General features: G+C 69.7%; 54 protein-coding genes and 1 pseudogene. 16 read left to right on the top strand and 39 right to left on the bottom strand.

Annotation, left to right across the window (positions count from 1 at the left end; translation table 11 throughout):
* Positions 1-178: 178 nt before the first annotated feature.
* Complete coding sequence (locus tag ABB55_RS12780; RefSeq protein WP_083463575.1) at positions 179-790, bottom strand: GntR family transcriptional regulator; 612 nt, start codon at positions 788-790, stop codon at positions 179-181.
* A gap of 469 nt (positions 791-1,259) precedes the next feature.
* Here ABB55_RS12780 and ABB55_RS12775 point away from each other — a divergent pair, with 469 nt between their 5' ends.
* The 4 genes from ABB55_RS12775 to ABB55_RS29720 all read left to right on the top strand — a co-directional run bounded on the left by ABB55_RS12775 (position 1,260) and on the right by ABB55_RS29720 (position 5,310).
* Positions 1,260-2,261, top strand: a complete 1,002-nt coding sequence (locus tag ABB55_RS12775) for a Bug family tripartite tricarboxylate transporter substrate binding protein (protein WP_054359146.1) — start codon at positions 1,260-1,262, stop codon at positions 2,259-2,261.
* A gap of 135 nt (positions 2,262-2,396) precedes the next feature.
* Positions 2,397-2,903: a tripartite tricarboxylate transporter TctB family protein gene (locus tag ABB55_RS12770; RefSeq protein WP_054359145.1), complete on the top strand. Its 507-nt coding sequence runs from the start codon at positions 2,397-2,399 to the stop codon at positions 2,901-2,903.
* 165 nt (positions 2,904-3,068) lie between these two features.
* Positions 3,069-4,586: a tripartite tricarboxylate transporter permease gene (locus tag ABB55_RS12765; RefSeq protein ID WP_054359144.1), complete on the top strand. Its 1,518-nt coding sequence runs from the start codon at positions 3,069-3,071 to the stop codon at positions 4,584-4,586.
* A gap of 334 nt (positions 4,587-4,920) precedes the next feature.
* On the top strand, positions 4,921-5,310 hold the full coding sequence (locus tag ABB55_RS29720) for a DUF2314 domain-containing protein (protein ID WP_140939768.1): 390 nt from the start codon (positions 4,921-4,923) through the stop codon (positions 5,308-5,310).
* Here the strand turns inward: ABB55_RS29720 and ABB55_RS28895 are convergent.
* From ABB55_RS28895 to ABB55_RS12660, 22 genes and pseudogenes are all read right to left on the bottom strand, one after another.
* Positions 5,307-5,560: pseudogene (locus ABB55_RS28895) on the bottom strand (transposase domain-containing protein); the annotation flags it as partial. The gene ABB55_RS29720 and the pseudogene ABB55_RS28895 overlap by 4 nt on opposite strands.
* 278 nt (positions 5,561-5,838) lie before the next feature.
* Positions 5,839-7,191 carry a sensor histidine kinase gene (locus tag ABB55_RS12760; protein WP_054359143.1) on the bottom strand — a complete coding sequence of 451 codons (1,353 nt, stop codon included), beginning with the start codon at positions 7,189-7,191 and terminating at the stop codon, positions 5,839-5,841.
* Complete coding sequence (locus ABB55_RS12755) at positions 7,184-8,620, bottom strand: sigma-54-dependent transcriptional regulator (protein ID WP_054359142.1); 1,437 nt, start codon at positions 8,618-8,620, stop codon at positions 7,184-7,186. Before ABB55_RS12755 ends, ABB55_RS12760 begins: the two co-directional genes overlap by 8 nt.
* Before the next feature lie 193 nt (positions 8,621-8,813).
* On the bottom strand, positions 8,814-9,875 hold the full coding sequence (gene hypE, locus ABB55_RS12750) for a hydrogenase expression/formation protein HypE (RefSeq protein WP_054359141.1): 1,062 nt from the start codon (positions 9,873-9,875) through the stop codon (positions 8,814-8,816).
* Positions 9,872-11,032: a hydrogenase formation protein HypD gene (hypD, locus tag ABB55_RS12745; protein WP_054359140.1), complete on the bottom strand. Its 1,161-nt coding sequence runs from the start codon at positions 11,030-11,032 to the stop codon at positions 9,872-9,874. The genes hypE and hypD overlap by 4 nt, the downstream gene beginning before the upstream one ends.
* On the bottom strand, positions 11,029-11,280 hold the full coding sequence (locus ABB55_RS12740) for a HypC/HybG/HupF family hydrogenase formation chaperone (protein ID WP_054359139.1): 252 nt from the start codon (positions 11,278-11,280) through the stop codon (positions 11,029-11,031). Before ABB55_RS12740 ends, hypD begins: the two co-directional genes overlap by 4 nt.
* Positions 11,281-11,282: 2 nt before the next feature.
* A complete protein-coding gene (gene hypF, locus ABB55_RS12735) occupies positions 11,283-13,562 on the bottom strand; it encodes a carbamoyltransferase HypF (protein WP_152982025.1) in 2,280 nt (759 codons plus the stop codon).
* 4 nt (positions 13,563-13,566) lie between these two features.
* Positions 13,567-14,523 carry a hydrogenase nickel incorporation protein HypB gene (gene hypB, locus ABB55_RS12730; RefSeq protein ID WP_054359138.1) on the bottom strand — a complete coding sequence of 319 codons (957 nt, stop codon included), beginning with the start codon at positions 14,521-14,523 and terminating at the stop codon, positions 13,567-13,569.
* On the bottom strand, positions 14,523-14,864 hold the full coding sequence (hypA, locus tag ABB55_RS12725) for a hydrogenase maturation nickel metallochaperone HypA (protein ID WP_054359137.1): 342 nt from the start codon (positions 14,862-14,864) through the stop codon (positions 14,523-14,525). Before hypA ends, hypB begins: the two co-directional genes overlap by 1 nt.
* On the bottom strand, positions 14,857-15,942 hold the full coding sequence (locus ABB55_RS12720) for a hypothetical protein (protein WP_054359136.1): 1,086 nt from the start codon (positions 15,940-15,942) through the stop codon (positions 14,857-14,859). Before ABB55_RS12720 ends, hypA begins: the two co-directional genes overlap by 8 nt.
* On the bottom strand, positions 15,939-16,439 hold the full coding sequence (gene hybE, locus ABB55_RS12715) for a [NiFe]-hydrogenase assembly chaperone HybE (protein ID WP_054359135.1): 501 nt from the start codon (positions 16,437-16,439) through the stop codon (positions 15,939-15,941). The genes ABB55_RS12720 and hybE overlap by 4 nt, the downstream gene beginning before the upstream one ends.
* Complete coding sequence (locus ABB55_RS12710; RefSeq protein WP_054359134.1) at positions 16,432-16,620, bottom strand: rubredoxin; 189 nt, start codon at positions 16,618-16,620, stop codon at positions 16,432-16,434. Before ABB55_RS12710 ends, hybE begins: the two co-directional genes overlap by 8 nt.
* Positions 16,617-17,474: a hydrogenase expression/formation protein gene (locus ABB55_RS12705; RefSeq protein ID WP_054359133.1), complete on the bottom strand. Its 858-nt coding sequence runs from the start codon at positions 17,472-17,474 to the stop codon at positions 16,617-16,619. The genes ABB55_RS12710 and ABB55_RS12705 overlap by 4 nt, the downstream gene beginning before the upstream one ends.
* Positions 17,471-17,917, bottom strand: coding sequence for a thioredoxin domain-containing protein (locus ABB55_RS12700; RefSeq protein ID WP_054359132.1), 447 nt, complete (start codon positions 17,915-17,917; stop codon positions 17,471-17,473). The genes ABB55_RS12705 and ABB55_RS12700 overlap by 4 nt, the downstream gene beginning before the upstream one ends.
* 96 nt (positions 17,918-18,013) lie before the next feature.
* Positions 18,014-18,304, bottom strand: a complete 291-nt coding sequence (locus ABB55_RS12695) for a HypC/HybG/HupF family hydrogenase formation chaperone (RefSeq protein ID WP_054359131.1) — start codon at positions 18,302-18,304, stop codon at positions 18,014-18,016.
* 14 nt (positions 18,305-18,318) lie between these two features.
* Positions 18,319-18,918 (bottom strand): HupE/UreJ family protein, encoded by a 600-nt coding sequence (locus tag ABB55_RS12690; RefSeq protein WP_054359130.1) that lies wholly within the window; start codon positions 18,916-18,918, stop codon positions 18,319-18,321.
* A 150-nt stretch (positions 18,919-19,068) separates the two neighbouring features.
* Entirely contained in the window at positions 19,069-19,686 is a 618-nt protein-coding gene (locus tag ABB55_RS12685) for a HyaD/HybD family hydrogenase maturation endopeptidase (protein WP_054359129.1), read from the bottom strand.
* 1 nt (position 19,687) lies between these two features.
* On the bottom strand, positions 19,688-20,386 hold the full coding sequence (gene cybH, locus ABB55_RS12680; protein WP_054362026.1) for a Ni/Fe-hydrogenase, b-type cytochrome subunit: 699 nt from the start codon (positions 20,384-20,386) through the stop codon (positions 19,688-19,690).
* A 60-nt stretch (positions 20,387-20,446) separates the two neighbouring features.
* Positions 20,447-22,237, bottom strand: a complete 1,791-nt coding sequence (locus tag ABB55_RS12675) for a nickel-dependent hydrogenase large subunit (protein WP_054359128.1) — start codon at positions 22,235-22,237, stop codon at positions 20,447-20,449.
* Between the two features lie 110 nt (positions 22,238-22,347).
* The gene (locus tag ABB55_RS12670; RefSeq protein WP_054359127.1) at positions 22,348-23,436 is read right to left on the bottom strand and encodes a hydrogenase small subunit; all 1,089 of its coding nucleotides are present in this window, start codon (positions 23,434-23,436) and stop codon (positions 22,348-22,350) included.
* Positions 23,437-23,623: 187 nt separating this feature from the next.
* Positions 23,624-25,072, bottom strand: a complete 1,449-nt coding sequence (locus tag ABB55_RS12665) for a nickel-dependent hydrogenase large subunit (RefSeq protein ID WP_054359126.1) — start codon at positions 25,070-25,072, stop codon at positions 23,624-23,626.
* Positions 25,069-26,070 (bottom strand): NADH-quinone oxidoreductase subunit B family protein, encoded by a 1,002-nt coding sequence (locus tag ABB55_RS12660; protein WP_054359125.1) that lies wholly within the window; start codon positions 26,068-26,070, stop codon positions 25,069-25,071. Before ABB55_RS12660 ends, ABB55_RS12665 begins: the two co-directional genes overlap by 4 nt.
* 245 nt (positions 26,071-26,315) lie before the next feature.
* Between ABB55_RS12660 and ABB55_RS12655 the strand changes: the two genes are divergently transcribed.
* The 8 genes from ABB55_RS12655 (at position 26,316) to ABB55_RS12620 (ending at position 33,773) form a co-directional block, all read left to right on the top strand.
* A complete protein-coding gene (locus ABB55_RS12655; RefSeq protein WP_054359124.1) occupies positions 26,316-27,215 on the top strand; it encodes a LysR substrate-binding domain-containing protein in 900 nt (299 codons plus the stop codon).
* A gap of 152 nt (positions 27,216-27,367) precedes the next feature.
* The gene (locus ABB55_RS12650; protein ID WP_054359123.1) at positions 27,368-28,537 is read left to right on the top strand and encodes an ABC transporter substrate-binding protein; all 1,170 of its coding nucleotides are present in this window, start codon (positions 27,368-27,370) and stop codon (positions 28,535-28,537) included.
* Positions 28,538-28,709: 172 nt separating this feature from the next.
* A complete protein-coding gene (locus ABB55_RS12645) occupies positions 28,710-29,588 on the top strand; it encodes a branched-chain amino acid ABC transporter permease (protein WP_054359122.1) in 879 nt (292 codons plus the stop codon).
* Positions 29,585-30,628 carry a branched-chain amino acid ABC transporter permease gene (locus ABB55_RS12640; protein ID WP_083463573.1) on the top strand — a complete coding sequence of 348 codons (1,044 nt, stop codon included), beginning with the start codon at positions 29,585-29,587 and terminating at the stop codon, positions 30,626-30,628. Before ABB55_RS12645 ends, ABB55_RS12640 begins: the two co-directional genes overlap by 4 nt.
* Before the next feature lie 10 nt (positions 30,629-30,638).
* Positions 30,639-31,061, top strand: coding sequence for a GlcG/HbpS family heme-binding protein (locus ABB55_RS12635; protein WP_054359121.1), 423 nt, complete (start codon positions 30,639-30,641; stop codon positions 31,059-31,061).
* Positions 31,062-31,081: 20 nt separating this feature from the next.
* On the top strand, positions 31,082-31,927 hold the full coding sequence (locus ABB55_RS12630; protein ID WP_054359120.1) for a shikimate dehydrogenase: 846 nt from the start codon (positions 31,082-31,084) through the stop codon (positions 31,925-31,927).
* Positions 31,924-32,718: an SDR family NAD(P)-dependent oxidoreductase gene (locus ABB55_RS12625; protein ID WP_054359119.1), complete on the top strand. Its 795-nt coding sequence runs from the start codon at positions 31,924-31,926 to the stop codon at positions 32,716-32,718. Before ABB55_RS12630 ends, ABB55_RS12625 begins: the two co-directional genes overlap by 4 nt.
* A gap of 137 nt (positions 32,719-32,855) precedes the next feature.
* Positions 32,856-33,773 carry a lysophospholipid acyltransferase family protein gene (locus ABB55_RS12620; RefSeq protein WP_054359118.1) on the top strand — a complete coding sequence of 306 codons (918 nt, stop codon included), beginning with the start codon at positions 32,856-32,858 and terminating at the stop codon, positions 33,771-33,773.
* A gap of 13 nt (positions 33,774-33,786) precedes the next feature.
* Here the strand turns inward: ABB55_RS12620 and ABB55_RS12615 are convergent, their stop codons facing one another.
* The 6 genes from ABB55_RS12615 to pdxR all read right to left on the bottom strand — a co-directional run bounded on the left by ABB55_RS12615 (position 33,787) and on the right by pdxR (position 41,136).
* The gene (locus ABB55_RS12615) at positions 33,787-35,412 is read right to left on the bottom strand and encodes a GMC family oxidoreductase (protein ID WP_054359117.1); all 1,626 of its coding nucleotides are present in this window, start codon (positions 35,410-35,412) and stop codon (positions 33,787-33,789) included.
* Positions 35,413-35,422: 10 nt separating this feature from the next.
* Positions 35,423-36,292 (bottom strand): ABC transporter permease, encoded by an 870-nt coding sequence (locus ABB55_RS12610; protein ID WP_054359116.1) that lies wholly within the window; start codon positions 36,290-36,292, stop codon positions 35,423-35,425.
* Between the two features lie 3 nt (positions 36,293-36,295).
* Entirely contained in the window at positions 36,296-37,189 is an 894-nt protein-coding gene (locus ABB55_RS12605; RefSeq protein WP_244472030.1) for an ABC transporter permease, read from the bottom strand.
* Complete coding sequence (locus ABB55_RS12600) at positions 37,186-38,364, bottom strand: ABC transporter ATP-binding protein (RefSeq protein WP_054359115.1); 1,179 nt, start codon at positions 38,362-38,364, stop codon at positions 37,186-37,188. Before ABB55_RS12600 ends, ABB55_RS12605 begins: the two co-directional genes overlap by 4 nt.
* 79 nt (positions 38,365-38,443) lie before the next feature.
* On the bottom strand, positions 38,444-39,511 hold the full coding sequence (locus tag ABB55_RS12595) for an extracellular solute-binding protein (RefSeq protein ID WP_054359114.1): 1,068 nt from the start codon (positions 39,509-39,511) through the stop codon (positions 38,444-38,446).
* A gap of 86 nt (positions 39,512-39,597) precedes the next feature.
* A complete protein-coding gene (pdxR, locus tag ABB55_RS12590) occupies positions 39,598-41,136 on the bottom strand; it encodes a MocR-like pyridoxine biosynthesis transcription factor PdxR (RefSeq protein WP_244472029.1) in 1,539 nt (512 codons plus the stop codon).
* Positions 41,137-41,343: 207 nt separating this feature from the next.
* Between pdxR and ABB55_RS12585 the strand changes: the two genes are divergently transcribed.
* From ABB55_RS12585 to ABB55_RS12570, 4 genes are all read left to right on the top strand, one after another.
* Complete coding sequence (locus ABB55_RS12585; RefSeq protein ID WP_054359113.1) at positions 41,344-42,450, top strand: mandelate racemase/muconate lactonizing enzyme family protein; 1,107 nt, start codon at positions 41,344-41,346, stop codon at positions 42,448-42,450.
* Complete coding sequence (locus tag ABB55_RS12580; protein ID WP_054359112.1) at positions 42,447-43,946, top strand: aldehyde dehydrogenase family protein; 1,500 nt, start codon at positions 42,447-42,449, stop codon at positions 43,944-43,946. The genes ABB55_RS12585 and ABB55_RS12580 overlap by 4 nt, the downstream gene beginning before the upstream one ends.
* 262 nt (positions 43,947-44,208) lie before the next feature.
* Positions 44,209-44,592 carry a type II toxin-antitoxin system RelE/ParE family toxin gene (locus ABB55_RS12575; protein WP_054359111.1) on the top strand — a complete coding sequence of 128 codons (384 nt, stop codon included), beginning with the start codon at positions 44,209-44,211 and terminating at the stop codon, positions 44,590-44,592.
* Positions 44,589-44,927 (top strand): helix-turn-helix domain-containing protein, encoded by a 339-nt coding sequence (locus tag ABB55_RS12570; protein ID WP_054359110.1) that lies wholly within the window; start codon positions 44,589-44,591, stop codon positions 44,925-44,927. Before ABB55_RS12575 ends, ABB55_RS12570 begins: the two co-directional genes overlap by 4 nt.
* 82 nt (positions 44,928-45,009) lie before the next feature.
* Here the strand turns inward: ABB55_RS12570 and ABB55_RS12565 are convergent, their stop codons facing one another.
* The 10 genes from ABB55_RS12565 to ABB55_RS12520 all read right to left on the bottom strand — a co-directional run bounded on the left by ABB55_RS12565 (position 45,010) and on the right by ABB55_RS12520 (position 55,328).
* Positions 45,010-46,119 carry a 5-methyltetrahydropteroyltriglutamate--homocysteine S-methyltransferase gene (locus ABB55_RS12565; protein ID WP_054359109.1) on the bottom strand — a complete coding sequence of 370 codons (1,110 nt, stop codon included), beginning with the start codon at positions 46,117-46,119 and terminating at the stop codon, positions 45,010-45,012.
* A 34-nt stretch (positions 46,120-46,153) separates the two neighbouring features.
* The gene (locus ABB55_RS12560) at positions 46,154-46,888 is read right to left on the bottom strand and encodes an ABC transporter ATP-binding protein (RefSeq protein WP_054359108.1); all 735 of its coding nucleotides are present in this window, start codon (positions 46,886-46,888) and stop codon (positions 46,154-46,156) included.
* Complete coding sequence (locus ABB55_RS12555; RefSeq protein ID WP_054359107.1) at positions 46,881-47,633, bottom strand: ABC transporter ATP-binding protein; 753 nt, start codon at positions 47,631-47,633, stop codon at positions 46,881-46,883. Before ABB55_RS12555 ends, ABB55_RS12560 begins: the two co-directional genes overlap by 8 nt.
* 1 nt (position 47,634) lies before the next feature.
* On the bottom strand, positions 47,635-48,699 hold the full coding sequence (locus ABB55_RS12550; protein WP_083463572.1) for a branched-chain amino acid ABC transporter permease: 1,065 nt from the start codon (positions 48,697-48,699) through the stop codon (positions 47,635-47,637).
* A gap of 15 nt (positions 48,700-48,714) precedes the next feature.
* Positions 48,715-49,569, bottom strand: coding sequence for a branched-chain amino acid ABC transporter permease (locus tag ABB55_RS12545; protein ID WP_244472028.1), 855 nt, complete (start codon positions 49,567-49,569; stop codon positions 48,715-48,717).
* A gap of 176 nt (positions 49,570-49,745) precedes the next feature.
* A complete protein-coding gene (locus tag ABB55_RS12540) occupies positions 49,746-50,927 on the bottom strand; it encodes an ABC transporter substrate-binding protein (protein WP_054359106.1) in 1,182 nt (393 codons plus the stop codon).
* Between the two features lie 162 nt (positions 50,928-51,089).
* Positions 51,090-51,848: a GntR family transcriptional regulator gene (locus ABB55_RS12535; protein ID WP_054359105.1), complete on the bottom strand. Its 759-nt coding sequence runs from the start codon at positions 51,846-51,848 to the stop codon at positions 51,090-51,092.
* Entirely contained in the window at positions 51,845-52,822 is a 978-nt protein-coding gene (locus tag ABB55_RS12530) for a PDR/VanB family oxidoreductase (RefSeq protein WP_054359104.1), read from the bottom strand. The genes ABB55_RS12535 and ABB55_RS12530 overlap by 4 nt, the downstream gene beginning before the upstream one ends.
* A gap of 4 nt (positions 52,823-52,826) precedes the next feature.
* Positions 52,827-53,909, bottom strand: a complete 1,083-nt coding sequence (locus ABB55_RS12525; protein ID WP_054359103.1) for an aromatic ring-hydroxylating dioxygenase subunit alpha — start codon at positions 53,907-53,909, stop codon at positions 52,827-52,829.
* Between the two features lie 246 nt (positions 53,910-54,155).
* Positions 54,156-55,328, bottom strand: a complete 1,173-nt coding sequence (locus tag ABB55_RS12520) for an ABC transporter substrate-binding protein (RefSeq protein WP_054359102.1) — start codon at positions 55,326-55,328, stop codon at positions 54,156-54,158.
* Positions 55,329-55,386: the final 58 nt, after the last annotated feature.

The raw sequence follows: 55,386 nt of genomic DNA, 5'->3' as shown, positions 1-55,386 counted from the left end.
TGTTGTTGATGACCAGAGCTAAAGCCGCCTCACAATCCCGTTTGGGAACTCGTTATTCAGCCGTCCAGCCTCGGAAGGTAGACCGGAATCCATGGATTGTGATGTTGGTCAATTCCATCCAGCGAAGCACCATCGTCGTCACCGTGCCTGAGACCAAGATTCCCCCTCTTCCCCGCATTCAGCGCAAGAGGCCGTGGCGGTCGACATGGGCGGCGAGGCCGAGGGCGTGGTCGCGGACCAGGATCTGCGCGCGGTCGGCATCGCGGGCGAGCAGGGCGGCCAGGATGGCGTCGTGCTCGGCCATCGAGCGCTCCAGCCGGTCGCCTTGGCGGATCGAGACGGCGCGGATGGCGCGCACATGGATGAACAGGTTTTCCGACAGCCGCTCGATCAGCGCACAGTCGCCGAGCGAGATGATCGCCTGATGGAAGCGGATATTGGCGTCCGAATACTCGCTGAGATGCTCCGCCGGCGCGTCCTCGACCGCATCGAACAGGGCCTTCAGCCGGCGGATGTCGGCGGGTTTGGCGCGGGTCGCCGCAAGGCGCGCCGCCATGCTTTCGAGGGCCGCCCAGGCATGGATCATCTCGATGATCTCGGCCTTGGTCTTGCGCACCACGAAGACGCCGCGCCGTGGCGCCGAGCGCACGAAACCCTCCTGTTCCAGGATCGACATGGCCTCGCGCACCGGCGTGCGGCTGACGCCGAGCTCCTCGGAGATCTGGCGCTCGTCGAGGCGGATGTCCTCCGGGCTCGAATAGATGTCCATCGAGGCGATCGACCGCTTCATGGCCTCGTAGGCGCGCGTCCTCAACCTTTCGTTCGGCTCCGGCCTCGTGGCACGTGCGATCGTGTCGGATACGGGGCGGTCCAATGGATTCTCCTTGCGGCCCGCTCTGGGAGCCGCCTAGCGTGCCAAGAAAATTCCATGACAGGTTACTGACAGCTGTCGGCGATGCAAGGGAGGGGCGAAAATTGGTTCGGCGGCCGGGTCGAAATCGCCGGAGCCGAACGGCATATTCTGTCAACATGCTTGACCTAATCATGTTGTCACGCGGCATTTTGCCATGTGTGCGGCGCGGTAACCCGCGGAATAGACAGGGTGCACCGCAATAGTCGCGACGGCCTGCGACATTTACTGATCGGCTGGAGTAGATCCCGGTTGATTGTCGGCCCTCTGACATACATTATGCCTGACGGCTCGGTCGGACAGGTCGCCGTCAGGAAGGCCCGTCCGCCAGGACCGTTGGGAGGAAACAATGAACAGATCCCGCATTGCCGCCGCGGCGGCCGCCCTCCTCGTGACCGGCCTGGCCGGCGCGACGTCCGCTGTGGCCTGGGAACCCACGAAGGCGGTGGAATTCATCGTCCCGGCCGGGACCGGCGGTGGCGCCGACCAGATGGCGCGGGTGCTTCAGGGCATCATCCAGAAGCACGAACTGATGAAGCAGCCGCTGGTCGTCATCAACAAGGCGGGCGGCGCCGGTGCCGAGGGCTTCCTCGACATGAAGGGCTCCGCCGGCAACCCGCATAAGATCGTCATCACCCTGTCGAACCTGTTCACCACGCCGCTGGCGACCGGCGTCCCGTTCAAGTGGGACGAGATGACCCCGGTGGCGATGCTGGCGCTCGACGAGTTCGTGCTCTGGGTCAACGCCAAGTCGCCCTACAAGACCGCGAAGGAATATGTCGACGCGGTCAAGGACGGCGGCGCCGCCAAGTTCCAGATGGGCGGCACCGGCTCCAAGCAGGAAGACCAGATCATCACCGCCGCGATCGAGCAGCAGACCGGCGCCAAGTTCACCTATGTCCCCTACAAGGGCGGCGGCGACGTGGCGGCGCAGCTGGTCGGCGGCCATGTCACCTCGAGCGTCAACAACCCGATCGAGGCGGTCTCGCAATGGCGCGGCGGCGAGTTGCGGCCGCTCTGCGTGTTCGACAACCAGCGCATCCCGCTCAAGGAGCCGGTCGCCGACGGCAAGTCGTGGAACGACATCCCGACCTGCAAGGAATCCGGTCTCGACATCGAATATCTGATGCTGCGCGGCATCTTCATGCCCGCCAAGGCGACGGCCGACCAGGTCTCCTTCTACGTGGAGCTGTTCAAGAAGGTGCGCGCGACGCCCGACTGGCAGGACTTCATGGCCAAGGGCGCCTTCAACACGACCTTCCTGGCCGGCGAGGAGTATCGCGCCTGGGTGGCCAAGGAGGCGGACCGTCATCGCGCCCTGATGGAAAAGGCCGGCTTCCTGGCCAAGTGACCCGGCCGGCCGCCGGGCCGGAGGCCGGATGCGGCTCCGAAGGGAGCCGGGTCCGGCGCCGGATCGGCGGCCGCCATCCCGGCCCGACCGGCCGCAAGGGTCGGGCCGCATGAGCCCAAACCGGGAGACATCGCCATGGCCGACCGGCCGGAAGACAACCAACATACCCTGTCGCGGCAGGTCCTCGAACTGTTCGTGGCCGGCCTCTTCATCCTGCTGTCGCTCGTCGTCATGTCCGACAACTGGCGCATCGGTGCGCGCTGGGCCAGCGACGGGCCCGAGGCGGGATATTTCCCCTTCTACATCGGCCTGATCATGCTGGTGGCGAGCACCATCACCTTCCTGGTCAACCTGCGCCGCACGCCGGCGCTGGCCGAGACCTTCGTCGAGCGTGCCCCGCTGATGCAGGTGCTGTGGGTCTTCATCCCCACCGCCGTCTTCGTCGCCGCGATCAGCGTCGCCGGCATCTATGTCGCCAGCACCCTGTTCATCGCCTTCTTCATGGTCGTGCTCGGCCGCTATCCGATCTGGAAGGCGATCCCGATCGCGGTTCTGGTGCCGGTGGTGCTGTTCATGATGTTCGAGGTCTGGTTCCTGGTGCCGCTGCCGAAGGGCCCGCTGGAAGCCGCGCTCGGCTACTGACCGGGCATCCCGCCGGGACGGGCGCGCCATACGCCGACCGCCCCCGCCTGCCGTTCCGCTGGAGGACTTTCGCGCTTTTGGCGCGCAGCGGCGACACGCCCAAAAAGGGCGGCGCCGCGGACATGTCGACAAGAATAGGCCGGGACGGATCGGGAGGATCGACCCTTGGACGCGCTCTTTTCACTCATACACGGCTTCGGCGTGCTCGCCGACCCGATGAACATCGTCTACATGTTCGTCGGCATCTTCCTCGGCGTGCTGATCGGCGTCCTGCCGGGTCTCGGCGGGGCCAACGGCGTCGCCATCCTTCTGCCGCTGACCTTCTCGATGTCGCCGACCTCGGCGATCATCATGCTGTCGTCGATCTATTGGGGCGCCCTGTTCGGCGGCGCCATCACGTCGATCCTGTTCAATATCCCGGGCGAGCCGTGGTCGGTGGCGACCACATTCGACGGCTATCCACTGGCCCAGCAGGGCCGCGCCGGCGAGGCCCTCGCGGCCGCCTTCACGGGCTCGTTCCTCGGCGCCTTCTTCTCGACCCTGCTGCTCACCTTCCTGGCGCCGCTGGTCGCCAAGTTCGCCCTGCAATTCGGGCCACCCGAATTCTTCGCCGTCTATCTTCTGACATTCTGCGCCTTCGTCGGCATGGGCAAGGAGCCCGCCTACAAGGTGATCGCCGCCATGATGCTCGGCTTCGCGCTGGCCGCCGTCGGCCTCGACACGGTGACCGGCCAGCTGCGCATGACCTTCGGCTCGACCGAGCTCTTGCGTGGCTTCGACTTCCTGGTCGCGGTGATCGGCCTGTTCGGCGTCGGCGAGATCCTGCTGACCATGGAGGAGGGCCTGGCCTTCAAGGGTCGCTCTGCGCGCATCGACCTGCGCGTGGTGCTGAAGGTCTGGAAGGACATGCCGAAATATGCCTGGACGGCGCTGCGCGGCGCCATCGTCGGCGCCTGGATGGGCATCACGCCCGGCGGCGCCACGCCGGCTTCGTTCATGTCCTACGGTCTTGCCAAGCGCTTCTCGAAGAACGGGCACAAGTTCGGCACCGGCGAGGTGGAGGGCGTGATCGCGCCGGAAACCGCCGCCCATTCGGCCGGCACCGCCGCGCTCTTGCCGATGCTGACCCTCGGCATCCCGGGCTCGCCGACCGCCGCGGTTCTGCTCGGCGGCCTGCTGATCTGGGGCCTGCAGCCCGGCCCGCTGCTGTTCGTCGAACAGAAGGACTTCGTCTGGGGCCTGATCGCCTCGATCTATCTCGGCAACATCGCCGGCCTGATCGTGGTCCTGTCGACCGTGCCGCTGTTCGCCGCCATCCTGCGCATCCCGTTCTCGATCATCGCGCCGATCATCCTGGTGATCTGCGCGGTCGGCGCCTACACGGTCCACAACGCGCTGCTCGATATCGCCGTGATGCTGGTCTTCGGCGTGCTCGGCTATCTGTTCAAGAAGCTGCAGTATCCGCTCGCCCCGCTGGTGCTGGCGCTGGTGCTCGGCGACATGGCGGAGAGCTCCTTCCGGCAGGCCATGCTGGTCAGCCAGGGCAGCCTGTCGGTGTTCTGGTCGAACCCGCTGGTCGGCTCCATCGTGACCCTCGCGCTGCTCATGCTGGTCTGGCCGCTCCTCTCGGCGGCGATGGCCAGCCTGAAGCGCGGCACCCCGCGGGTCGCCTCCGGCGAGTGACCGGCGGCGCCAAACCGGCCTGAAAGACAAGGCCCGGCCCCGGATCGCGTCCCGGGGCCGGGCCTTTTCATGTCCGCGATCCGGACAGCGCCGGCGGCTTCGGCGTACGCAACCGGTAAAGACCGCGGCGGCCAGGTCCGACTAGAGCATCATCCGATCTGAAGGAATCGAGCGATGCTCTGCATGTTTCTGTTTGCGCAAGCTTGTTCCGATCAGAGCGAGCCGCTCTGATCGGACCTTGCTTTAGTGACCATCAAGAGCCTTCCGTCCGCCGATGATTGTCCTAAGCTCCGGGTGGCAGCATCTTTGCGACGTAACCGGCCTTGGAGGCAGCGTGCGCGCACCCGATTTTTGTCATGATGGATGGTCGCTTGACGATGCGGAACAGCGCCATGCCGAAGCGCCCGACACGTTTGAGATCCCGCCGCTTCGGGTGCGCGAGGTCCTTGAGCCAGGCGATTTTGCGAAGCTGATCTTCAGAATCGCGATCGATCGTGAAGAAGACCCTGAAGCCTGCGAGCGCATGTGGGTCGTGGTGACCGCTCGGACCGGCGATGGATACATCGGCGTCCTGGACAACGAACCATCGTCAATTGCTGAGAACGATACGTTCTGGCGCGGTAGCGAGCTGCCCTTTTCGCCGCGACACATCATCGATGTGGATAAGGCGAACGACGCAAGCAGAGCGATAGCCGCCAGCCCTCCCAAGGTTTCTTGGCGTTAGTCGCGCAGCGTCAGCCCGCCTGCGCCGATGCGGCGGTTCCAGGGCAGCAGGTCGTCAATGGCACTGGCAGGATGTCCGGGTAGCCCAGCAAGGACGCCTGCGGGCCACGCTCTTGGGTCGATGTCGTTGAGCTTCGTAGTCTCGATGAGGGTGTACAGGGCGGCGGCACGGAGACCTCCGGTGTCGAAGCCTGCGAAGGTCCAGTTCTTGCGGCCGATCGCGATCCCGCGGACGGCCGTTCGGCGGCGTTGTGGCTCAAGCAAAGTGCGCCGTCTTTCAGGAACCGGGTGAAGGCCGGCCGGCGCTTCAGCATGGTGTCGGTGAAGGCCGCGCCCTCGCGGGGGAAGCACTCGCCCTGACGGTGGAGCGGCAGGTGCATGCCGTAGTTCGCGGTGACGATCTCGGCGAGCAGCTGCTGCCCCGCCCGCCCGCCCGCCTCTCCGGAGGCTTCAGCCGACCCTCTGCGGTTCGGCGCCCGCTGCTTCGGACGTCCATCCGTGGCATCAGCCGCCCGCGGCGCAGCCGCCCTCAGGGCTCCGGCCCGCGCTGGGGCAGGCGCAGCACGAAGCAGGCGCCGTGTGGCACCGGCCTCAAGGCGATCTCGCCGCCATGCTCGCGGGCGATCGAATAGGAGATCCAGAGGCCGAGCCCGGTGCCTTCGCCGACCGCCTTGGTGGTGAAGAAGGGCTCGAAGATCTTGTCCGCGACCGCCGGCGCGACGCCGGGTCCGTTGTCCTGGACGCGGACCTCGACCATGCCGTCCGCGGCCTCGACCGTCACGGCGACGGCGGGGTCGCGCTCGCCGGCGACCGCATCGAAGGCATTCTCGATCAGGTTGACCAGAACCTGATGCAGCTGGCCCTCGTGGCCGTCGACCAGCGCCCCGTCGCAGCCGTCGAAATCGATCCGCGTGCCGCCGCCCTTGGCGCGCGCCGCCCAGTTGGCGGCGTTGCGGGCGACCTTGTCGAGATCGACCGCCATCCGGTCGCCGGGCTTGGAGAAGGACAGACGGCGCAGGTTGCGGACGATGTCGCTGACCCGGACGGCGCCCTCCAGACTGCCTTCGAGCAGCGGGCCCAGATCCTCCATCAAGGGATCGATGCGCCAGGTGCGGCGCAGTTCGTTGGGATCGCCGCCCGCCGCCAGCGCCTCGAAGAAGCCGGTCAGGCGGCCGCGATAGCGGTCGAGCGTGTGGATGTTGCCGTAGACGAAGCTGATCGGGTTGTTGAGCTCGTGGGCGACGCCGGCGACCAGGCGGCCGAGGCTGGCCATCTTCTCCTGCTCGATCAGCTTGCGCTGCGCCTGCTGCAGTTCCTGATGCGCGCGGTGCAAGGCCTCGTAGGCCCGGCGCAACTCGCCGATCGGGCGGCCGGTCAAGACCGCGCCGGCATGTCGGCCGGCATGGTCGAGGCGCGGCGAGCAGGCGACGGCCATCAGGTCCGAAACCGCCTCGGCGGTCAGGAAGCGCACCTCGCGGTCGCTGAACTCGCCGGAGCCGCCGGCCAGATCCGTGGCGGCGGCGCGGTCGGCGGGTGCCAGCCGCGTCGCCAGCTTCGCGCCGACCAGGTCGGCGGCGGAGATCCCGGTCAGGCGGACGAAGGCCGGATTGACCTGCAGGATGGTGCCGTCCGCATCGACCACGACCAGGATGTCGGAGACCGAGGCGATCACGCTGGAGATGAAGGCCTGCGCCTCCTCCAGCTCGGCATTCTTGGCTTCGAGATCGGTCTCGTAGCGCAGGAGGTCGGAATAGACCTCGTCCATCTTGGCGATGACGTCCAGCCACAGCGCCTCGCCGGCGCCGTCCAGCCCCGCCAGTTCGCTGCCGGTGACCTGCTCGATCAGCCGCCCGGACCGATCCTTGCCGTCCCGCTCAGCCATCGCGGGCCTCCCGGCTGACCGCATAGCGCTCGATCTTGGCCCTGAGCCCGACGCGCGACAGGCCGAGTTCGTCGGCGGCGCGGCTGATATTGCCGGCATGGCGCCGCATGGTCTCCTCGATCGCCGCCCGTTCGAGCGCCTCGATCCGGTCGCGCAGCGCCGCGCCGGAGCCCGCGGGTGCGGCACTGGCCGGCTGCTGGCGGAAGCCGGGGGAGAGGAGATCGGTGCCGAGCGGTTCGTCGCTGTCGGACAGCGCCACCATGCGCTGGATCTCGTTGGCCAGTTCGCGCACGTTGCCGGGCCACGCATAGTCCGCGAAGGCGGCGAGCGTCTCCGGCGCGAAGCCGGCCACGCGCCGGTGGAAGTTGCGGTTGATGTCGTCGAGCAGGCGCGCGGCGATCGCCGGGATGTCGACCGCGCGGTCGCGCAGCGCCGGCATGTGGACCGGAAAGGCGGCCAGCCGATAGTAGAGATCGCGCCGGAAACGGCCGGCGGCGACCTCGGCGAGCAGGTCGCGGTTGGTGGCGGCGACGACGCGCACGTCGACCTTGCGCGGCCGCTGCGCGCCGAGCGGGCGGATCTCGCCCTCCTGCAGCACGCGCAGGAGCTTGACCTGGAAGGACGGCGACGTCTCGCCGATCTCGTCGAGGAAGATGGTGCCGCCGTCGGCCTCCTCGAACAGGCCGATCCGGTCCTGGTAGGCGCCCGTGAAGGCGCCCTTCTTGCAGCCGAACAGCTCGCTCTCCAGGAGTTCGTCCGGCAACGCGCCGCAATTCTCGACCACGAAGCGGCGCTCCGTGCGGCCCGAGCCGTAGTGGATCGCCCGGGCGAGCAGTTCCTTGCCGGTGCCGGATTCGCCGGTGATCAGGACCGAGATGTCGTAGCGCGTCGCGCGCCGGGCCAGCGCCACCACCCCGGCAACGGGGCTCGACCGTTCGTGCACGATCCGGTCGAACTCGTAGAGCCCGCGCTCGGCCTTGCGCCGCGCGTCGACCAGCGCGTTCAGGCGTGCCGGGCTCGGCTTGACCTCGCTCGCCCCGACCGCCTCGTGCTGCATGCGATAGAGGTCGGCCGCCTCGCGCACCCGGTCGAGCAGGTGGTCGGGATGCCAGGGCTTGGTGATATACTGGTAGATGCCGGCTTCGTTGACGCCCTGGATGATGTCTTCGCTGTCGGTATAGCCGGAGATGACGATCCGCACCGGATCCGGCCATTGCTCGCGCACGCGCTTCAGGAAGGCGATCCCGGTTTCGCCCGGCATGCGCTGGTCGCACAGGATCACCTGCACCATCTCGCCGGCCAGCACCGCGGTCGCCTCCTCGGTCGAGCGGGCGACCAGCACTTCGAACTCGTCGGCGAGCACGCGTTTCAGCGCTTCGAGCGAGCGGACCTCGTCGTCGATCACCAGAACCGTCGCCGGTTGCGCCACGTCGTTGCCTTCCGATCCCTGTCCGCCGCACCCGGCGGCCCCGGCGGCGCGCCTCCGGCCGACCCGGACACCGCCCGTCCTGGCGGCCGGAAAACCGCCGAACCCCGGCGGCCCGGATGCCGCGCCCGGGGACCCTGACACGGATCGGCGGCCTCCGAAACCATGCGGGTGATCCGGATTTCTCCCGATCCGGTCAGCAGATGCGCGGCAACTGCTCGCCCGACAGCCAGTCGACGATGCGGCCGCCGCCGAAGCTGGTCGTCATCTGGACGAACCGGCGCTCGTCGGCCACCACGGTCCCGATCAGCGCGGCATCCCGGCCGAGCGGATGCGCCCGCATCACGCCGAGGATCCGTTCGGCCGCCTCGGGCGCCACGACGGCGACCAGCTTGCCCTCGTTGGCGACATAGAGCGGATCGAGGCCGAGCAGTTCGCAGGCCGCGGCCACCTCGGCGCGCACCGGCACCGCCTCCTCGTCGATGCGGAAGCCGACGCCGGACTGGTGGGCGAGTTCGTTCAGCGTCGCGGCGAGGCCGCCCCGGGTCGGATCGCGCATGGTGCGCAGCGACGGTCCGGCCGCCGCCACCATGGCGGCGACGAGGCCGTGCAGGGCCGCGCTGTCGGAGAGGACGGCGGTCTCGAATTCCAGGTTCTCGCGGCTCGACATGATGGCGACGCCGTGATCGCCGATGGAACCGGACAGGATGACCGCATCGCCCGGCCGGGCGCGATCGCCCGACAGCGCGATGCCCTCCGGCACGACGCCGACCCCGGCGGTGGAAATGAACACGCCGTCGGCCTTGCCGCGTTCGACCACCTTGGTGTCGCCGGTGACCACCGGCACCCCGGCGGCGCGCGAGGCCGCCCCCATCGAGCGGGCGATCCGGTCGAGATCGCCGAGCGGGAAGCCCTCCTCGACGATGAAGCTCGCCGACAGGTAGAGCGGCCGCGCGCCCGCCATGGCGATGTCGTTGATGGTGCCGTGGACGGCGAGCGAGCCGATATCGCCGCCGGGGAAGAACAGCGGCGAGACGACGTAGCCGTCCGTGGTCATGACCAGGCGCTGGCCGGCCGGCAGCGGCAGGCTGGCCTGGTCGTTGCCCTGGTCGAGCCATTCGTTGGCGAAGGCGTCGCGGAAGATCTGGGCGACCAGATCGGCGCTGGCCCGGCCGCCGGAGCCGTGGCTCATGTCGACCCGGCCGTTGCGCAGGTCGAGCTTGCGGCGGAAGGCCTTGATCGGGCTCTGTGCGGTCATGATGCCCTCCTGACCGGTGCAGTCGAGGTCTTCTCGTGCGCCCGGAAGCGCCCATAGGTCCAATGCGCCGCGCAGGCGCCTTCCGACGAGACCATGCAGGCGCCCATCGGGGTCTCCGGCGTGCAGGTCGTGCCGAACAGGCGGCAATCGGCCGGCTTCTTCCAGCCGCGCAGGATGGCACCGCATTCGCAGGCCGGATTGTCGGCCGCCGGCTGGGTCTCGACCGCGAAGCGCACTTCCGCGTCGAATGATGCATAGGCGTCGCGCAGCTTCAGGGCGCTCTTCGGCATGATGCCGAGGCCGCGCCATTCGAAGGCGTCGCGCAGTTCGAAGATGTCTTCGGTCAGGCGCTGCGCGGCGAGATTGCCGGGCGTGGTGACGGCGCGGATATACTGGTTCTCGACTTCGCTGCGGCCCTCGTTGACCTGGCGGATCAGCATCAGGATCGCCTGCATCACGTCGAGCGGCTCGAAGCCGGCGATCACGACCGGCTTGCCGTAATGCTGGGCGAAGATCCGGTAGGGCTCGGTGCCGATGATGGTCGAGACATGGGCCGGACCGACGAAGCCCTCGACCGCGATCGGCGGCTCGCCCGCCGCGGCCGGCGTCTCCAGGATCGCCCGCATGGCGACCGGGGTCAGGACGTGGTTGCAGAAGATGGTGAAATTGGCGAGGCCCTTGGCCTCGGCCGCCTTCAGTGCGATGGCGGTCGGCGGGGTGGTGGTCTCGAAGCCGATCGCGAAGAAGACCACCTGGCGGTCGGGATTGGCCTCGGCGATGCGCACCGCGTCGAGCGAGGAATAGACCATGCGGATGTCGGCGCCGGCCGCCTTGGCCTTGAGCAGGCTGCCGTTGCGCGAGGCCGGCACGCGCATCAGGTCACCATAGGTGCACAGCGTCACTTCGGGGCGCATGGCGAGCCGGATGGCGTCGTCGATCCGGCCGATCGGCAGCACGCAAACCGGGCAGCCGGGGCCGTGGATCATGCGCACATTCGCCGGCAGCAGGTCCTCGATGCCGTAGCGCGAGATGGCATGGGTATGGCCGCCGCAGAATTCCATGAACGCATAGGTCCGGTCCGGCCGGGCCTCCGCGGCGATCGCCGCCGACAGCGACCTGGCGAGTGCGCCGTCGCGATATTCGTCGACATATTTCATGGCCGTGCCTCCGCCGCCGCCACCGCCGCCCCGAGCGCACCGGCTTCCGCCAGCAGCGCCAATGTCCGCTCCGCCTCGTCCGGATCGATCCGCGCGAGCGCGTGGCCGACATGGACGATGACGTAGTCGCCGGGCCGGACATCCTCGACCAGCGCGACCGAGATGGTCTTGACGACGCCGTCGAGGCTGATCCGGGCCATGCCATCCGGCAGAAGGCCGGTGACGAGCGCCGGTATGGCAAGACACATGACTATCCCTCCCTGAAGATCATCCGGCGGGCGAGAACCGCCTGGCCGAACGACAGGCCGCCATCGTTGGGCGGCAGTTTGACCGGCAGAAGCGGCTCGACGCCGCCCGCCCGCAAGGCGGCGTCGAGGCCTTCGGCCAGGACGCGGTTCATGAGGCAGCCGCCGCCGAGCGCGATGTTGTCGAGCCGCTGGGCGGCGGCCGCCCGGAGTGTCCAGGCCGCAAGGCCCGCGATCAGCGTGCCGTGGAAGAGCTCCGCCCCCCGCACCGGATCGGCGCGCAGGTCCGTCAGAGCGGCGAGCAGCGGCGCGAAGGAAAGCTGCGTTCCCTCGATCCGATAACCCTGGTCGAGCGCGCGCGGCGTGGCGACGAGCGCTTCCATCTCCATGGCGGCCTGACCCTCATAGGCCTGCCGGCCGGCGAGCCCGAGGAGGGCGGCGGCGGCATCGAACAGGCGGCCGAGCGAGGAGGTGGCGATCCGCTCGTGGCCGGCGGCGAGACGCGCGGCGAGCGGACCGGCGAGCGGTTCCTGTGCGAACAGGCGTCCGGCCTCGGCCCCGCGGCCGAGCCGGTGCAGGGCGGCGACGCCCATGCGCCAGGGCTCGCGCGCCGCCCGGTCGCCGCCCGGCAGCGGGAGGGCGTCGAGGCCGCCGAGCCGGCGCCACCCGGCCCCGTCCAGGCGGATCAGTTCGCCGCCCCAGGCGCCGCCGTCGTCGCCGAGCCCGTGACCGTCGAGCGCCAGCCCGAGCACCGGTCCGGCGATGCCGTGCTCGGCCGCCACCGCGGCGACATGGGCGGCATGGTGCTGAATGCGCAGGACCGGCAGGCCCATCGCTTCCGCCGCGAGCGTCGAGCGGTAGTCGGGATGCAGGTCGGCCGCGACCGCCTCCGGCCGGACGCCGGTCACGGCCAGGAGATGGGCGACGGTCTCGTGCCAGAAGCGCAGCGTTTCGGCGCCATCGAGATCGCCGATATGCTGCGACACGAAGGCCTCGCGTCCGCGCGTCACCGTGACGGTCGTCTTCAGATGCCCGCCCACCGCCAGGATGTCGGGGCCGTCCTCGGCCAGCGGGATCGGATCGGGCACGAAACCGCGCGCACGGCGCAGGAAGGCGGGGCGGCCGGCGACGATCTGCATCACGCTGTCGTCGGCGCGGGTGACGATCGGCCGGTCGTGGCCGACGATCAGGTCGGCGATGCCGGCAAGCCGCGCCCGCGCGTCGTCGTCATCGACCACCAACGGCTCGCCGCCCGGATTGGCCGAGGTGGCGACGAGAACGGCCGGATTGGGCGCGCGCCAGTCGTGACCGCCCCATTCGTGCCCAACCAGGCCGTCCGCGATTTCGGCGAACAGGAGATGGTGCAGCGGCGCATAGGCGAGGACGACCCCGACCCGGCCGAGCCGCGGCGACACCGACGGCGCCAGCCGGCCGGGCCGGGCCCGCATCAGCACGATCGGCCGGCCGGGCGTGGCGGCGAGGTCGGCTTCGGCTGTCGTCGGCTCGGCGACAAGCCCGACCGAGGCCGCATTGGCGACCATGACCGCGAACGGCTTGGCGTCGCGCCCCTTTCGTCGGCGCAAGGCCGCCACCGCGGCCTCGTCGGTGGCGTCGCAGAGGAGGTGGAAGCCGCCGATGCCCTTCAGCGCGACGATCCCGCCGGCCCGCAGGGCTGCCGCGATCTCGTCGACCGGATGCGTCAGGTGCGGACCGCAGGCCGGGCAGGCGACCGGCTCGGCATGGAAGCGGCGGTTGGAGGGGTCGGCATAGTCGGCCGCGCAGGCCGCGCAGAGCGGAAAGCCCGCCATGCTGGTCTCGGCCCGGTCGTAGGGCAGGCGCCGCGAGATGGTCCAGCGCGGGCCGCAATGGGTGCAGTTCACGAAGGGATAGCGGTGGAAGCGGCTCGCCGGGTCGAACAGTTCGTCGAGGCAGGCCGGGCAGGTCGCCGCGTCGGGCACGATGCGGGTCGCCGTCGGTCCGCCGCGGCTGGCCAGGATGGCGAAGCCCGCCGCCCGCTCGGCCGGGATCGGCTCGATGGCAAGGCCCTCGATGCGCGCGAGCGGCGGCCGCTCGGCCTGCAGCCGCGCCAGGAAGGTCGCGATTCCAGCGCCTTCGACCTCGATGGTGACGCCGTCCGGGCCGTTCAGGACGAAGCCGGCGAGGCCGCAGTCTGCCGCCAGCCGGTGCACGAAGGGGCGCATCCCGACCCCCTGCACGGCACCGGACAGCCGGACGCGGATGCGTTCGGCCATCGGGGCGGCAGGGGTGGCGGGGGCGATCGTCATGGCATCAGGCCGCGCTGGCGGTGGCGGGCGCCGGCTCGGAGCGCGCCGGCAGCGGAGCGGTCCGGGGCGCCCTCAGGGCGGCGGCGCGCGCCTCGATCCAGGCATAGAAGGCCGGCAGGCCCTCGCCGGTGCGTGCCGAGACGGTCAGGATCTGCAGGCGCGGATTGACCCTGAGGGCGGCGGCCATGCAGGCGGCGACATCGAAATCGAGATGCGGCAGCAGGTCGGACTTGTTCAGCAGCATCAGGTCGGCGGCCGCGAACATGTCCGGATATTTCAGCGGCTTGTCCTCGCCCTCGGTGACCGAAAGCACCACCACCTTGTGGGCTTCGCCGAGATCGAAGCCGGCCGGGCAGACCAGATTGCCGACATTCTCGATGAACAGCAGGCCGCCGCTGTCGATCGGCAGGTCGTCGAGCGCATGGCCGACCATGTGGGCGTCGAGATGGCAGCCCTTGCCGGTATTGACCTGGACGGCCGGCACGCCGGTCCGGCGGATGCGCTCGGCGTCGTTGGAGGTCTGCTGGTCGCCCTCGATCACCGCGATCGGGAAGCGGGCCTTCAGGTCTTCGAGGGTGCGGCAGAGCAGGGTGGTCTTGCCCGAACCGGGGCTGGAGACGAGGTTCAGCGCGAAGGTGCCGGTCGCGGCGAACAGCGCGCGGTTCTCGCGCGCATAGGCATCGTTCTTGGACAGGATGTCCCGTTCGATCCGGATCAGCCGGTCCTGCGACAGACCCGCGACCGCCACCCCGGCCGGCCCGGCGCCGGCATCGACCAGGCCGTGCGCGAGCCGCAGCCCGGCATCGTCGGCACCGTGGTCGTGGTGATGATGGTCGTGGTGATCGTGGCCATGGTGGTGATCGTGGTCGTGATCATGGTCGTGGCCATGCCCGTGATGGTGATGGGGGTGGCCGTGTCCGGCCTCCGTCGTATGGCCGCTGCAGCCGCACACCGTGCACATCACTCCACCTCCAGTTCGCGCAATTTCATTTCGTCGCCGGCGGTCATCTGGACCCGGTGCCGGCCGCAGTCCGGGCAGGCGCCGAACCGTTCGGTCAGCGGCACCGTCTTGCCGCAGTCCAGGCACCAGCCGGCGCCCGGAACCCGCTCGATGACCAGGCGCGCGCCCTCGACGCGCGTGCCGCGGCTGACCGCATCGAAGCAGAACAGCATCGCCTCGGGCTCGACATGGCCGAGCACGCCGATCTCCAGCACCACGGCCTTCACGCGGCCGAAATTCTGGCGCGCGGCCTCCTCGTCGATCAGGTCGACCACGCCCTGGCACAGCGCCATCTCATGCATCGGCGGCCTCCCAGACGATCCGGAACGGCACGCAGGGGTCGAAGGCGGCGACGCGGCGCGCCAGGACCCGCTCGGCGTCCCGTGCGGGATCGCCGCCCGACCCGTGCTCCACGGCCCCATGCTCCACGGCCCCGTGCTCCACGGCCCCATGGTCCGCGGGCAGGCCGACGAGCATGCGCGCGACCGGACCCTGCGGGTGAAAGTTCCATTCCGTCGGTGCCAGCACGCGGGCCTCCCGGATCCGTCCATCCGCCGCGATCGCGACCCGATAGTGCAGGCGTCCGCGCGGGCTTTCCACTGCGGCGAAACCCGCACCGTCGCCGAGCCCGCCGCCGGCGATCCAGGCCGGATCGGTCGCCGTGCCGTCGATTTCGGCGAGCGCGGCGCGGATCTCGGTCCGGCGGGCGCGGATCGCCATGCCGGGCGCGGCCGCCGTGTCGCCGCAGCGCGCCGCCGGGCCGGCTTCCGGACAGCGGGCCTCGAGCGCGGGACGGGCCGGAAAGTCGGGATCGGCGGCGAGGCCGGCGAGAATGGCCGGATCGTCGGCGCCGGTCAGCGGGTCGACCGGGTGTGCCGGCTCCGGCGGCACGGCGGTCGGCTTTGCCGTCCTGTCGCCGAGATCGAGCCTGGCGGCGGCTTCGAGAAGCGTCGCGGCGGGACGATCCAGGCTGCCCATGCCGCGGGCGAGCACCCGTGCGGCGGCCAGCATGTCGCGCAACCGGCGCCGGGTTTCGTAGCTGGCGAAGTCCGGCAGGGCCTCCGCCGCTGCCAGATGACCGAGATGCTCGGCCACCCGCTCGCCGGCGAGGCGCCGGATCCAGGCGGCCGTTTCCTCCGTCGGAACGGCGCGCCCCTGCGCCGCCGCACCGGCGAAGTGCAGCGCCGCGGCATGGGAGGCGCCGCAGGGACCGTGCAGCAGCGCCAGCATCGGCACGATCTCGCCGACGGTCCGCCCCGTGAAGCGCGATACGATCGACAGCGGGCGCAGGCTGCGGATGTCGGCCGCGCGCACCCGCCCCTCCGCGACCGTGACGCGGATCTCGACCCGGCCGGCTTCGGGGGCGGGCAGCGCATTCATGACGCCGCCTCGGTGGCGCGGCGCGGGAACAGCAGGCTGCGGCGGTCGGTCGGCCGCGCCAACTGCCGTTCGAGCAGCGGTTCGGGCGGCGCCGGTCGCTCGAACAGGGCCTCGAGCGCCGCGTCGGCGACGAGCCGCGTCGCGACCGGATCGTCGAACATGTCCATCGGCGAAAACAGCGAGGCCAGCGCGACGGTCCCGACCGGCCCGGCCTCGCCGACGATCGCCTCGACCGGCCCGGCCGGCAGGTCGAGCACCAGGGTCGCGCCCGCGGCCGGCATGCTGCGTGCCCGGGCCGGGACCGCGACCACGTTCATGAACCAGGGCGTCACCGCGACCCCGACGTGGAAGTCGCCATGCCGGCGGAAGTCCGTGACCTGGACCTCCAGCGTCGGATTGTAGATCGGCAGGTCGGCCATGCGCTCGGCCACGTCGCGCCACCAGGCGGCGAGGCGGGGGCCGGGATCCTCCGTCGGCTGGCCGGTGTCGTCACGCATCGTCGAGCCTCAGGAACTTCTCGCGCGGCATGTCGCAATGCGGGCAGCGCCATTCCTCCGGCAGATCCTCGAAGGCGACGCCGGGCGGCACCTGCCAGACCTCGTCGCCGATCGCGGGATCGTAGACGGTCCAGCAGACGCCGCATTCGAAGCGGGCGAGGCGCGTTGCCGTGTCGGTCATACGAAATAGGCCTCGTGGATCTCGCGCAGGCGCTCGGCGGAATCGCGGAAATCCTCTTCCGCCGCGCTGACCACCTCGGGCACGTCGCCGATCTCGATCGTGTCGAGCAGCACCGTGTCCATCGAATTGGTGAACTGGATCGACCAGACGCCGTTGATCGCGGTCGCCTGCGCCCGGCAATTGCCGTAGCCGCGCGAGACCAGCCGCACCGGCCCGGTGCCGAGCGAGGCCTGCAGGAAGTCGAGATCCTCTGGCGTCATGGGCAGGAGCGTCAGCGAGATGGTGCGCGGCGGATCGCCCGGCCGGCGGCTGAGCACGGCGTCGCGGATCTCGGCCAGCACCGGCAGGACGTTCATGGCGCCGTCCGGCGGGGTGGCGATCTCGAGGTCCGGCAAGGTCATGGCGGCGGCGCGGCGCACCGCCTGGGGCACGGCGGAAACCTCGGCATAGTCGGCGACCAGCCGGCCCCCGGCATCGGTGAAGCGGACGCGCCAGAGACCGGCCATCACGCTTTCCTGGATCTGGGCGACCACGCCGTCCGGCAACGCCACGGTCGCCGCCACCTCGCCCTCGCCGAGCACGTCGGCGACGAGCCGCATCTCCTCCTCGCCGAGCCGGCCGAGATCGAAGATCAGGCCCGGCGCGGTCGCGGTCTGGCGGTCGAGCGCATCGGCCAGCCGCGGCAGCAGGTCGGCGACGCGCGGGCAGCGCGCCACCAGGGCGGCCGCGTCGGAGGTCGCCAGGAAGCGCAGGCCGTCGCGGCCCTGTCGGGGCGACAGGTCGACCCCGCCGATCGGCAGGATGGCGAGCGGTGTGTCGGAACCTTCGGGGGCAACCCAGAATCCGGCTTTCATGCGGGGCTCCTGCGGCTCGAATGGGTGATCTCGACGCGCGGCCCGGAGGGCGCGGCCATGACCGGGGCATCGGGGCTCAGTTTCGGATCGATGGCGGCGAGATAGTCGACCCAGTCCATCACGCGCGGCATCACGGCGAGCGGCTCGCCGCCGCGGACCAGCGCCAGGCTCGGCAGGAGGCGGACGTTGAAGCGCGCCATCAGCGCGGTTTCGGCCGCACGCTCGACGCGCGCCGCGCGCAGCCGGCCAGGGAAGGCGGCGATCAGTTCGGGCAGGATCACCGCCACGTCGACGGCCTCGCCGCGCGCTTCCGGATCGCCGGTGAAGAACAGCAGGGCATGCGGGGGCTCGCCGGCGGCAGGCGCCAGGAACGCGTCCACGCTGGCGACGTCGACGGTCGGAATGCCGTGCCGTGTGGCCAGCGCGGCGATCAGGGGAGGCATGGCAAACTCCTCGGGACAAGGGGCGCGATGGGCGTGTCGGTCGACGGGATCAGCCGGAGACGGCGATCCGCCGGAGCCGTTCGGCGGGGCGGCCGCTCAGGCGAGATGGGCGGGCAGTTCGGGCTCGCGGTCGATCAGGTCGGCGAAGAGATGGTCGAAGGCCCGGCCGTCCAGGGCGGCGGCGAGCCCCTCCAGCGCCCGGTCGATCGCCTCGGCCTCGTCCGGATCGAGCACCCGGACGGCGCTGTCGATATGGATCAGGAGCCGGGTGCCGGCCGGCTGCGCCCCGACCAGCAGGACCGAGACCCGCCGGGTCTCGGGGCCGCGGCTGACCAGCGCGGTGAAACCGTCGCTTTCCACGACCGTCATGGGCACGCCGAGGCACATGGACCTGCTCCCGATCAGAGGCCGGCGAACAGGGCGAGGCCGGTCAGGGTCACGGCGGCGCCGGGAAGGCGCGCGAAGGCGCCGCCGGCCCGTGCACCGATCACGCCGAGACCGAGACCGCCGGCATGCAGGGCGGCGGTGGCGATCAGGAACCCGAGGCCATAGGCGACAGGCCCGGCCAATTCGGGCATCTCGGCGCCATGGGCATGGCCGTGGAACAGCGCGAACAGGGCGACCAGCGCGGAAGCGGCTGCGGTCGGGACACGCAGCTGCAGGGTAGCGATCAGCCCGAGCACCACGACCGAACCGGCGATGACCTGCTCGATGGCCGGGAGTTCGATCCCCGCCCAGCCGATCCCGGCACCCACCACCATGGCGGCCATGAAGGCGGCCGGGACGATCAGCATCGCCCGGCGCCCGAGCGAGGCCGCCCACAGCCCGACCGCCACCATGGCGGCCAGATGGTCGATGCCGGACAGCGGATGCATCAGGCCGGCCGCGAGGCCGCTATGGTCGTGCGGCATGACGCCGGTATGGGCCAGGGCGGCGCCCGGCACGAGGGCCAGACCCAGGCCCAGGCTTAGGACGGCTTTGGCGGCAAGACGGTTGTTCATGGCGGTTCCCCCTTCGGAACGTCGTCTGGAGTGTTTCGTTGGCGCGTCACGGATCCGGCAGGGCCAGGATCGGGCACGCCGTCATTCTGAGGCATCGACAGAACCCGGTGCCGGGCGGCGCCGCCCGAACGGCCGCAGCCGACCGGCGCTTCAGGCGGCCGGAGCGGAACCCGCGGCCAGGGTCCGCTCGTAGGCGGCATGGTCGATATCGTTGCCGAGGAGTTGCTGCTCCGGCGGCAGCGGGACCGTCCGGGGCCGGACCGCGATGCCCCAGCCGGCCAGGACCTCCACGGCGAGGTCCAGCGCCGGGGCGATCGCGGCGGCGACCGGCCCGGTCAGCGGCCCGCCCCAATCCTCCAGGTCGACCGGCTGGCAGCCGATCAACGCCAGGGAGTTCGGGTAGCGGCCGAGCAGGTCGGCGGCCGAGAGCACCTCCTGGAAGCCGGTCTGGTGCAGGCTCATCTTCTTGTTGCCGGTGAAGCGCGGCACCTCCGCGTCCCGGACGAGATGCACCGTGCCGGGCTCCAGCCCGTAGTCGATCGCGTCGAACACCAGCAGCAGGTCGTGCGAGGCGACGTGGTCGACCAGGTAGAGCCCCTGCGTGCCGCCATCCAGGATGGTGACCTCGGCGCCTGTCTCGAAGCGGCGGTGGAAGGCCTCCACGGTGCGCACGCCGAAGCCCTCGTCGGCCCACAGGATGTTGCCGATGCCGAGGACCAGCACCCGGGCGGCCGGCGATTGCGCGTCGTGCCCCGTCTCGGTGCCCATCTCAGCCCTCCCGCTCGTCGCGGAACTGCCGCTCGCCGGAGATCATGGTCGAGATCATGGTCTGCCGGGACATGATGTCCTCGCGGATCGCCGCATAGATGTGGATCACGGCGAACACCACGATCACCCACATGCCCAGATGGTGCAGCGTGTGCACGTCCTGGCTGTTCGGGAAGTAGGTGAAGACCCAGCCGAACAGTTTGGCCTGCCAGCTGTCGATGCCGGCGCCCTCCGAGTAGAGCGCGAAGCCCGTGACGATCATGAACGCCGTGAACAGCGTGAACATCAGGAACATCGCGACATGGGCGAGCGGGTTGTGCCCGACATACTTGTAGGGTTCCTTCTCCAGGAACATGTACCAGCGCAGCTCGCGCAGGATGCCGGCCCACCAGGTGCCGCTCCAGACCGGCAGGTAGAAGATCTGCCGGGAATGCCGGTTGCCGAAGAAGGTCCACAGGATGCGGCACAGGAAGCCGATCGCCAGGACGTAGCCGGCGGAGAAATGGGCGAAGCGGATATAGCCCATCAGGAAGTGGTCGGACGCCTCGCCGGGCATGGAGGGCAGCGGCGAGCCGATGAAGTAGCCGGTCACGGCCAGGACCACGATCGCCAGCGCGTTGGCCCAGTGCCAGATGCGCACCGGCGCCTCGTAGACGTAGATCGACGGGCCGGAGACGATGACGTGGTCGTCGGCATCCATCACGCCGCGCAGGACGGCGCGGCTGCGGTCGTCGGAGGTGACGCTCATGGCCGCCTCCCTCTAGCGCACGGTGACGGTCGCCATGTCCTGGCCGTCGGCCGACATGACGTGGGTGGAGCAGGCCAGGCACGGATCGAAGGAATGGATCGTGCGCAGGATCTCGAGCGGCAGCTTGGGATCGGCCATCGGGGTGTTCATCAGCGAGGCCTCGAAGGCGCCGATATTGCCCTTCGGGTCGCGCGGCGAACCGTTCCAGGTGGTCGGCACGACGCACTGGTAGTTGTCGATCTTGCCGTCCTTGATCTTGATCCAGTGGGCGAGCGCGCCGCGCGGCGCCTCGGTGAAGCCGACGCCCTTGGCCTCCTTCGGCCAGGATTCCGGCTTCCACTTGTCGGTATTGGCGGTCGACAGGTCGCCGGCCTTGATCGAGGCCATCAGCTTGTCCTGGAAGTAGCGCATCTGCTGCGCGGCCCAGACGCATTCCAGCGCGCGCGCCGCGGTGCGGCCGAGGGTCGAGAACAGCGCGGTCAGCGGCAGGCCGAGCGCGGACAGGAAGCGGTCGGTCGGCTCCTTGAACTCCGGACGCTTCTGGACGTAGCCGACCACGTAGCGGGCGAGCGGGCCGACCTCGACCGCGTGTCCCTTCCAGCGCGGCGCCTTGATCCAGGAATATTTGCCGCCCTCGTCGAGCTCTTCGATATTGGTGCGGGTGCCCTTGGCCTTCGGGCCGAGCACGTAGTTGGGCTCGGTGACGCCGTCCCAGGGATGCAGGCCCTTGCTCTCGTCCGAATACTTGTACCAGCTGTGGGTGACGTATTCCTGGATCTGCGCCGGATCGGCGTGATCGATCGGGAAGACTTCGTTCAGGTTGCCGTTGACGATGACGCCATGCGGCATCTTGAGCGACTTCGGCGAATAGTCGTTGGCATGTTCCGGCACGTCGCCATAGGCCATCACCGAGGTGCCCGACAGGCCGCCGCCATGCAGCCAGTCCTTGTAGAAGCTGCCGATCGCCTGCACGTCGGGCAGGTAGACCTGCTCGCAGAAGGCCAGAGTCTGGTCGATGATCGAGGAGACGAGGTTCAGCCGCTCCATGTTGATCGCGCCGACCGCGCCGGTGCCGTCGACATTGATGGCGCAGGGCACGCCGCCGACCAGCCAGTTCGGATGCGGGTTCTTGCCGCCGTAGATGGTGTGGATCTTGACGATCTCCTTCTGGAAGTCGAGCGCCTCCAGATAGTGGGCGACCGCCATCAGGTTGGCTTCCGGCGGCAGCTTGTAGGCCGGATGGCCCCAATAGCCGTTCTTGAACGGCCCGAGCTGCCCGGACTCGACGAATTTCTTCAGCCGGGCCTGCAGGTCCTTGAAGTAGCCCGGCGAGGACAGCGGCCAGGACGAGATCGACTGCGCCAGCTCCGAGGTCGCCTTCGGGTCGGCCGACAGCGCCGAGACCACGTCGACCCAGTCGAGCGCGTGCAGGTGGTAGAAATGAACGAGATGATCGTGCACCTGCAGCGTCAGCTGCATGATGTTGCGGATCGTGTTGGCATTCTCAGGGATATCGATCTTGAGCGCGTTCTCGACCGCCCGGACCGAGGTCAGCGCGTGGGTGCCGGTGCAGACGCCGCAGATGCGCTCGGTAAAGGCCCAGGCGTCGCGCGGATCGCGGTTCTTCAGGATGACCTCGATGCCGCGCCACATCGTGCCGGTCGAGACGGCGTTGCGGATGACGTTCTGGTCGTCGACATTCACCTCGACGCGCATATGGCCTTCGATGCGGGTGACCGGGTCGACGACGACGCGCTTGCCCGAATTGTCGAGCGTGTAACCGTTCGGAGTCTGGATGCCCATGGCGGCGCTTTCCTCGGATTGTCGTTGGGGGGCGGGCCCTCGGGCCCGCCGGACGGCGTGCGGCTCGGGTGCGCCGGCGCAGGCGAGGCCTGCTGCGGGCACCGGCGCGTTCAGGCGTCCGTCTTCTCGGTCGGCTTCCCGGTCAGACGCTTGACCGCCGTGGCGGCGGCATGGACCGCGACCGCCGCGCCGACCACGCCGGCGACCGCGCCGCCGACCTGATCGGCGTTCCGCTCGACGCCGAACTGCGTGATGGTGGTCAGCCGGTCGTAGAAGGAGCCCTTGTCCCAGAAGCCCTCTTCCGAGCAGCCGATGCAGCCGTGGCCGGACTGGATCGGGAAGGAGACGCCGCCGTTCCAGCGCGTGGTCGAGCAGGCGTTGTAGGTGGTCGGGCCCTTGCAGCCCATCTTGTAGAGGCAGTAGCCCTTGCGGGCGCCGTCGTCGTCCCAGCTCTCGACGAACTGGCCGGCGTCGAAATGCGGCCGGCGATAGCACTTGTCGTGAATGCGCTGGGAATAGAACATCTTCGGCCGGCCCTGCCGGTCGAGCTCCGGCAGGCGCCCGAAGGTGGTGATGTAGGTGACGACGCCGGTCATCACCTCGGCGATCGGCGGGCAGCCCGGCACCTTGATGATCGGCTTGTTCTTGATCACCTTGTCGATCGGGGTCGCCTGGGTCGGGTTCGGCTTGGCGGCCTGGACGCAGCCCCAGGAGGCGCAGGCGCCCCAGGCGATGATCGCCATGGCGTCCTCGGCCATCCATTTCAGCTTCTCGACGAAGGGCTTGCCGCCGTCGATGCAGAACATGCCGTCCTCGTTGAGCGGCGGATTGCCCTCGACGGCGAGGATGTACTGGCCCTTGTACTTCTGCTTGGTCTCTTCGAGGATCGCCTCGGCCTGATGGCCGGCGGCCGCCATGATGGTGTCGTCATAGTCGAGCGAGATCATCGACAGCACGACATCCTTGACCAGCGGATGCGCCGAACGGATGAAGCTTTCCGAGCAGCAGGTGCATTCCAGCCCGTGCATCCAGATGACCGGCGTGCGCGGCTTGGTCTCCAGCGCCTCGGCCATCTCGGCGGCGGCGATCGGCCCGAGGCCGAGGCTCGCGGCGGTCAGATTGCAGAACTTCACGAAGCTGCGGCGGGTGATGCCCTGCCGGCGGATGACCTCGTAGAATGTCTCGGTGGCGGCTGCCATGTCGTCCCCCCTCCCTTTCTCGGCTGCTCGTTGGCAGGAAGCCTGATCGCAAGAGCCGTGCCGGACGGGGGTCAATTTTGATTGTTTCTAAAAATCAATCGGTTGCCGAATCGCGCCGCCGGCAGGGCGGTCGCCGACCGGAAACTGCATTTCCACTGGCGAAAAGCGAGTGACCACCCGGCCGCCCTCAATGGGCGGTGCAGACCATGCAGGGATCGAAAGACCGGACGACGTGCTGCACCGCCACCGAGCGGCCCGGCTGGTCGCCGACCGGCGTGCCGACCAGGGCCTGTTCGAGCGGGCCGGGCCGGCCGTCTGCGTCGCGCGGCGAGAAGTTCCAGGTCGTCGGGGCGACGATCTGGTAGCGCTGGATGCGGTCGCCGCGCACCACGACCCAATGGCCGAGCGCGCCGCGGGCGGCCTCGACCAGGCCCTCGCCGGTGCCGTCGCCGAAACGCACGGTCTCGGGCGCGCAGAAGGCCTCGCGCAGGTCGAGCGCCCGGACCCAGCCCTCGACGGCCAGGATCAGGCGCGCGGTCTCGACCATGCGGGCGAGGATGCGGGTCGTCACCGTGGTGGCGCCGTCGCGCTCCAAAAGCGCGCGGATCAGCGGCTGCCCGTCGACCGCCTGCCGCGCCACCGCGCCGACCTCGACCGGCCGTCCGTCGAGCCGCGGCGCCTTGGCGAAGCTGTAGCCGTCCGGACGGTCGACATCGGGCCGCGTCTCGCCGCGGGCGGGATGCAGGGCGGGACCCTCCTGCATCCAGGCATGCGACAGGTCCTCGGCGATCCGATCCGGGTCGAGCGGCCGCCAGCCGTCCTGGGCTTCGGTCACGCCGCCGGCGAACAGCGCGCCGTCCTCGCCGTGATAGGCGCCGAAGCTCATCAGCGGCCCCGGGCCGCGGCCGAGCCGGTCGCAGCCGGTCGCCGCCGCGATGCGCAGGAAATGCGGCAGGTCGGCCCGCCCGGCCTCGGCATAGGCGGCGAGCCCGTCCGCGGTCTCGATGGACAGGAAATCCTCGACCGGCCCGCCGAGCACGATCCGTTCGAAGGCCGCGCGGAAGTCCCGCCAGGTGCCGGCGAGCCGCATGCGCGCGCCGAGATCGAGCGCGCGGGTCGTTCCGCCCGGCTGGAAGGCGAGGCTGTGCGGCCACTTGCCGGCGATCAGCCCCATCACATGCAGGAGCCGGGCGCGCACCGGCAGGATCTCCGCCGAGGCCGCGCCGGTCTCCGCGGCGAAACGCTCGACGGCGGCCGGGTGCCAGGCGGCGCCGGCATAGTCGGGCCGGGCGAAGTCGGGCATGAAGAAGACCGCGAAATGGGTCAGGTGGTCGGCGATATTCTCGGCCGCATGGGCGATGTTGGCGGCGAGCACGCCGTTCGGCGCCGCGACCGTGCCGGACACGGCGCGCAGAGCCGCCACCGCCGCCATCGACTGCGAGACCGAGCAGATGCCGCAGATGCGCGGCGCGATCACCAGCGCGTCGGCCGGCGCCCGTCCGACCAGGATCTGCTCAAAGCCGCGATAGAGCGGCGTCGTCACCCGCGCCTCGCGGACGACGCCGTCGTGGCTCTCGAGCCTGACCTCGAGATCGCCTTCGACCCGGTTGAACGGCCCGACGATGGTGCGCGTCATCGCGTGCCCGGTCCCCGGCCCGGCGGCACGACCGGCCGGTCGGCACGGGCATTGTCGCGCACGCGTTTCGGGGTTGCCGATTTCGAGAGCGCGGCGAGCGCCACGAACCAGGCCTTGGGCATGTCGAGCGGCAGGCCGACCGGGATGCCGGCGATCTTCGGCGTCGCCAGGAAGCCGCGGGTATTCTCGAAGCCCGGCGCCGTGCAGGCGACGCAGGCATAGCCGCCGTCCGTGCAGGTGCCGCCGCCGTTCCAGCTGCGCTGATTGCAGTCGCCGACCGCCTGGGTCGCCTTGCAGCCCAGATTCTCCATCATGCAGCCGCGATCGGAGGGGCGTTCGGCGCTGGCCTTGAACTCGTAGAACTCGTTGCGGCTGCAGCCGTGATGGGCGAGATGGTCGGCGAAGAAGCGCGGCCGGCCGAGCGCGTCGAGATCGGCCGGGCCGATCAGCCCGGCCGCGACGGCCTCCAGCGTCTCCATGATCCAGCCCGGATGCGGCGCGCAGCCGGAGACGTTGATCACCGGCATGCCGCTCCGTGACCGGAACTCGGTGCCGAGCACGCCGCCGGGGCCGCGCGCCGTATGCTGCAGGCCGCGCGCGTCGGTCGGATCCGGATCGCCGGCCGGTATGCCGCCGAAGGCCGCGCAGGAGCCGACCGCCACCACCGTGCCGGCGCGCGGGGCAAGCGCGCGCACCCAGTCGAGCATGGTCCGGCCGGTGCCGGCGAAGCGGTTGAACCGGCCGGTGCCGTTCGGGCCGCACAGCACCGCGCCTTCCAGGCAGAGGATGTCGAGCGGTTCGGCGCCGCTTTCGATCCGCTCCAGCCGCTCGATCACCTCCGCGCCGGTGGCGAGGCTGACCGAGGGGTGCCAGACGAGATCGATGCCGACCGCGTCGAGCTCCGCCGACCAGCCGCGCGCGCCGCATTCGAGCACCGCCATGGTGCAGCCGCCGCAGCTGCCCGCCTGCAGCCAGAGAAGAGTGGATCGGTCCGCCATCCGGTCGTCGCGGCTCCCGCCCGCCGATTGCCGCGGCTCCCGCCGCCGCCCGCCGCCGAGACGACGGCGCCTGCGCGGACTATCGCGGATCGACCGGTCCCTCCGCAAGCCGGCTCGGCGACGGGGCTGCAAACCCGGCGACCGGGCACACCGTATCAACCGACCGGCCGTCCGCCGTGGCGGGCGGGCGCGTCTTGCGGCAGGATGGCGGGCGGTCCGGCGGGCGGCCGGGGGAGGGGCGGCCTGTGCTGACATTGCGCCAGATCGAGGTCATCCGGGCGGTGACGATCGCCGGCACGGTCGCGGGGGCGGCCAAGCTGCTCGGCGTCTCGGCGCCCGGTATCAGCCGCCTGATGAAATACACCGAGCGTTCGCTCAACCTGAAGCTTTTCGAGCGCAAGCAGAATCGCTATTTCCCGACCCGCGAGGCCGAGGACATCTTCGAACAGATCAACGCCGTCTATGCCCGCGTCGAGGATCTGCAGACCACCCTGCGCCGGATCGAGCGCGGCAGCGGCATCGACTTCCGCCTCGCCTCGGTGCCGTCCATGTCCAACGTCATGGTGCCGCGCGCGCTGCACCGGTTGCGCGGCGACTATCCGGACCTCGCCATCGACCTCGACATCGTCAAGGTGCAGGAGGCGCAGGACTATCTGCTGCTCGGCCGCTGCGAACTGGTCGTGCTCAGCTACGGCTTCGAGCATCCCGGCATCGCCATGGTGCCGCTCGCCGTCGGCAGCCTGCGCTGCATCGTGGCGCGCGACCATCCGCTCGCCGCGCAGGATGTCGTCTCCGCGGCGGAGATCGCCCGCCATCCGCTGGTCGGCGTCAGCCCGGACGATCCCTACGGCCGCAACGCCACGGAGATGTTCCGGCGTGCCGGCATCGCCTTCGAGATGACCATGACGGTGCGCTTCGGCGTGACCACCACCGGTCTCGTCCGCTCCGGCCTCGGCATCGCCATCGTCGACCAGTTCGCGGTCGCCGGCGGCGACCTGCCGGGCGTCAGGGTGCTGCGCATCCGCGAGCCGACCCGGTTCGAGCCGGTCGTCGCCGTCCGGGCCGACCGGCCGCTGTCACGCCACGGCGAACGGTTCCTGAAGCTCCTGCGCGAGGAAATGGAGGCCGAAGCCCGCCAGCCGTAACATGATGTTATGTCTGCCGCATCAAACGGTCATCGCGATAGGCTCCCGGCCGTGCTAGCAATGACGCTTCGGCTGTGCCTCGAGCGCGGCCGCAAGGTCAAGAATGGCGCTTCGTCCCGGCACCGGCAGACGAAGCCCGACGGGAGGTAAACATGCTTGGTCTGACCCATTTCGCCGCGCGTCGCGGCGTGCTCGGCGGCATCGCGCTGGCCGGCGTCCTGATGGCTGCCGGCCTGCCGGCGCGTGCGGCCGACACGATCTTCATCCCCAATGTCGTGGAACTGTCCGGCGCCGGCGCGGTGTCGGGCACCAACTGGCGCGACGGCATCACGCTCGCCGTCGAAGAGATCAACGCGGCCGGCGGCATCCTCGGCAAGAAGCTCAACGTGCCGCATCTCGACACCCAGAGCGACGCCAGCATCGCGCGCGCCCAGGTGCAGAAGGTGATGGACGACAAGCCCTATGTCATCCTCGGGCCGGTCTTCTCGGGCTCGGTGCTGGTGACCATGGCGCTCGCCCAGCAGAACGAGGTCGCCGAGATCGTCGGCGGCGAGGCGGCGGCGATCACCCAGCGCGGCAACGCCTTCGTGTTCCGCACCTCGTTCGGCCAGCAGTTCTCGATGCCGAAGATCGCCAACTACATCCGCGACGGCCTCAAGGCCAAGTCGGTCGCCGTGCTGTGGGTCAACAACGACTTCGGCAAGGGCGGCCGCGACAACTTCACCAAGGAGATGCAGGCGCGCGACATCAAGGTCGTCGCCGACATCTCGACCGAATCCGGCCAGGTCGACTTCGCCGCCGACGTGGTCAAGCTGAAGGCCGCCAATGCGGACGCGATCTTCGTCTACACCAACGAGGAGGAGAGCGCCCGCTTCCTGAAGGAGGCGCGCAAGCAGTCGCTCAAGGGCGCGCTGATCGGCGAGACCACGCTTCTGTCGCAGAAGGTGATCGAACTGGCCGGCGAGGCCGCCAACGGCGTGCGCGGCCATGTCGGCCTGTCCTCCGACGCCCCGGTCCCGGCGCTCGCGACCTTCGCCGAGAAGTTCAAGAAGCGCTTCAACTATGCCAACGACCACAACGGCATCAAAGGCTACGTGGCCGTCTACGCGATCAAGCATGTCACCGAGAAGCTCGGCAAGTTCGACAGCAAGGCCTTCGCGGAAGCGCTGCACGGCATGACCATCACGCCCGACAAGGAACCGGGCATCCTGATGGAAGCGACCTGGGACAAGAACGGCGACATCGACCGGGCGAGCTTCCTGGGCGAGGTCGTCGCCGGCAAGCAGAAGATCGTCGAAGTCCTGCCCAAGCTGAACAAGTGACCTGACCGGCCTCCGCCGGGGCCCGTTCGGGGCCCCGGTGGCTGCGGTGGCCGGACGCGCCGACGACAGCCGCCGCGCCGCGCGGCCGATCTGCCGGCTGTTCGCGCCCGCCTGCCCGGCTATCCGCCACCCGCCCGTGCCGCCGTCCGCGCTCCGCGCCAGGGACCCGACCATGGCCTCATTCCTGCAATTGCTCGTCTCCGGCCTGGCGACCGGCGCCATCTATGCGCTGGTGGCGGTCGGCTTCTCGCTCCTCTGGCAGACCTCGCAGACGATCAATTTCGCGCAGGGCGAATTCGTCATGGTGCCGGCCTTCTTCGTGCTGGTCGCCATGCATGCGCTCGGACTGCCCTTCTGGGCGTCGGCCATCGTCGGGATCGCGGCCGCCGCGCTGGTGCTCGGCCTGCTCTTCAAGCGCATCATCGTCGACCAGATGCTGCGCCACGGCGTGCTGCCGCTGGTCGTCTCCACGATCGCCTTGTCGCTGTTCATGCGCGAGGCGGTGAAGGACTTCTATTCCTCGCAGGCGCAGCCGTTTCCGTCGCTGGTCGCCGATCGCGACATCTCCCTGTTCGGGGTCGTCTTCTCGGCCCAGAGCCTGGCCTTGCTGGTGGTCGCGGTGGCGATCGTCGCCGCCCTGCACGTCTTCCTGCAACACACCCGCTTCGGCCGCATGATGCAGGCGACCGCCCAGAATCCGACGGTGGCGCGCATCCTCGGCATCGATGTCGAGCGCATGATCCTGACCACCTTCCTGGTCAATGCGGTCCTGTGCGCGATCGCGTCGATCCTGATCAGCCCGATCTATCTGGCCAAGTTCACCAATGGCGAGACGCTCGGCCTCGCCGCCTTCGTGGCCGCGATCATCGGCGGCTTCAACCAGGCGCGCGGCGCCATGGCGGGCGGCATCCTGCTCGGCGTGCTCGACAATCTGTGCGCCGCCTACATGTCGGCCCAGTACCGCTCCGCCGTGCCGCTGATCCTGCTCGTCCTGTTCATCCTGTTCCGCCCGCAGGGCCTGATGGGCCGCGTCGAGGAGCGGACCGTATGAGCCTCGCCCGCATCCTCGGCCTTCTCGCCGTCCTGGTCGCCGTCGGGCTGCTGATCGCCGCCCCGACCATGCTGCGCTCCTACGGCGTCTATCTGCTGGCCCTGTGGTCGGTGACCACCATCGCGGCGCTCGGCCTCAACCTGACGCTCGGCTATGCCGGTCAGATCTCGCTCGCCCAGGGCGCCTTCGTCGGCATCGGCGCCTATACGGTCGCGCTCGCGACCGCGGCCGGCGTTCCCTATTTCGTCGCCTTCCTGGGCGCCGGGCTGATCACCTTCGCGGTCGGCTGGTGCCTCGGCTACCCGGCGCTGCGGGTGCAGCACCATTTCCTGGCTTTCGTAACGCTCGCCTTCTCGACGCTGGTCTTCCTGGTGCTGCGCAACGAGCAATGGCTGACCAACGGCATCTACGGCATCAACGACATCGCCCGGCCGAAGGTGTTCGGCCTGTCGACCAACCGCAACCCGGACTTCTACTATTTCGCGCTCGGCATGCTGGCCTTGTTCGCCGGACTGCAATGGTGGATGCTGCGCTCGCCCTGGGGCCGCGCCTTCGTGGCGATCCGCGAGAACCCGCTGCGCGCCGCCTCGCTCGGCATCGACGTGCGCCGCTACACGCTGATGGCCTTCGCGATCGGCTCGGCCTATGGCGGCTTCGCCGGCGCCCTCTATGCGCCGCTGGTGCAGTTCATCGAGCCGAATTCGTTCCAGCTGACCTATTCGCTGAAGCTCCTGCTGATCGTGCTGGTCGGCGGCGCCGGCTATTTCATCGGCCCCTTCTTCGGCGCGATGATCGAGATCCTGCTGCCCGAATGGCTGCGCTTCACGCAGGGCTACTACCTCCTGATCTATGCGACGCTGGTGGTGCTTCTGATGGCTTTCTGCCCGAAAGGCCTGGTCGGCGCGGTCGCGCTGATCGCCGAACGCCGGCGCAAGCCGCCGGGTCGCGCGGCCGGCCCCGGCGGAACGCTCGGCCCGGGCGGCGCCGCATCCGGCCCGGCCGGCCCCGCCGGCGCGGCACCCGCATCCCCCTCCCGATAGGACCCCGTCCATGCGCCTCGCCAAGACCCTGTCCGATGCCGATGCGCGCGTCGCGCTCGACGCCATGCGGGCGGCCCTCGCCGATCGCGGCAAGACCGCCGTGCTGGCGGTCGCCGACGATCACGGCGAGCCGATCGCGCTGCTGCGCCTGGACGGCGCGCCGCTGAGTTCGGTCGCGGTCGCCACCAACAAGGCCTTCTCGGCCGCCCGTCTGCGTCGGCCGTCGGGCGAGACCGGCCGTCGCGTCCGCCATCCGGAGACCGGCTTCGACATCGCCTATTACGGCGACCCCCGCTATGTCGGCTGGGGCGGCGGCCTGCCGGTCCTGGTCGACGGGGCCGTGGCCGGTGCGGTCGCGGTGTCCGGCCTGACCGATGCCGAGGACGAGGAGATCGCCGCCATCGGCATCGCCGCGATCCTCGCCGCGCTCTGACCCGTCTCGAAAGGAACCCGATGACCGCTCAGGAACGGTTCTGGTTGGCCGGCGTGATGGGCCAGCCGGTGATCCATTCGCGCTCGCCGATGATCCACGGCCACTGGTTCGCCCAGTACGGCCTGAAAGGCGCCTATGTGCCGCTGGCGATCCCGCCCGAGCGGCTGGAGGCGGCGCTGCGGGCGCTGCCGGCGCTCGGCTTCTCCGGCTGCAACATCACGCTGCCCCACAAGGTCGCCGCCATGGCGGTGATGGACGAGGTCGACCCGCGCGCCCGGCGCATCGGCGCGATCAACTGCGTCGTGGTCCGGCCGGACGGCTCGCTCTACGGCTGCAACAATGACGGCTTCGGCTATCTCGAAAGCGTCCGCGAGCGCTTCCCGGACTGGCGTGCCGATGCCGGCCCGATCGTGGTGCTCGGCGCCGGCGGCGGCGCCCGGGCGGTGGTCGCCGCGCTCGCCGATGCCGGCGCGCCGGAGATCCGGCTGGTCAACCGCAATGCCGATCGCGCCGTCGCGCTGGCGGCCGAATATGGCGGTCCCGTGCGGGCGGTCGACTGGTCGCGCCGCGCCGAGATCCTCGACGATGCCGCCATGCTGGTCAACACCACCACCCAGGGCATGACCGGCCAGCCGGCGTTGGATCTCGCGCTCGACCGGCTGCCGGTCGCCGCGCTGGTCTCCGACATCGTCTATATCCCGCTCGAGACGCCGCTCCTCGCCGCCGCCCGCCTGCGCGGCAACCGGACCGTCAACGGGCTCGGCATGCTGATCAACCAGGCGCGCCCGGCCTTCCAGGCTTGGTTCGGCATTCTGCCGGAGGTGACCGCGGAGCTGCGCGCCCGGCTGGAGGCCTCGGTCGGATGAGCGCGCCCGAGGATCTCGCGCCCGCCCCGGCCACCTATTTCGACCTGACCGGCCAGATCGCGCTGGTCACCGGCGCCTCGCGCGGCATCGGCTTCGCCATCGCGTCGGCGCTCGGCCGGGCCGGTGCCACGGTGGTGCTCAATGCCCGTTCGGCCGCCTCGCTCGCGGCCGGTGCCGCGGCCCTGCAGGCGGCCGGGATCGCCTGCGAGACCGCGCCGTTCGATGTCGCCGACGCCGACGCCGGCGCGCAGGCGGTCGCCGCCATCGTGGCGCGGCACGGCCGGCTCGACATTCTGGTCGGCAATGCGGGGGCGACCAGCCGGGCCGCGCTCGGCGACTGGACGGTCGAGGCCTGGGACGCGATCCTGGACACCAACCTGCGCTCGGCCCTGTTCCTGGCCCAGGCGGCGGCCGGGCCGATGCGGCGCCAGGGCTCCGGCCGGATCGTCTTCACGAGTTCGATCACCGGCATCCTCGGCCGCGCCACCATCCACGCCTATGTCGCCTCCAAGGCCGGGCTCGCCGGCCTGACCCGTTCGCTCGCCGCCGAACTCGGCCCGCACGGCATCACCTGCAACTGCATCGCGCCCGGCTATGTCGAGACCGACCTCAGCCGCCCGCTGATGGCCGACGCCGCCTTCGTGCAGCGCGTCGTCGACCGCACCGCGCTGAAGCGCTGGGCCAGGCCGGAGGAGATCGCCGGCGTCGCCCTGATGCTCGCCTCGCGCGCCGGCAGCTACGTCACCGGCCAGCAGATCGCCGTCGACGGCGGCATGACGACGACCATGTAGGGCGTCTACGCCGCCGTAGCGGCTTCGCCGCCGTAGCGCCTTCACCGTCCGCCCCGCCCAATCCGGGTTTCCGTCTCCGCGCCGTCATACGGGCTTCACGAGACCGGATCATTCTCGGAGAGTTAGCCGGACGGACGATGATGATCGAAGTCGAAAGCGAATATCCTGCTGCTGTATTCTCCCCCGAGGCGTCTGAAGACTTCCGGTTCAGCTATGCCAGACCCGAGCAGAAGCCGTTCGACCGGGCGCTGATCCGCGTGGTCGAAGCCGTGACCGGTCAGGCGCGGCTGGAGCGGCTCTATCGCGACTGGGCGGCGAGCGGCGACCGGTCGAAATCCTTCTTCGAGGCGGCGCTCGATCTGCTGCGCGTGCGACCGCGCTTCGACGGCCATCCGCTCGCCGAGATCCCGACCGACCGGCCGGTGCTGTTCCTGGCCAACCACCCCTTCGGCGTCATCGACGGCCTCACCCTCGGCTGCCTCGCCACCAAGGTGCGGCCGGATCTGAAGATCATGACGCACAGCATGCTGTGCCAGGTGCCGGAAGCGCGGCCCTACCTGCTGCCGGTCGATTTCGATCGCAGCGCGGCGGCGCGCCTGACCACGGTGCGGACCCGCCAGCGCGCCATCGAGTGGCTCACCGACGGCCACGCCGTCGGCATCTTCCCGGGCGGCGGCATCGCAACGGCCGGGCGTCCCCTGCGCGGGCCGGCGCTGGAGCATCCCTGGCACGTCTTCGTCGCGCGGCTCCTCGCCGTGCCGGACCTGCTGGTCGTGCCGGTGTTCTTCCATGGCCAGAATTCGCGCCTGTTCCAGGTCGCCAGCCACCTCAACTATCCGCTGCGCGTCGCCCTGATCTTCCACGAAACCCGGCGCCGGATGGGACGCGACCTGCGCGTCACGATCGGCACGCCGTTCCGGGCCGACAGCCTGCCCAAGACCGACCGCGCCGAGGCGCTCGACGACCTGCGCCGCCGCACCCTGGCGCTCGGCAATGCCCGGCCGGAAGTGCTCGCCAACACCTTCCGGTTCCGCGACTGGATCGAGGTCGACTGATCCGACCCGCCGCCTATCGGCGCGCCGCCGTTTCGGCCAGGATTCGGTCGGCCGCCATCCAGCCGACCATCATGGCCGGGGCGTTGGTGTTGCCGGACGGGACGGTCGGAAAGATCGAGGCATCGGCGACCCGCAGTCCGTCGACGCCATGGACCTTGAGATCCGGACCGACCACATGATCGGCCGGGTCCGGGCCCATCCGGCAGGTGCCGCAGGGATGGAAGACCGAATAGGCGCGCGCCCGGATGTCGGCGGCCAGCGCCTCGTCGGAGGCGCAGTCCGGGCCGGGCTTCAGTTCGTCGGCGATCAGGTCGCGGAAGGTCGGTGTTGCGGCGAGCCGGCGCAGGAAGCGGGCACCGGCCAGGATCGTGGTGCGATCCTCCTCGGTGTCGAGATAGTTCGGCACGATCGACGGCGCCGCGGACGGGTCGGCGGAGCGGATCGCGACATGGCCGCGGCTGGTCGGCCGGCAGGGCGAAACGCTGGTCGAGAAGCCCGAGAAGGGGTCGGGCTTCATCAGGGCGCGCACGCCCGGAAGCGCCCGTTCGTAGGAGAGCGGCGAGAAATAGAGCTGCATGTCGGGCCGGTCGAGATCGGCGCGGGTGCGGAAGAAGCCGCCGCCCTGGTTGACGCTCAGCGACAGCGGCCCGCGCCGGCCGAACAGATAGGCGAGCCCGGCGCGGATCTGGCCGATCAGCGGCAGCAGGTCGTCGTTCAGGCTCGGACGGCGCGCCCGGTAGACATGGTCGTAGCAGAGATGGTCCTGCAGGTGCCGTCCGACGGCGGGTCTGTCGACGCGCGGCGCGATGCCGTGCCGGGCGAGCAGGTCGGCCGGACCGATCCCCGACAGTTGCAGCAGTTGCGGCGAGTTGAAGGCGCCGGCCGTCAGGATGACGCCGCCGCCGGCCCGCGCCTCGTGCACCCGCCCGCCGCGCCGGTAGCGGATGCCGACGGCGCGGTGGCCTTCGAACAGGATCCGTTCGGCCAGCGCGCCGGTAACCAGCCGGACGCGGCCGGTCTTCAGGGCGGGCTTCAGATAGGCGGTGGCGGCCGACACGCGACGGCCGTTGCGGGTGGTGATCTGGTAGTGGCCGACGCCCTCGGTGGTGGCGCCGTTCAGGTCCGGATTGGGTCGCAGCCCGGCCTCAAGTCCGGCGCGGACGAACAGGGCGGTCAGCGGGTGGCACTCGCCGGCAATGTCGGAGATGTGGACCGGGCCGCCGGCGCCGTGCCAGTCGGAGGCGCCGAGCGCATGGTCCTCCATGCGCCGGTAGGCGGCCAGCACGTCGGCGCCGGACCAGCCGGGATTGCCGGCCGCCGCCCAGCCGTCGAAATCCTCCGCCTGCCCGCGCGACCAGACCATGGCGTTGATCGAGCTCGATCCGCCGACCACCTTGCCGCGCGGCTGATAGACGACGCGGCCGTCCAGGCCCGGCACGGGTTCGGTGCGGTACATCCAGTTCAGCCGCGGCGCATAGAAGGTCTTGCCGTAGCCGATCGGCAGATGGATCCAGGGGCTCAGGTCGCGCGGACCGGCCTCCAGCACCAGGATGCGGCCGCGACCGGCTTCCGCCAGCCGTCCGGCCACGACGCATCCGGCCGAGCCCGCGCCGACCACGATCCAGTCATAGTTTTCCATCGGAACCCCGTCAGCCGGCGCGGCCCTCGCCGCGGTCGCGCTGGACCATGACCGAGATCAGGCCGATCAGGCCAGACCCGACCATCAGGAACAGCGAGACCGCGTTCAGGACCGGCGTCGAGCCCTGTTTCATGCGGTCGAACATGGTGATCGTCAGCGGCGGGTCGGACCCGACCAGCATCAGCGTCGTGTTGAAATTCTCGAACGAGATCAGGAAGGCGACCAGACCGGCGCCGATCAGCGCCGGGGCCAGATAGGGCAGCGTCACGGTCAGGAAGGCGGCGGCCGGGGTCGCGCCGAGATCGAAGGCGGCCTCCTCCAGCGCCCGGTCGAACTTGCGCAGACGGGCGGCGATCACCAGCGTGGCGATGGTGGCGATGAAGGAGAACTGGCCGAGCACGACCAGCAGGAGGCCGGGCCGGAGGGCCGCCACCTCCCAGCCGAAGCGGTCGTCGAGCGCGTTGGCGACGGTCGACGAGAAGGCCAGGATCGAGATGCCGAGGATCACGCCGGGGATGACGAGCGGCGCCAGCATCATCAGATAGGCGAAGCTCTTGAAGGGGAAGTCGTGCCGCTCGAACAGGAAGGCGGTGGTGGTGCCGACCAGGATCGAGACGGCCGTGGTGGCGATCGCGACCAGCACCGAATTGCCGATGCCGCGCAGGATGTTGCGATCCTGGAGCAGGCCGAGCTTGGGGTCCGTCGTGCCGACGAACCAGTCCAGCGTGAAGCCGCGCCAGGGCAGCGCCGGAAACAGCGAATCGTTGAAGGCGAAGACGGCGACGACGATCAGCGGCAGGGCCAGATAGATCAGGAACAGGCCGACATAGGCCTTGTAGGCGGCATCGACGACGGGCGAGCGGGGCAGGGTGCGCAGCATGGTCTAGCGCCCCAGCGTCGACGACAGGGACTGGCCGGTCAGCCGCAGGCCGATCCAGACGATCAGGCTCGAGGTCGCCAGCAGCACGAAGCCGAAGGCGGAGCCGACCTCCCAATTGAAGCGCGTGATGAACTGCGTGTAGATCTGCGCCGTGAACCACTGGCTCGACTTGCCGCCGAGCAGCGTCGGGGTCAGGTAGTTGCCGAGCGTCAGCATGAAGACCACGATCGATCCGGCGACGATGCCCGGCATGGCGTGCGGCACGACCACCTCGCGCAGGATCGAGACGGCATTGCCGCCGAGATCGTAGCCGGCCTCGATCAGGCTGTCGTCGAGGCTGTCGAGCGCGGAGATCAGCGGCACGACCATGAACAGGAGCGAGGTGTAGACGAGGCCGATCATCACGACCACGTCGTTGTAGAGGAATTCGACCGGCCCGGCGGTGATGCCGGCCCAGATGAGCAGGTTGGAGAGCAGGCCCGTCTCGCGCAGGATCATCATCCAGCCGAAGACGCGGACCAGTTCGCTGACCCAGAAGGGCAGCAGGCAGGCCATGAACAGCGCCGTCCGGGCGCGGCCGCGCGCCAATTTGGCGATGTAGTAGGCGACCGGAAAGGCGATCACCAGCGTCAGCGCGGTCGCCAGCAGCGACATCGCCACGGTGCGGACCAGGGCCTGGACATAGACCGGCTCGCCGAAGAACTCGACATAGTTGCGGATGCCCGTCTTGAAGACGCGCGGGGCGACCTTCTCGTGCAGCGAGATCAGCAGGAGGTCGACATGCGGGATGACGACGATCAGGAGGATCCAGAGCACGAAGGGCGTCGCGACCAGCAGCAACGCCAGCCGGCGCCCATCTCGGCGCGGGTCGACCGGGATGGACGCCGGGGCGCTCACGACGCCGTCTCCGATGCCGCGCTGGAAGGCGCCGCGCCGGAAGGCGCCGCGCCGGAAGGCGCCGCAAAGGCGATGGCGCGGTCGGCCGGGAAGCGCAGCCGGACCGCCTCGCCCGGGGCCAGGCCGCCGGTCGGCAGGCCGGCCGGCAAGGCGACCGCGAGCGTGTCGCGCTGTCCCGGAGCCGCGGCCGCCGCGACCGTGACCAGGGTCCGACTGGCCGCTCCGTTGAAGAGCAGGCTGTCCACGGACCCGTCGAATTGGTTGACGCCGTCCTCGGCGCTGCGGGCGGGCGACCCGCCGGGCTCCAGCACGATCGCCTCGGGCCGCACGAAGATCTCGACCCGGGCGCCGACGGCGATCGATGCTCCCTCGGCCGCCGTCGCGGCGATCGTCAGGCCGGAGTCCGTGCGGACCCTCAAGCGGCCGGCGTCGGCCGCCGTGACGGTCGCCATCCAGCGCTGGCTGTCGCCGACGAAGCCGGCCACGAAGGCGCTCGACGGGCGATAGTAGAGGTCCTGCGGGGTGCCGACCTGCTCGAAGCGGCCGCCATTCATCACCGCGACCTGGTCGGACATGACCAGCGCCTCGGACTGGTCGTGGGTGATGTAGACGAAGGTGGTGCCGAACTGATGCTGCAGCTGCTTCAGCTCGACCTTCATGTGCTCGCGCAGCTTCAGATCCAGCGCGCCGAGCGGTTCGTCGAGCAGGAGCACGGTCGGCTCCAGCACCATGCAGCGGGCGATGGCGACGCGCTGCTTCTGGCCGCCGGAGAGCTGGTCGATGCGCTTCGGCCCGGCCGTGGCGAGCCCGACCCGGGCCAGCACGGCGTCGACCTTGCGGGCGATGTCCTCGCGCGGCAGGCCGCGGCGGCGCAGGCCGTAGCCGACATTGCCAGCGACCGTCATCATCGGGAACAGGGCGAGATGCTGGAACACCATGTTGACCGGCCGCCGGTTCGGCGGCGTCGCCAGCACCGAGGCGCCGTTGATCAGGATGTCGCCGGCGCTCGGCTGCTCGAAGCCGGCGATCATGCGCATCAGCGTGGTCTTGCCGCAGCCGGACGGCCCCAGGATCGAGAAGAAGGAGCCTTTCGGCACCTGCAGGGAGACGTCGTGCACGGCGGTGAAGCGGCCGAAGCGCTTCGAGACGGTGCGGACTTCGAGATCGATCGACATGGGCGTCCCGGCCGCCGGATGAAGGGGCCCGTCCGGCTGGCCGGACGGGCAGGGTGTCAGCGCGGAAACGCGAACGGCCTCACTTGGCCGAGACGCGGTCCAGGATCTTGCCTTCCATCTCTTCGAGGCCCGCCGGGATCGCCGGGAACCACTTGATGTTGGCGATCACCGAGGCCGGGAAGGCCTCCTGGAAGGACTTGCGCAGCTTCTCCGAGACGAGCGCGTCCGAGCCCTTCGAGGCCGAGAAGCTGCCCGAGGATTCCACGATCTGCGCGGCGATCTCGGGCTTCATGACGAAGTTGATCCACTTGTAGGCGGCTTCGTCGTTCTTGCCCTTGGCCGGCAGCGCGAAGGTGTCGATCCAGCCGAGCGCGCCGGTCGAGGGCGCGACGAAGTTGATCGACGCATTCTCGCCGTTGAGCTTGAAGCCGGTCGAATCCCAGGCCTCGGAGGCGACGATCTCGCCGGAGCGGATCATGCCGAGGAGCTGGTCGGACCCGGTCCAGTAGGCCTTCACGTTGGGCTTGCAGTCGGCCAGCTTCTGGCCGGCCTTCTCGATGATGGCCTGGTACTTGGCCTTGTCCGAATAGGCCGCGAAGGGATCGTCGCCGGCCGCGAAGGCCATGCCGAGCAGGGCGGTGCGCTTCAGGCGCATCGAGACCTTGCCCTTGTATTCGGGCTTGCACAGATCCGCGAAGGTCTTGATGTCCGGCGCCTTGGCGCGGTCGACCACCATGCCGGAGGTGCCCCAGAGATGGGCGACGCCATAGACCTTGCCGTCGACGGCGGTGTTCTTCTTGGCGGCCTCGAGCAGTTCGGGGATGAACAGCTCGGCCTTGATCTTCGACAGGTCCATCGGCTTGTAGATGCCGAATTCGGTCTGCGGGCCGGTGATGCGGTCCTGGCTCGGCTGGGCGAGATCGAAGCCGGCGCCACCGGTGGCGCGCAGCTTGGAGATCATGTCCTCGTTGTTGGAGATCGTGACCTCGACGTCGATGCCGGTCTCGGCCTTGAACTTCTTGATGACCGCCTCGGGCGCATAGTCGCCCCAGGTCAGGAGGCGAAGCGTCTCGGCTTCGGCCGGGTGGGCGATGGCCAGCAGGGCGAGGCCCGCCGTCGCGGCGAGCAAACGCTGGAAGCTCTTCATGTGTCTCTCCCTCGGTCCGCACGCCAGCGCCGAGCTGGCCGACGGATTGGAACAGTATGAAGGGATTGGTCTGTTCGGCAGGTCCATTATGGCCAATCAGGCAGACCAATCCCGGCGCCCGCCCGCATGTCGGAGCGAACGCCATCGGCCTCGATATCAGCCAGAGACTCAGCCAGTGTGACAGTCGCGTGTCCGATCTGGGCCGGCGTGAAGCCGCTGAAACCGAGCACCACGCCCTCCCGGCCGATCGGCTCGACGCAGAACCGGTCGATCGGCGCCACCGTCAGGCCGCGCTTGTCGGCCGCCCGCGCCAGCCGCGCCGCCGACAGGCCTGGCTTCAGGAAGGCGACCGTGTGCAGGCCCGTGGTGGTCGGCACCGGGTCCATCCAACGGGCGAGCGGGCCGGCCAGCGCCGCACTCAGGGCCCGATAGCGCTCCGCGTAGATGCGGCGCATGCGCCGGACATGGGTGGCGAAATGGCCCTCGGCGAGGAAATCCGCCACCACGGCCTGCACCACGGTCGGCACGCCCGGCGAGAAGGCCTCCAGGCTGAGGGCGAGCGCATCGGCGAGGGAGGGCGGCGGCAGCATGAAGCCGAGCCGCAACGCCGGGAACAGCGATTTCGAGAAGCTGCCGACATAGATCACCCGCCCGCCGCGATCGATGCCCTTCAGGGTCGGCAGCGGCTGGCCCGACAGGCGGAATTCCCCGTCCCAGTCGTCCTCGACGATCCAGCCGTCCGCCGCCTCGGCGGCATTGAGGAGCGCCAGACGGCGGTCGAGCGACAGCGTCGCGCCGAGCGGCTGCTGATGCGATGGGGTGACGAAGGCGAGCCGGAAATTCCGCTCCCGGGCGAGGCCGGCCTCGACCACGAGGCCGTTGTCGTCGACCGGGACCGGCACCAGCCGGGCCCCGCGCAGCACGAAGGAATTGCGCGCCCCGATCGCGCCGGGATTCTCGAACCAGACCGGATCGCCGGGATCGATCAGCGCCGCGGCGATCAGCTGGAAGGCATCCTGCGCGCCGGCCACGATCAGGATCGAGCGCCAATCGCATTCGATGCCGCGATCGAAGCGCAGATGCGCCGCGATCGCCTTGCGCAGCGGAGCATGGCCGTGCGGGTCCGGATAGCCGAGCACCTGGTGGCGGGCCTTGCGCCAATGCTTGGCGGAGAGCCGCGCCCATTGCGCCATCGGGAAGTCGTCGAAGGACGGCATGGCGGTGGTGAAGGGCCGCGGCTGGTGGGTCAGGCGCGGCGTGAATTCGGAGGCCGCCAGGGCCATCGAACGGGCGAGCCTGGCCGGCCGCGCGGCCCCCGGCGTCAGAACGGCGACCTGGCGCGGCCGCTCCGCCCCGACCGCGGCGCTGACATAGGTGCCGTCGCCGATCCGGGTCTCCAGGATGCCCTCCGCGGCCAGACGCTCGAAGCACTCGACCAGCGTCGCCCGCGCGACGCCGAGTTCGCGCGCCAGCGTCCGGGTCGCCGGCAGGCGGTCGCCGGCCGTCAGTGCGCCGGACAGCACCAGTTCGCGCAGGGCGTCGCCGATCTGGACCGGCAGGGCCAGTTCCGAGGTCCGGTCGAGCCGGATCGCCTGCATCAAGGGACCGGCTGCCCGCTTCACCATGCCGTCACGCTCCGATCCTGCGTTCGATTGGTCCGTTGCTTTGTCCAGAATGGACCTTAGTTGCAGTCCAATCCAGACTAAAGTCCGCGGCATCGGCATGGGGCGGCCCATCCCGAACTGCGCCGCTCCGTCCCCGACGGCCGGCGCCAACCCGAGGCAGGGAGCCGGAGCATTTCGACGGAGATGCGCCGGGCTCCGGGAGGCGGCATGCGGATCCAGAAGCTCGAGACCTTCGCCAATCGCCAAGTCGGCTTCGTTCGCGTGACGAGCGAGGACGGCCGGCAGGGCTGGGGTCAGATGTCGGCCTACAATGCCGACATCACCGCCACGGTGTTCCACCGCCAGATCGCCCCCCATGCGCTCGGCGCCGACGAGACCGACATTGCCGGCCTGGTCGCCCTGATCCCCGAGCGCGAGCACAAGTTTCCCAGCTCCTATCTGTTCCGCGCCCTGACCGGGCTCGACACCGCCTTGTGGGATCTGGCCGGCAAGCGGGCCGGCAAGAGCGTCTGCGAACTGCTCGGCGGCACGCCGCGCCCCTTCCCGGTCTATGCCTCCAGCATGAAGCGCGGCGAGATCACCCCCGAGGCGGAGGCCGAACGGCTGCCGCGGCTGCGCGACCGGCACGGCTACAAGGCCTTCAAGTTCCGCGTCGGCCGGGAATGCGGCCACGACCAGGACGAATGGCCGGGCCGCACCGAAGCCATCGTGCCGATGGTGCGCAAGGCGCTCGGCGACGACGCCATCCTGCTGGTCGACGGCAACAGCGCCTATTCGCCCAAGAAGGCGATCGAGGTCGGCCACAGGCTGCAGGACCACGGCGTCGTGCATTTCGAGGAGCCCTGCCCCTACTGGATGCACCACTGGACCGCGGAGGTGACGCGCGCCCTCAGCCTCGACGTGACCGGCGGCGAGCAGGACTGCGACCTGACGCTGTGGCGCTACATGACCGAAAACCGGGTCGTCGACGTGGTGCAGCCGGACGTGTGCTATGTCGGCGGCGTCTGCCGCATGCTCGAAGTCGCCCGCATGGCGGCCGCGGCGGGGCTGCCGGTGACGCCGCATTCCGCCAACCAGTCGCTGGTCACCTGTTTCACCCTGCACATCATGGGCGCCATCCCGAATGCCGGACCCTATGTCGAATTCTCGATCGAGGGGCCGGACTACTACCCGTGGGAGGTCGGCCTGCTGCGCAATCCGCTGGTCGCCCGCGACGGCATGGTCGACATCCCGGCCGAGCCCGGCTGGGGGCTGGAGATCGAGCCGGCCTGGCTCGACAAGGCCGACTATCAGGTGAGCGAGGTGGCGTCATGAGTGCCGGATCACGCGACGCGCTGGTCGCCGAGGCCCGCACGACGGGCACGCTCGCCGGCCTGCCGGACGGCCATTTCATCGACGGTGCCTTCGTGCCGCCGGCCGCCGGCCGCTTCATGGACAGCGAGGATCCCGGCTTCGGCCGGCCCTTCGCGCGCTTCGCCGCCGGCGACGCCGCCGATGTCGAGCGCGCGGTGACGAGCGCCGGCAAGGCCTCGCGCGGCGCCTGGCGTCGCATGAGCCCGGCCGAGCGCGGCCGCATCCTGATGCGCGCGGCCGAGATCGTGCGCGCGGAAGCCGCCCGCCTGGCAGTGGTCGAATGCCTGGATACCGGCAAGCGGCTGGCGGAAGCCGAGGGCGACGTGCGCGGGGTGGCGCGCTGCTTCGAATATTATGCCGGGGCCTGCGACAAGCTGCAGGGCGACAGCCTGCCGCTCGATGCCGACCATGTCGGGCTGACCGTCTGGGAGCCGGTCGGCGTCGCCGCGCAGATCATCCCCTGGAACTATCCGATCTCCACGGCGGCGCGCGGCATCGCGCCGGCGCTCGCCGCCGGCTGCACGGTGGTGGCGAAGCCGGCCGAGCAGACCCCGTTCACCGCGCTGATGCTGGCCGACATCCTCGCCCGCGCGGGCCTGCCCGCCGGCGTGCTCAACGTCGTCACCGGCACGGGCCGCGAGGCCGGCGCGCCGCTGGTCGCCCATCCGGGCGTCGATCACATCACCTTCACCGGCTCGGTGCCGACCGGCATCGGCGTCATCAAGGCGGCGGCCGACAACGTCACCCGCACGGTCATGGAACTCGGCGGCAAGTCGCCGCTGGTCGTGATGGCCGATGCCGACCGGGACCGCGCGCTCGACGGCGTGATGGAGGCGATCTTCGAGAATGCCGGCCAGATCTGCTCGGCCGGATCGCGCCTGATCCTGCAGCGCGCCGTCGCGGACCCGTTCATCGAGGCGCTGCTCGGCCGGATCGCGCGGTTGCGGCTCGGCCACGGGCTCGACGACGCGACCGACATGGGGCCGGTCAATTCCGCGCTGCATCTCTCCCGCATCGACGCCCATGTGGCGGCGGCACGCCGGGCCGGCAACACGATCCTGACCGGCGGCGCGATCTGCCACCCGGACGGCTGCGAGGCCGGCCACTATTTCGCGCCGACGGTGGTGCTCGCGCGCGGCCTCGACGACCCGATCGTCCAGGAGGAGGTGTTCGGCCCGGTCCTCGCCGTGACGGTGGTCGACGATCTCGACGCCGCCATCGCGGCCGCCAACGCGACCCCCTATGCGCTGGTCGCCGGCATCTACACGGCCGATCTCGGCCAGGCCTTCCGCTTCGCCCGCGCCGTCGACGCCGGCCAAGTCTACATCAACGAATATTTCGCCGGCGGCATCGAGGTGCCCTTCGGCGGCAACCGCAAGTCCGGCTTCGGCCGCGAAAAGGGCCTCGAAGGCCTGCGCGGCTACTGCAAGCTGAAGAGCATCGTCGCGCGCATCTGAGCGGGCGGGGCGGGTGCGAGCTTGGAGGGGATGGAAGGCAGGATCGCTCCGTCCTGCGTCCGAAACGTCGGGTCCCGCCCTGGCTTCCCCGGGAGTTTGAGCCCGGGTCCCGGTCGGCCTTGCCGGCGTCACCGGCCGTGGCCGGTGTCTGTGCGCCCGTAGATCCGGCGGCTTGATTTCGTCATGAGTTTATACTCATAGTGCCGGGATCGGAGCGCGGCGAGCCGCGTCCTGACCGGGCAGGCTGGAGGACCGTCCTGCGATGGAGAGGCTTCCACGACCCAGCCGTTCGTTGGTTTGGATCGGGTCCTGCCGGAAGGACTATGGGGCCTTTCCGCCTGCCGTGCAGGAGGCCTTCGGATTCGAACTGTTTCTGGCTCAGACCGGCCAACGTCCTCCTTCGGCCAAGACACTGAAGGGACTGTCCGGCGGAACGGTCGAACTGATCGACGACTTCGACGGTGATACCTACCGGGCCGTCTACACGACCCGTTTCGAAAGCGTCATCTATGTCCTGCATGCCTTCAAGAAGAAGTCGAAAAGCGGCATCAAGACGCCGCAGACCGACATCGATCTGATCAGAAAGCGCCTGAAGGATGCCGAAGCGGACCACGCCAACAGGATGAAGCGGGAGACCCCATCATGACTGCGGAGCCGATCGAGGTGACCGAGGGAACCGACAACCTGTTCGCCGACCTTGGCCTGCCGGATGCCGAAGCGCATTTCCTCAAGGCCCAGCTGGTGGCCGAGATCTATCGCCTGACCGGCGCACGCAAGCTGACCCAGGCGAAGGCCGGGACCCTCATGGGGATTTCCCAGCCGGAGGTGTCCCGCCTGTTCAAAGGGCATTTTCGCGAATACTCGGTCGACCGGCTGATGACCTTCCTGACGGCCTTCGACCGGGATGTGGAGATCGTCGCCCGCCCGCGCGCGGCGGAGCAGGGCCGCGGCCGGATTCGGTTCAGCGCCGTCGAGGCCTGACCGGTCGTCCCAGTCCTCCCCGATTGAGCCGGTGCGGACGGGACGTGCGAACGCGTCCCGTCCCGGTTCGTCGGCCGGTCCCTCAGCCCCAGACCTCGCGGGCGATCTCGACGATCATGGCGAGCTTCGCCCATTGTTCGTCCTCGGCCAGGATGTTGCCCTCCTCGGTCGAGGCGAAGCCGCATTGCGGGGAGAGGCAGAGCTGGTCGAGCGGGACGTAGCGGGACGCCTCGTCGATCCGGCGGCGGATGTCGTCCTTCTTCTCCAGCGTGCCGGTCTTGGAGGTGACGAGGCCGAGCACCACGAACTTGCCCTTGGGCAGGAAGCGCAGCGGCTCGAAGCCGCCGGCGCGGTCGCTATCCCATTCCATGAAATAGCCGTCGACCGGCATGGCGTTGAACAGCACCTCGGCGACCGGCTCGTAGCCGCCCGAGGCGATGAAGGTGGAGCGGAAGTTGCCGCGGCACAGATGCATCGTGATGGCGAGGTCGGCGGGCTTGGCGGCCAGCGCCGTCCGGACCATGCCGGCATAGATGTCCGGCTGCTTCTCGGGGTCGTCGCCGCGGGCGCGCAGCATCTCGCGCTGCTCGGGATCGCACAGATAGGCGAACGAGATGTCGTCGAGCTGCAGGTAGCGGCAGCCGGCCGCGTAGAAGCTGTCGACGGCGCCGCGATAGGCCGTGCCGACATCGTTGTAGAAGCCGTCCATGTCGTCGTAGATGCCGGGATTCATCATCTTCCGGCCGCCGCGATAGTGCAGCATGCTCGGGCCCGGAATGGTCATCTTCGGCGTCGAGCCGGGGCCGACATGGTCGCGCAGGAAGGTGAAATGTTCGATCATCGGGTGGGTGCCGGGCCAGCCGACCTTGCCGGTGATGCGCAGCGCCTTGGCGATGCCGACGCCGCCCTTGAAGTTCATGCCGGAATCGGCGGTGACCGAGGTGACGCCGTCGAGCCGTTCCAGGAAGTCGAAATGCCAGAAGGCGCGGCGGAACTCGCCGTCGGTGACGCCCTTGAGGCCGACAGCCTCCTGGCGCGCGATCAGCTTGACGATCTCGGCATCCTCGACGGCCTTGAGGCCGGCATCGTCGAGCGTGCCGGCGGCATGGCTCTCGCGCGCGGCCTTGACCGGCGCGGTGCGCAAGAGGCTGCCGACCATGTCGGCCCGGAACGGCGGCGTCTGGCGTTGCATCAGATATCCTCCCTGTCTGGTTTCTCTTGTTCGGTCAATGCGCGGCGGCGCGGCCGGGGCTCTTGCGGGCGGTCACGCCGAGATGCTGCTCCAGCGGCGCGGGATCGTCGATCAGCGTCCGGCTCGGCGCGGCATGCACGATGGCGCCGCGGTCGAGGATGACCGCATCGTCGGTCACGCCCAGGATCTTCTGGGCATGCTGCTCGACCACGATCGCCGCCATGCCCTCGTCGCGGATGATCCGCTTCAGAGCCGCCAGCAGTTCCTCGATGATGATCGGCGCCAGGCCCTCGGTCGGCTCGTCGAGCAGGAGCAGGCGCGGATTGAGCACCAGCGCGCGGCCGACCGCCAGCATCTGCTGCTCGCCGCCCGAAAGCTGGTTGCCGAGGTTGCGGCAGCGCTCCTTGAGGCGCGGGAACAGGCCGTAGACGCGCTCGACCGTCCAGGCCCCCGGCCGCGCCACGGCGGTGAGATTCTCCTCCACCGTCAGCGACTTGAAGATGTTGCGCTCCTGCGGCACCCAGCCGATGCCGGCATGGGCGCGCCGGTCCGGTCTGAGCCCCGTGATGTCCTGCCCGCCGAGCGCGATCCGGCCGCCGCGATGGCGGGTGACGCCGACGATGGTGTTGAGCAGCGTCGTCTTGCCGGTGCCGTTGCGGCCGAGCACGGCGAGCGCGCGGCCTTCGCCCAGCGTCAGGTCGATGCCGGAAATGACCAGCGCCTCGCCATAGCCGGCGGCGACCCGGTCGAGCCGCAGTAGATCAGCCATCCAGGCTCTCCCCGAGATAGACGGCGCGCACGCGCGGATCGTTGGCGACTTCCGTGACGCTGCCTTCGGTGAACAGCGCGCCGTTTACCAGCACCGAGATGCGGTCGGCGAAGGAGAAGACGAGGTCCATGTCGTGCTCGATCAGGAGCACCGACACGTCGCGCGGCAGCGCCGCGACGGTGGCGAGCAGTTCCTGTCGCTCGGCTTCCGGCACGCCGGCGGCCGGCTCGTCGAGCAGCAGCACGCGCGGCCGGCACGCGAAGGCGACGGCGATCTCCAGAAGCCGCTGCTTGCCGTAGGCGAGCGTGCGGGTCGGCTCGCCGAGCACCTCGGTCAGCCGGAAGCGTTCGGCGATCTCCAGGATCTCGTCGGTGACGGCGGCCTTGCTGCCGATCACCCGCCACCAGTCGCGCCCGGATCCCATCCGCTCGGAGACGGCGAGGCCGATCGTCTCCAGCGGCGTCATGGTCGGAAACAGCTGGTTGATCTGGAAGGTGCGCGACAGGCCGCGGCGGACGCGCAGGTCGGACCGGAGCCGGGTCACGTCGGCGCCTTCGAGCAGGATCTGCCCGGCCGACGGCGGCAGGACGCCGGTCAGCAGGTTCACGAAGGTGGTCTTGCCGGCGCCGTTCGGGCCGATCAGGGCGTGGCGGGCGCCGGTCTCCAGACGGAAATCGACATGGTCGGTGGCGATCAGGCCGCCGAAACGGCGCACCAAGCCGCGGGTTTCCAGAGCGGGGGCCATCTCAGCGCTCTCCGGAGGCGGGGGTGGCGTGGGGGCCGTTTGCGGGCCCAGCCCCGCCGGCGGGCCCAGGCGCGCGGGCGCGCCAGGCGGCGGTGAGCCGGGCGGTCAGGCGGTCGCGATCGGCCAGCACCAGGACGATCAGGATCAGGCCGATCCAGAACAGCCAGTATTGCGGCGTGATGCTGGCGAGCCAATCCTGCAGCAGCTTGAAGACGACGGCGCCGACCAGCCCGCCATAGAGATAGCCGGTGCCGCCGATGACCAGCACCAGGAGCACGTCGGCGGAGCGGTGGAAGGCGATCACGTCGAGCGAGACGAACTGGGTCGTCTGGGCAAGCAGCGCGCCGGCCACGCCCGCATAGGCGGCGGCCAGCGTATAGACCGCGATCAGCCGGGCGTTGACCGGGATGCCGACGGCGCGCGCCCTGAGCGGATTGTCGCGGATGGCGCGCAGCGACAGCCCGAACGGCGAGACCACGATGCGCCGGGCGATCACGAACAGCACGAAGGTCACCGCGAGGCTGTAGACATAGGCGGTGGTGCCGAAGATGTCGAATTCGAAGCGGCCGAGAATGGCCGGCATGATCACGCCCTGCAGGCCGTCCGCGCCGCCGGTCAGCCATGCGGCCTGGTTGGCGACTTCGGCCAGGATCAGGGCGACGCCGAGGGTGACCATCAGGCGGGTCAGGTCGGCACCGCGCAGCACCAGGAAGCTGGTCACCCAGCCGAGCGCCGCCGCGGTCGCGGCCGCACCGACGAGCCCGATCAGCGGATCGAGCGCGAAATGCTTGGCGATCAGCCCGGCCGTGTAGGCGCCGAGCCCGAAGAAGGCGGCATGGCCGAGCGAGACGATGCCGGCATAGCCGAGGATCAGGTCGAGCGAGACGGCGAACAGGCCGATGATGGCGATCTCGTTCAGGATCAGGTGCCGGTCCGGCAGGAGCCAGATCGAGGCGAGCGCGGCGAGCCAGAACAGGATCTCCGGCGCCCGCCAGCGGCCGCGCCGGGCGAGGGTGCGGGCGACGATGCCGCTCTGGACGAAGCTGTCGGCGGAGGCGTGCGACATGGTGCGGTCCTGATGTCAGCGGGCGCGGGCGAACAGACCCTGCGGGCGCAGGACCAGGACCACGATCATGAGCGAGTAGATGACGAAGGCGCCGAAGCTCGGCACGTAGTATTTGCCGGCCACGTCGGCGACGCCGAGGAGGATCGAGGCCAGGAACGGACCGGTCAGGCTGGTGGTCCCGCCGACCGTGACCACGATCAGGAAGTAGATCATGAATTTCAGCGGGAAGGTCGGGTCGAGGCCGAGGATCTCCGCCCCCAGCGCGCCGCCGAGGCCGGCGAGGCCGGAGCCGAACGCGAAGGTGACGGCGAAGATGGCCGAGACGTTGATGCCGAGGCCGCGGGCGACGCGCGGGTCGTCGACCGCCGCCCGCAGCCGGCTGCCGAAGCGGGTCTTGGCCAGCACCAGCTGCAGGGCGACCACCAGCACGCTGCAGACCACGATGATGAAGCTGCGGTAGAGGCCGACCTGGACGCCGAGGATGTCGACCCGGCCCTTCAGCCAGGACGGCAGCGTCACGAACTGCTGCTGCGATCCCATCGTCCAGTCGACCGACGCCACCGCCATGAAGACCAGGCCGATCGAGAACAGCACCTGGTCGAGGTGGCCGCGGTGATAGAGGCGGACATAGAGCGTCCGTTCCAGCACCAGGCCGATCGCGGCGGGAACCAGGAAGGCGAACGGCAGGGTGGCCAGGAAGGGCAGGCCCCAGCGGTTGATCAGGATCGCGGTGACGTAGCCGCCCGCCATGGCGAAGGCGCCATGGGCGAGATTGACGAAGTTCATCAGCCCGAGCGTGATCGCCAATCCGCAGGCGAGCACGAAGAGCAGCATGCCGTAGGCGACGCCGTCGAACAGGATGGTCAGCACCGGAAGCCTCCGCGCGGGGCAGGAGGGGCGCCGCCGGTCCGGCCGGGGCGCCCGTCTGGTGGTTCGATCGAGACGGATGGTACCCATCCGCCCCGGGTGTCCGCCCCGAACCGGGTGGGGCGGGGGATCGACCCGGCGGCGGCACATGGCCGGCGCCGGATGCCGACCCGCTCGGATCAGTTGGCCTTGGCGGCCTTGACCGGATCCTTGACGTTCGGGATCGTCGCGAACTCGACATTGTGCAGTTCGCCGTCGACCTTCTCGACCTTGCGGATATAGACGTTCTGGATGATGTCGCGGGTCTGCGGATCGATCGAGACCGGGCCGCGCACGCTGGTCCAGGCCATGCCCTTGATGGCATTGACCAGGGCCTCGCCGCCGACGCCGTTGGTCTTCTTCAAGCCCTCGTAGAGCACATGCATGCCGTCATAGCCGCCGACGCCCATGAAGTTCGGGCGGAAGCCGGCCGCCTTCTTGAAGGCGGCGACGAAGGCCTTGTTCTCGGCGCTGTCGTGGACGGCCGAATAGTGGTGCGAGGTGACCACGCCGAGCGCGGCGTCGCCCATGCCGTTGAGGAGATCGTCGTCGGTCACGTCGCCGGTGCCGATCAGCTTGATGCCGCTCTTGTCGAGGCCGCGTTCGGTGAACTGGCGCATGAACTGGGCGCCGTAGCCCGACGGCACGAACACGAACAGGGCATCCGGCTTGGCGTCGGCGACCTTCTGCAGGAAGGGCGAGAAGTCCGGATTGGCGAGCGGCACGCGCATGTTCTCGACCGTTCCGCCGGCCTTGGTGAAGGTCGCCGTGAAGGTCTTCTCGGCGTCGATGCCCGGACCGTAGTCGGTGACCAGCGTGACCACCTTCTTCATGCCGTTGGCCGAGGCCCATTCGGCCATCGGCTGGGTCGCCTGCGGCAGCGTGAAGCTGGTGCGGACGATGAACGGCGAGGCCTCCGTGATGGTCGCGGTGGCGGCGGCCATGACGACCTGCGGCACCTTGGCCTGGGTGGCGAGCGGGGCGACCGAGAGGGCGAGCGGGGTCAGGCCGAAGCCCGCGACGGCGCCGACCTTGTCGTTGACGATCAGTTCCTGGGCCAGGCGCTTGGTCACGTCGGCGACGCCGGTATCGTCCTTGACGATCAGTTGCACCTTCTTGCCCGCGACCGTGTCGCCGTTCTGCGCCATGTAGAGCTTCGCGGCGGCTTCGATCTGCCGGCCGGTCGAGGCGGAGGCGCCGGTCATCGGCAGGATCAGGCCGATCTTGAAGATCTCCTGCGCCTGGGCACCGACGGTGGTGCCGGCAAGGCTGGTGGCGGCGAGACCGGCGGCGGCGAGCGCCAATAGGGTTCTGCGGTGCATGCGTGTCCTCCTTGGTTGTCGTGGCCGCTTCGGCCTTTGCGGCGGCTCGAGCCGCTTCTTGGCCGGCCCGGAGGGTCGGCGGGACGTCCCTTGTAGAATAGCGCCGGACCGGCTCGCCAGGGCGTATCGATCGGTCGCTCGAATCCCGCCGCCCACGCCAGGCTAGACCTCGGCCCTCCGGATCAGCGCGGCGCCCGGGACCAGCGCGAGGTCGCGCTGGTCGGCGAAGGCGCGCTCGAGATTGCGGTGCGCGATCCGTGCATGCTCGCGCATGATCGCCTCCGCCCGGCTGCCTTCGCGGCGCTCGATCGCTGCGATCACGCAGCGATGCTGGTCTTGTGCGATGGTCAGGATGTGGTGGGATTCCGGCGACCGGGTCTGGACCGGCACCAGGGCGCTCGGCGAGGCGAAGGGCAGCGCGCTCGCCCGCTCGATCTGCCGCGCCAGCGCGGTGCTGCCCGCCATGGCGATGACCAGCGCATGGAAGCGGGCATTGAGTTCGACATAGAGCGACACGTCGATCTCGATCGTCTCGCGCCGGACCACGGTATCGAGCTCGGCCAGCAGGGCCCTTGCCTCGCGCAGCTGGGCCGGGCGCACGCCGCGCTCGGCCGCGAGCCGGGCCGCGAGGCCTTCGAGCGTGCCGCGGATCTCGATCGCCTCGGCGAAGTCGCGCTCCGAGAAGGCCTTCACGGCGAAGCCGCCCGACGGCAGCGCCTCGAGCAGGTCTTCCTGTTCGAGCCGCACCAGCGCGGCCCGGATCGGGGTGCGCGACATGCCGAGCCGGTCGACCATCTGCAGCTCGGACACCCGCTCGCCCGGCTTCAGCGCGCCCTGCACGATCAGATCGCGCAGCAGCAGCTGGGCCTTCAGGGTCTGCGACGGCGACTTCTCGATGACCGGGGCCGCGGCGCGGGTCATGGCGCCATCCTGTCCGCGGTGTCGACCGTGATCGACCCGCCGGCCACCCGCGACACGCAGGTGCACAGCTTGGCGTCGCTCGCCTTCTCCTCGTCGGAGAAGAACACGTCGCGGTGGTCGACGATGCCGTCCTTGTCCAGGATGGTCAGCGCGCACAGCCCGCATTCGCCGCGCCGGCAATCCGAGATCATCTCGACCCCGGCAGCCTCCAGGGCATCCAGCATGGAGGCGTTCGCCGGCACGTCGATCTCGCGGCCGAGCCGCGGGATGCGCACCGTGAAGCCCTTGGTGGCGAAGCGGCCGCTCGACCCGAAGGTCTCGAAGCGCAAGCCGCCGACCGGCCGGCCGCTCGCCGCCCAGGCGGACTTGGCGTCCTCCAGCATGCCGATCGGGCCGCAGACATAGAGCTCGCCGCCCGGCGCCAGCCGTTCGATCTCGGCCGCGAAGCCGATCCGGCGGCCCTCGTCGGAGACGAAGCACTCGAGCCGGCCGCCGATCCGCTCGGCGAGATCGTCGGCGAGCGCGAGGTCGGCCCGGCCGCGCGCGCCGTAGAGCACCCGGAACGGCACGCCGGCCTCCTGCAGCGCCAGCGCCATCGAGTAGATCGGCGTGATGCCGATGCCGCCGGCGACCAGCAGATAGTCGGGCCGGTGCGGCGACAGGGCGAAATGGTTCCCGGGGGTGGAGACGGTCAGCCGGGCGCCGGGCGCAAGGCTCCACATGTAGGCCGAGCCGCCGCGGCTCTCGGGCAGGCGCTTGACCGCGATCCGGTAGCGGCCGTCCTGGCAGGGGCCGACCACCGAATAGGACCGGCGGTCGGCGCGCTCGCCGATCTGCACGGCGACATTGATGTGGCTGCCCGGGGCCGGCGGCACGAAGGCGCCGTCGGTCTCGATCTCGATGAGGCGGATGTCGGGCGTCAGGTCGCGCGCGGCGGCAAGGCGCGCCGCACGCCATTCGATCGTCTCGGCCATCGGCTCACTCCGCCGCCACGCCGGGACGGAAGGCCGAACCGGGGCTCTCGGCCTCGATCATGTGGTCGATCAGACGCCGCGCCCAGAGCGCGCCGGCGTCGATGTTGAGATTGTAGAAGGGCATGCGCGGATTGCGGTCGATCGCCTTCTGCTGCGCCTCCAGGACCTCGAAATCCTGGTCGTAGAGCCCCTTGCCGTCGTTGACATGGGCCTTGGTGAGGGTCGCCGTCAGAGCCGCGTCCTCCTTGTGGAAGGTGCGGACGAAATTCCAGTGATAGTGGCAGGTGGTCGCGGTCTCGGGCGTGATCGCGGCCAGGAAATGGCCGTTGACGCCCTGCCGGCGGTCGCCGTCCGGTGCGCCGGTGCCGTGCACGGCCACGCCGACATCGCCGGAGATGATGGTCGGAGCCTGGAAGGTGATGATCTGCCAGCGGTCGACGCGGCTGCCGGGCCGGCCGAGCTGCTTCTCCCAGAAGGGCGGCGGCTCGATGTCGATCATCCAGCGGGTCAGCGTCGCGGAGCGATCGGTATGGGTCACGTCGAACGGCGTCGCCGTGATGGCGTCGTCGCCGATCGAGCCGGCATGGACATAAGTCTCGTGGGTCAGGTCCATCAGGTTGTCGATGACCAGCCGGTAGTCGCACTTCATGGAATAGAAGGTGCCGCCCTCGCCGATCCACTCGGTGCCGTCGTTCCAGTGGAAATCGGGCATCTTTGCCGGGTCGGCCAAGGCCGGATCGCCCGGCCAGACCCAGATCATGCGGTGGCGCTCGACGACCGGGAAGGCGCGCACGCAGGCCGACGGATTGATCGTCTTCTGCGCCGGCATGTAGGTGCAGCGGCCGCCGGCATCGAAGACCAGGCCGTGATAGCCGCAGACCACCTCGTCGCCGCGCAGATGGCCCATCGAGAGCGGCAACAGGCGATGCCAGCAGGCATCCTCCAGCGCCACCGCGGTGCCGTCGCCCTTGCGGTAGAGCACCATGTCCTTGCCGCAGACCGTACGGGCGGTCAGGTCGCGCTTGACCTCGTGGCCCCAGGCGGCGGCGTACCAGGCATTCAACGGGAACGTCTTGGTCTCGGTCATTGTCGTTCCTCCCTGGTCAGGGACTGTATACAGACATTGGAAAAATTCAACGGAAATTGCGGGTTTCTACGCAGGGTGCGACGCCTTGTCAGCGGCTCCGGCGGTCTTCCTGTGTACAGGTCGATTCGGATGTGCGGAAACCACCCCGCCGAAAGGCGGGGGGCAGGGCGGGCTTGCGGGATCGGGCCTGGAGAAGCGGTCGGGTCCGTGGGCCCGACCCAGTCGTGTCGTGGGGGGAGCGGCCGGTCAGTTGGCCTTGGCGGCCTTGACCGGGTCCTTGACGTTCGGCGTCGTGGCGAACTCGACGTTGTAGAGTTCGCCGTTCACGCGGGCGACCTTGCGGACATAGATGTTCTGGACGATGTCGCGGGTCTGCGGGTCGATCGAGACCGGGCCGCGCGGGCTCGTCCAGCTCATGCCCTTCATGGCGGTCACCAGCGCTTCGCCGCCGGCGCCGTTGGTCTTCTTGAGGCCTTCGTAGATCAGGTGCATGCCGTCATAGCCGCCCATGGCCATGAAGTTCGGGCGGAAGCCGGCCGCCTTCTTGAAGGCTTCGACGAAGGCCTTGTTCTCGGCGCTGTCATGGGCGGCCGAATAGTGGTGCGAGGTGACCACGCCGAGCGCCACGTCGCCGACGCCGTTGAGGAGGTCGTCGTCGGTGACGCTGCCCTCGGCGATCAGCTTGATGCCGCTCTTGTCCAGGCCGCGCTCGACGAACTGGCGCATGAACTGGGCGCCGACGCCGGACGGCACGAAGGCCAGCAGCGCGTCCGGCTTGGCATCGGCGACCTTCTGCAGGAAGGGCGCGAAGTCCGGATTGGCCAGCGGCACGCGCAGGTTCTCGATGGTCCCGCCGGCCTTGGTGAAGGTCTCCGAGAAGGACTTCTCGACATCGATGCCCGGGCCGTAGTCGGAAACGATCGAGACCACCTTCTTGATCTCGTTCTTGGACGCCCATTCGGCGAGCGGCACGGTCGCCTGGGCGGCGGTGAAGCTGGTGCGGACGACGAAGGGCGAGGCCTCGGTGATGATCGAGGTCGCGGCCGCCATGACCACCTGCGGGGTCTTCGACTGCGTCGCCAGCGGGGCGGTGGCCAGCGCCAGCGGCGTCAGGCCGAAGCCGGCCAGCACCGCGACCTTCTCGTTGACGATCAGTTCCTGCGCCATGCGCTTGGTCACGTCGGCGACGCCGGTATCGTCCTTGACGATCAGCTGCAGCTTCTTGCCGGCGACGGTATCGCCGTTCTGCGCCATGTAGAGCTTGACCGCCGCGTCGATCTGCCGGCCCGTCGAGGCAAAGGGGCCGGTCAGCGGCAGGATCAGGCCGATCTTCACGGTCTCTTCCGCGCGCGCCGGCATGGCGGCGAGGCCAACCGCGAGGGCGGCCACACCGGTCTTGAGCAGGGTCCGTCTGTGCATCGTCTTCCTCCCGATGGGAGCCGGTCCGGATCGTACCGGCCGGCTTCGTTCCGATTTC

This window comes from Prosthecodimorpha hirschii, from assembly GCF_001305515.1.
Taxonomy (GTDB): Bacteria; Pseudomonadota; Alphaproteobacteria; order Rhizobiales; family Ancalomicrobiaceae; genus Prosthecodimorpha; species Prosthecodimorpha hirschii.
This window is presented reverse-complemented; position numbering and strand designations above follow the sequence as displayed.

Excerpts from the sequence above, each read along its gene's own strand:
- hypA (WP_054359137.1), bottom strand. The coding sequence starts at position 14,864 with ATGCATGAGATGGCGCTGTGCCAGGGCGTGGTCGACCTGATCGACGAG.
- ABB55_RS12740 (WP_054359139.1), bottom strand. The coding sequence starts at position 11,280 with ATGTGTCTTGCCATACCGGCGCTCGTCACCGGCCTTCTGCCGGATGGC.
- ABB55_RS12650 (WP_054359123.1), top strand. The coding sequence starts at position 27,368 with ATGCTTGGTCTGACCCATTTCGCCGCGCGTCGCGGCGTGCTCGGCGGC.
- ABB55_RS12625 (WP_054359119.1), top strand. The coding sequence starts at position 31,924 with ATGAGCGCGCCCGAGGATCTCGCGCCCGCCCCGGCCACCTATTTCGAC.
- ABB55_RS12535 (WP_054359105.1), bottom strand. The coding sequence starts at position 51,848 with ATGACCCGCGCCGCGGCCCCGGTCATCGAGAAGTCGCCGTCGCAGACC.
- hybE (WP_054359135.1), bottom strand. The coding sequence starts at position 16,439 with ATGCGTGACGACACCGGCCAGCCGACGGAGGATCCCGGCCCCCGCCTC.
- hypF (WP_152982025.1), bottom strand. The coding sequence starts at position 13,562 with ATGACGATCGCCCCCGCCACCCCTGCCGCCCCGATGGCCGAACGCATC.
- ABB55_RS12620 (WP_054359118.1), top strand. The coding sequence starts at position 32,856 with ATGATGATCGAAGTCGAAAGCGAATATCCTGCTGCTGTATTCTCCCCC.
- ABB55_RS12600 (WP_054359115.1), bottom strand. The coding sequence starts at position 38,364 with ATGTCGATCGATCTCGAAGTCCGCACCGTCTCGAAGCGCTTCGGCCGC.
- ABB55_RS12570 (WP_054359110.1), top strand. The coding sequence starts at position 44,589 with ATGACTGCGGAGCCGATCGAGGTGACCGAGGGAACCGACAACCTGTTC.
- ABB55_RS12550 (WP_083463572.1), bottom strand. The coding sequence starts at position 48,699 with ATGTCGCACGCCTCCGCCGACAGCTTCGTCCAGAGCGGCATCGTCGCC.
- ABB55_RS12530 (WP_054359104.1), bottom strand. The coding sequence starts at position 52,822 with ATGGCCGAGACGATCGAATGGCGTGCGGCGCGCCTTGCCGCCGCGCGC.
- ABB55_RS12775 (WP_054359146.1), top strand. The coding sequence starts at position 1,260 with ATGAACAGATCCCGCATTGCCGCCGCGGCGGCCGCCCTCCTCGTGACC.
- ABB55_RS12695 (WP_054359131.1), bottom strand. The coding sequence starts at position 18,304 with ATGTGCCTCGGCGTGCCCATGACGGTCGTGGAAAGCGACGGTTTCACC.
- ABB55_RS12540 (WP_054359106.1), bottom strand. The coding sequence starts at position 50,927 with ATGCACCGCAGAACCCTATTGGCGCTCGCCGCCGCCGGTCTCGCCGCC.
- ABB55_RS12525 (WP_054359103.1), bottom strand. The coding sequence starts at position 53,909 with ATGACCGAGACCAAGACGTTCCCGTTGAATGCCTGGTACGCCGCCGCC.
- ABB55_RS12595 (WP_054359114.1), bottom strand. The coding sequence starts at position 39,511 with ATGAAGAGCTTCCAGCGTTTGCTCGCCGCGACGGCGGGCCTCGCCCTG.
- ABB55_RS12635 (WP_054359121.1), top strand. The coding sequence starts at position 30,639 with ATGCGCCTCGCCAAGACCCTGTCCGATGCCGATGCGCGCGTCGCGCTC.
- ABB55_RS12665 (WP_054359126.1), bottom strand. The coding sequence starts at position 25,072 with ATGACGCGCACCATCGTCGGGCCGTTCAACCGGGTCGAAGGCGATCTC.
- ABB55_RS12675 (WP_054359128.1), bottom strand. The coding sequence starts at position 22,237 with ATGGGCATCCAGACTCCGAACGGTTACACGCTCGACAATTCGGGCAAG.
- cybH (WP_054362026.1), bottom strand. The coding sequence starts at position 20,386 with ATGGATGCCGACGACCACGTCATCGTCTCCGGCCCGTCGATCTACGTC.
- ABB55_RS12575 (WP_054359111.1), top strand. The coding sequence starts at position 44,209 with ATGGAGAGGCTTCCACGACCCAGCCGTTCGTTGGTTTGGATCGGGTCC.
- ABB55_RS12705 (WP_054359133.1), bottom strand. The coding sequence starts at position 17,474 with ATGAAAGCCGGATTCTGGGTTGCCCCCGAAGGTTCCGACACACCGCTC.
- ABB55_RS12560 (WP_054359108.1), bottom strand. The coding sequence starts at position 46,888 with ATGGCTGATCTACTGCGGCTCGACCGGGTCGCCGCCGGCTATGGCGAG.
- ABB55_RS12585 (WP_054359113.1), top strand. The coding sequence starts at position 41,344 with ATGCGGATCCAGAAGCTCGAGACCTTCGCCAATCGCCAAGTCGGCTTC.
- ABB55_RS12640 (WP_083463573.1), top strand. The coding sequence starts at position 29,585 with ATGAGCCTCGCCCGCATCCTCGGCCTTCTCGCCGTCCTGGTCGCCGTC.
- ABB55_RS12610 (WP_054359116.1), bottom strand. The coding sequence starts at position 36,292 with ATGCTGCGCACCCTGCCCCGCTCGCCCGTCGTCGATGCCGCCTACAAG.
- ABB55_RS12565 (WP_054359109.1), bottom strand. The coding sequence starts at position 46,119 with ATGCAACGCCAGACGCCGCCGTTCCGGGCCGACATGGTCGGCAGCCTC.
- hypD (WP_054359140.1), bottom strand. The coding sequence starts at position 11,032 with ATGAAATATGTCGACGAATATCGCGACGGCGCACTCGCCAGGTCGCTG.
- ABB55_RS12520 (WP_054359102.1), bottom strand. The coding sequence starts at position 55,328 with ATGCACAGACGGACCCTGCTCAAGACCGGTGTGGCCGCCCTCGCGGTT.
- ABB55_RS12720 (WP_054359136.1), bottom strand. The coding sequence starts at position 15,942 with ATGAATGCGCTGCCCGCCCCCGAAGCCGGCCGGGTCGAGATCCGCGTC.
- ABB55_RS12685 (WP_054359129.1), bottom strand. The coding sequence starts at position 19,686 with ATGGGCACCGAGACGGGGCACGACGCGCAATCGCCGGCCGCCCGGGTG.
- ABB55_RS12660 (WP_054359125.1), bottom strand. The coding sequence starts at position 26,070 with ATGGCGGACCGATCCACTCTTCTCTGGCTGCAGGCGGGCAGCTGCGGC.
- ABB55_RS12780 (WP_083463575.1), bottom strand. The coding sequence starts at position 790 with ATGAAGCGGTCGATCGCCTCGATGGACATCTATTCGAGCCCGGAGGAC.
- ABB55_RS12615 (WP_054359117.1), bottom strand. The coding sequence starts at position 35,412 with ATGGAAAACTATGACTGGATCGTGGTCGGCGCGGGCTCGGCCGGATGC.
- ABB55_RS12630 (WP_054359120.1), top strand. The coding sequence starts at position 31,082 with ATGACCGCTCAGGAACGGTTCTGGTTGGCCGGCGTGATGGGCCAGCCG.
- ABB55_RS12555 (WP_054359107.1), bottom strand. The coding sequence starts at position 47,633 with ATGGCCCCCGCTCTGGAAACCCGCGGCTTGGTGCGCCGTTTCGGCGGC.
- ABB55_RS12760 (WP_054359143.1), bottom strand. The coding sequence starts at position 7,191 with ATGGCTGAGCGGGACGGCAAGGATCGGTCCGGGCGGCTGATCGAGCAG.
- ABB55_RS12670 (WP_054359127.1), bottom strand. The coding sequence starts at position 23,436 with ATGGCAGCCGCCACCGAGACATTCTACGAGGTCATCCGCCGGCAGGGC.
- hypE (WP_054359141.1), bottom strand. The coding sequence starts at position 9,875 with ATGACCGCACAGAGCCCGATCAAGGCCTTCCGCCGCAAGCTCGACCTG.
- ABB55_RS12710 (WP_054359134.1), bottom strand. The coding sequence starts at position 16,620 with ATGACCGACACGGCAACGCGCCTCGCCCGCTTCGAATGCGGCGTCTGC.
- pdxR (WP_244472029.1), bottom strand. The coding sequence starts at position 41,136 with ATGGTGAAGCGGGCAGCCGGTCCCTTGATGCAGGCGATCCGGCTCGAC.
- ABB55_RS12770 (WP_054359145.1), top strand. The coding sequence starts at position 2,397 with ATGGCCGACCGGCCGGAAGACAACCAACATACCCTGTCGCGGCAGGTC.
- ABB55_RS12690 (WP_054359130.1), bottom strand. The coding sequence starts at position 18,918 with ATGAACAACCGTCTTGCCGCCAAAGCCGTCCTAAGCCTGGGCCTGGGT.
- ABB55_RS12645 (WP_054359122.1), top strand. The coding sequence starts at position 28,710 with ATGGCCTCATTCCTGCAATTGCTCGTCTCCGGCCTGGCGACCGGCGCC.
- hypB (WP_054359138.1), bottom strand. The coding sequence starts at position 14,523 with ATGTGCACGGTGTGCGGCTGCAGCGGCCATACGACGGAGGCCGGACAC.
- ABB55_RS12700 (WP_054359132.1), bottom strand. The coding sequence starts at position 17,917 with ATGCCTCCCCTGATCGCCGCGCTGGCCACACGGCACGGCATTCCGACC.
- ABB55_RS12580 (WP_054359112.1), top strand. The coding sequence starts at position 42,447 with ATGAGTGCCGGATCACGCGACGCGCTGGTCGCCGAGGCCCGCACGACG.